The sequence below is a fragment of the Salinicola sp. 4072 genome (assembly GCF_036663415.1).
In the GTDB taxonomy this organism is placed as follows: domain Bacteria; phylum Pseudomonadota; class Gammaproteobacteria; order Pseudomonadales; family Halomonadaceae; genus Salinicola; species Salinicola salarius_A.
In genome coordinates, this window is the sequence record NZ_JAXOVV010000026.1 from 1 (window position 1) to 54,748 (window position 54,748).

The window sequence follows — 54,748 nt, forward strand, 5'->3', positions numbered from 1 at the left end:
CTGCCGCGTGACAGCCGACCCGGCGCCAACGATCTCAGCACCGACCTGAACGGCGACCCGCGCCTGGCGATCTTCCGCCAGACCGACAACGGCATTCCCATGCGCATGGCGATCTTCGCCCACCTGCTGCAGGTCGAGGACCTGATCGAACAGGATCCGCGTGACGTACGCTGGTTCGTGCCGCCGAGCTTCGGCGTCGACGACCGCACGCTCTGAATCAGCGCCGCGCCTGCCAGAACAGCGAAAACAACTCCGATTGCGAGCTGACACCCAGCTTGGCGTAGAGATGCTTCTTGTGGGCGCGCACCGTCTCGATCGAGATTGCCAGACGGCGGGCAATCTCCTTGGTCGAGCTGCCACCCAGCATCAATTGGCTGACTTCGCGCTCACGCTCAGTCAAGGCGTAGCGTGAATCCAGTTCGCTCGGCGCGCTAGGCCGGGGATGCCAGGGATGTGGTCCCGGCGGAGCGCCTTCCTCACCCTCGAATTCGAAATGCATGCGCTGGCGCATCAATGCCAGCACCCAAGGCTGGATGAGGCTCAACAGTCCCAGCGCGGCGTGATCGAAGGTCCGCGTCGAGCCAAGTGACAGACACAGCGTGCGCTCGGCGTCGAGCGGGCAATTGAACTGCACCTCGTCAGCGACGATATTGCGCTGGAAATAGCGCTGATAGTACTCGGTGTGCCGAAAGCACTGCGGCGCTACATCGGCTAGAGTGTAGACCCCCTCGCGAGCGCACCCCTTGGCGTCAATATAGAACGGATCGAGCAGATACAGGCCTCGCTGATAGTCCTGAAACAGCGCGTCGTCGGCGCCGTCGTCCTCGTCACTCTCCGCGAGGATTCGAGGCGGACGGTGGTGGTGGAAGATCAACGCTACCCAGGTATCGAAATGCACTTCCCTCGCCAGCCGCCGGACGAGAGCCAGCCAGAAGCCGGCACGATCCACGTTCTCCGCCAGTTGGCCAAAGGCGCGATGCCACTCCAGGCTTTCCAGCGAGGTCATCTCAACTGAGCCTGTCTCCGGCCGAGTTCGATGAGTCATTGTTTTTTCTCTTTCAAGCCAAGCGGTGTCCCCCAATCGGGTTACCCCGCTTGCGGGATAGGCAGTGGCGCGGGATTAGGGATACTGAAAGCCATCAGCTCCCGTTCCAATCACAACTTTCCGGAGTGTTCCATGCAGCTTGTCCTGGCACAACTCGCCAGCCGTGAAGGCGAAATCGAGCACAACCTCACCCGAGCGCTCGAGGTCGTTCATGCCGTCGACGACGATACCGCGCTGATCGTCTTTCCCGAAACGCATCTGAGTGGCTTTGCCGAACCTGGGCATGTACTCGATCGTGCCCTGACGCTCGACGGGCCGGAACTCGAGGCATTGATCGAGGCCAGCCGCAAGCGCGATCTGGCGATCGCCATCGGCCTGCTGGAGCGAGATGGCGAGACCGTGTTCAACACTACCGTGCTGATCACGCCCGAAGACGGTATCGCACTACGCTACCGCAAGACCCACCTGTGGCCGGACGAACGCACGCTGGTTCAGCCAGGCGATGCGCTTCATTGTCTCGAATGGCGCGGCCGATGCATCGGCCTGTTGATCTGCTACGACCTGGAATTCCCCGAGCCGGCCCGCGCGCTGGCAACCATGGGTGCCGACCTGCTGGTGGTGACTAACGGCAACATGGATCCCTACGGCCCCGTGCATGCCCGTGCCTCTCAGGCCAGAGCCCAGGAAAACCAGTGCTTCCTGGCCATGAGCAACCGGGCCGGTCAGGGTGCCGGACTCACCTTCGCCGGCGAGAGCGCATTGATCGGCCCCGATGGCGACACCCTGTTCCGAGCCGGTCGCGAGGAGACCGTTCAAGCGCTGCATCTGGATCCGGCGCGCCTCTCCAGCGCCAAACAGGACTACCACTACGCAGAGGATCGCCGTCTAAGCCTCAGGGGGCATCTCGAAACCCAGGGCTCGCGGCGCAGCTGGCATTTCGACTGAACGCCGTTCCGGCTCCCTGCGTTCATCACGACGACGGCTGTTAGCCGCAAAGACCACGATTCGTAAAACAACCACACTTCGTAAAACAACGACAACAGGACATGACGATGTCGGAAATGAAGAAGACTCTCACCCTATCCCAGGTCGTGCTGTTCGGCCTGGCCTACATGACCCCGATCATCGTGCTCGGCACCTTCGGGGTACTGGCGGTGGTCACCCAAGGCGCGGTGGCGGGTGCCTATCTCGCCGCGCTGGTGGCGATGCTGTTCACCGCCCACAGCTACGGCCGCATGGCCGCCGCCTATCCCGTCGCCGGCTCTGCCTACGCCTACGTTCGTCACGCCATCGATGATCGGCTGGGATTCCTCGCTGGCTGGGCCATTCTGCTCGACTATCTGTTCCTGCCGATGGTGATCTGGCTGATCGGGGCGGCCTATCTGAACTCCGCCTTCCCGACCATCCCGACGGCGCTATGGCTGCTGGCGTTCATCGGCGTGACCACGGTGATCAACGTGCTGGGACTGAAGCTGGCCAGCCTGGTCAATAGCGCCATGATGCTGATCCAGATGCTGGTGCTGGTCGCCTTCGTCGGCCTCAGCCTGCGCTACCTTCTCGGCGACCCGACCCAGCCACTGTTCAGCCTTACGCCCTTCCTGGGCAGCGACAATGCCTCGCTGCCGATACTGATGGCCGGTGCGGCCGTCGCCTGCTATTCGTTTCTCGGCTTCGATGCCGTGACCACGCTGACGGAGGAAACCAAGGATCCCGAGCGCACGCTGCCCCGGGCGATCCTGTTGATCACGCTGCTGGGCGGGCTGATCTTCATCATCGTCTCCTACTGCGTCCAGCTCGCGGCGCCGGGCTTCGACTTCGCCAATCCGGACGCCGCCGCCTACACCATCGCGCGCAACATCGGCGGTGACGTGTTCGTGTCGATCTTCCTGATCGGATTGGTCGTGGGTCAGTTCGCCTCGGGCATCGCCGCCCAGGCCAGCGGTGCACGCCTAATCTACGCCATGGGCCGCGACGATGTGTTACCGCGCCGCTGGCTCGGCCGTCTGGGTCGTCATGGCACGCCCGTGGGCGGGCTGCTTCTGAGCGCCGTGGTGGCCTTGCTGGCGCTGACGATGGATGTGCTTTCTGCGGCCTCGTTCATCAATTTCGGCGCTTTCCTGGCCTTTGCCCTGGTCAACCTGGCGGTGATCTTTCATTACTATCTCAAGGAGGGCCGCCGTGGCCCGAGCGATACCCTGCGCTTTCTGGTATGCCCGGCGATCGGACTCGGCGCGATCGTGTGGCTGCTGTTCAGCCTCGATCACAAAGCGGTCATGCTTGGCTCGATATGGCTACTGGCAGGATTGGGCTGGCTGCTGTGGCTGACCCGCGGCTTCCGACGCCCCACGCCGGAGTTGCATATCGACGCGTGAAGCAGCATCTTCTGTAAAGTAGGAACGGGTTCTCGCCGGGTGCGGGGCCCCGTTCTCCGGCATCCATCGAGCGGCGATGCCTCGCACGCTTCTCGCAATTTCCTCGCGCCAGCCCCGCCTCACATTCCCCCGTCGAAACGACGCGGCCTGCGAACACGACACGAACCATCATGCTGTCGAATATTCCATCATTCATCCCATATCCAGCGTTCTCGATATTCCGCTATGGGATAGCCAGATCGGCTCTGAACCGGATTGTAACATCGTGAAAAATAAGGCATTAAACGGCGATAAATCGGGTTTTTCATCGCGAATTCGGCAGGGAAAAGACCAGCGAGAAGGGCTGCGTGGCTGTCGGAATTCACGTCGTACGGCAGGAAATGGTGTTATTAAATAGTTGACATCGACCACGGCATTGATGACACACTGAGCGAGCCAGGTCACCCTTCGACATGGCAGAATCAACAATTACAAGCGCAGCGCGCAACCCAAGACGGACTTCCTATGACAGTTTATTCGTCGTCGGCGACAACCGCCTCCTGGTACCGGGACTCCATCGCCGTCGAGCTCGAGCCAGCGCTCCCGCTGGAAGGCGATCATCGCGCCGATGTCTGCGTGATCGGCGCGGGCGTTACCGGTTGCTCCGCCGCGCTGCATCTGGCTCAGCAGGGATACCGCGTCATCCTGCTCGAAGCGCTGAACGTGGGGCACGGTGCCTCCGGGCGCAGCGGCGGGCAGATACTGCCGGGCCTGGGTACCGACATACGTACCGTCGAAAACGCCCTGGGTCGATCCGCCGCCCGCGATATCTGGGAAATGAGCCGCGAAGCCGTCAGGCTGACCGCCCACCTCGTCGAGCAACACCAGATACCCTGCGAGATGTCCTGGGGCTATCTCCACGCCGCGGTCAAGCCTCGGCACGTCGTCGAGCTCCGGCACTGGCAGGAGCGGATGGCCCGCGACTTCGACTATCACGGGCTCGAGTGGCGGGAAGGTGACGCGCTGCGCGAGCACGTCGTCACCGATGCCTATCCGGCGGCGCTCTGGGAGCGCGAAGCCGGCCATCTGCACCCCCTCAATTACACGCTCGGCCTGGCCCGGGCCGCCCAGCAAGCCGGAGCGATCCTTCATCAGTTCAGCCCCGTGGTCGATATCCGGCACGGCAAGCAGACCACCGTCGTCACCGAACGCGGCCGGGTCGTGGCCGATCACGTGGTCATCGCCACCAACGCCTACGGCGACCGCCTGGTGCCCCAGATGAGCGGGCGCATCATGAGAGCGGCCAACTACATGATCGCCACCGCGCCCATGAGTGAGCAGCAGGCCGCCCAGGTTCTCCCCCGGAACGATGCATTGTCGGACACCAACTTCGTACTCGATTACTATCGCCTTTCGAGAGACAGACGCCTGATCTACGGCGGGGAGGTGAGTTACGACGGCCGCCCGCCACGAGGTCTGGAGGCGCGTACCGACGCCAAGATACGGCGCCTGTTCCCGGTGCTGAAAGAGATCGATATCGAATATCGCTGGGGGGGAGACGTGGCCATCACGATGAATCGCGCGCCGGACTTCGGCCGGCTGGCGCCCAATGTCTTCTATGCCCAGGGCTACTCCGGCCACGGAATGGCGCTGGCGGGGCTGGCCGGCAAGCTGCTGGCCGAGACCATTGCCGGGCAAAGCGAGCGCTTCGACATCTTTTCCGCCATGCCCCACCGGATGTTCCCGGGCGGGCGGTGGCTACGGACTCCCCTGCTGGTACTGGCAACCAATTTCTACAAGCTTCGCGACCGGCTGTGACGAGCGGCAAGCACGACGAGGAGTGCCCAATGACCGATTTGACGAACGCCGTGAACACCACCGAGCGCCTGGATCGAGAGGAGACTCGCGTGGCGGCGGCAGATGCGGCGGCGAGAGGCAAGCGCGGCGCTTCCTCGATCAGGATGCAGGGGTTACGCAAGCAGTTCGGACGCGATGCCATTGCGCTGGCGGGAGTCGACCTGGACATCCACGCCGGCGAGTTCTTCACCCTGCTGGGGCCGTCCGGGTGTGGCAAGACGACGCTGCTGCGTATCCTCGCCGGGCTGGAAGAGGCCGATGACGGCCAGCTGACGATCGGGGGCAAGGATGTCATCGACACCCCGCCGCATCAGCGCAGCGTCAACACGGTGTTCCAGTCCTACGCGCTGTTTCCCCATCTGTCGGTGCGGGAGAACCTGGCGTTCGGCTTGAAGATGCGCGGCGTCGCGGCCAAGGCGCGTGAAGCCAAGGTGGCGGAGATCGCCCGGTTCATCCAGCTGGGCGATCTGGTCGACCGCCGTATCGACCAGTTGTCCGGCGGTCAGCGCCAACGCATCGCCCTGGCGCGGGCCCTGGTCTGCGAACCCGACGTGTTGCTGCTGGACGAACCGCTTTCAGCGCTGGATGCCGGCCTGCGCAGCCAGCTGCAGGTCGAGCTGCTGCGGGTACAGAAGCGGCTCGGCATGACCTTCGTGTTCGTCACCCACGACCAGGACGAGGCGATGGTGATGTCGGATCGAATCGCCGTGCTCGACGACGGCCACATCCAGCAGGTCGGCCCGCCCCAGGAGGTCTACGAGCGCCCCGTCAACGCCTTCGTGGCCCGCTTCATGGGGCACGGCAACCTGTACCGGATCCATCGCCGCGACGGCTCGCGCCTGAGCACGGAAATCGGCACGCTGCAGATGGACGGGGACAGCCAGGGCGAGCTGGTGCTGATGCGCCCGGAAACGCTGGATCTCAAACCGGGCCACGTCGAAGGTCCCAACCATCTGCCCGGCACCATCACGGAACGGCTCTATCGCGGAAGCCATGCGGAGTTCCGCATCAATATCGCGGACACGACGCTGCAGGCCACCGTCAACAACCGTGGCAGGCGGCTACCGAACGTGGGGGACGAGGTGACGGTCGTCGTCGCCCCGGAAGACCTCGTGACGCTGAGCGAGTGAGGCCCGACATGTCGACGAACACGATCGCGGTAATGGGACGCAGCCAGGGCATGGTCCGCGAGGCGCGTCATCTCCTGTTCACGGTGGCCCCGGGTGCCCTCTGGATCGTCATCTTCCTGGTGCTGCCAAGTCTCTACCTGATGGCCGTTGCTTTCATGACCAACGGCCCCTACGGCCTGCCGCAGATGCCGCTGTCGCTGAACTCGTTCAAGCAGCTGGCCGGGGTCGGCTTCCTGGGCTGGAGCCCGGGCAATCTCTATACGCTGCTGCGCTCGCTGTGGCAGACCCTGGTCGCGACCGGGCTGGTAGTGCTGGTGGCGTATCCGCTCGCCTACTACATCACGACCTGCCAGGCGAAGTGGCGGCCGATCATGCTCCTGCTGGTGGTGGTGCCCTCCTGGACCAACCAGGTGATTCGCACCTTCGGCTGGATGAACCTGCTGGCGCCCGGCACGCCGCTCTCCAACGCGGCCGAAGTACTCGGTTTCATTTCCCCCAACATGGGTTTGTATCCCTCCAACTTCGCGGTGACGCTGGGGCTGGTATACAACTTCCTGCCCTTCATGGTGCTGCCGCTCTACGCCGCCTTCGAGAAGCTCGATACCGCCCAGGTCGAAGCGGCGCAGGATCTCTACGCCAAGCCGACACGGGCGTTCTGGCACGCCGTCTTCCCGCAGACGCTACCGGGGCTGCTGGCCGGAATCGTGCTGGTCGCAATTCCCGCCTTCGGCATGTACGTCATTCCGGAGCTGCTCGGCGGCGGCAAGGCGATGATGCTCGGCAATCTGGTCGCTACCCAGTTCTCCGGCGGTTCCAACTGGCCGCTGGGCGCGGCCGGCGCGATCCTGATGCTGATCGCGACCTTCATCGGGCTGTTCGCGATGCGGCGCATCGGCAAGCGCCTGGGTGGCGGCGAGGAGGTGGTGATATGAGAAAGCGAACCCTCAAGCGCGGCCTGACGGCCTTCTGGTGGATCACGCTGGTGTTCCTGTACCTGCCGCTGGCCGTGGTGGTGCTGTTCTCCTTCAATGCCTCCAACAGCGCCGCCAGCATGACCGGCCTGTCGCTGCGCTGGTATCACCAGCTGCTCGGCAACGAGCAAATCATGACCGCCTTCGGCAATACCCTGGTCCTGGCGATCTGCTCGTCGGTCATCGCGCTCGTCATCGGCTGCCTGATCGGCTACGGCATGTATCGTCATCGCCACCGCAAGCTCGGCTGGCTGATCGTGCTGATCTACCTGCCCATCGTGCTGCCGGACATCGTTTTCGGCATTTCCGAGATGGCCTTCTTCGTCCAGTTCCACCGGCTGACCGGTCTGCTCCAGCCGGGGCTCGGGACCATGATCATCGCCCACGTGACCTTCCAGATTCCGTTCGTCGCGCTGATCGTCTATTCACGCTTCGTCGGACTCGACCCGACGCTGTTCGAAGCGGCCAAGGATCTCTACGCCACGCCCGTCAAACGCGTCGTCCACTTCATGCTGCCGACCATCAAGCCGGCGCTGATATCCGCCTTCTTTCTCTCCTTCACGCTGTCGGTGGACGACTTCGTGATCAGCTTCTTCACGGCGGGGCCGGAGAGCGCCACGCTGCCGATCTACATCTGGGGCGCGATCAAGAAAGGCGTGTCGCCCGAGATCAATGCCATCGCCACGCTGATGATCGGCGCGGTAGCGATGGCCGCCGCGATCAGCCTGTTGTTCAGCCGTAAAAACCAGCACAGTCGCAAACGTCAATCCTGACCTGAGAGCCCGCGCACGGGTAAACACTGAAGAGACAGCAAGGAAAAAAGCCCATGTCGAAGCACAACAAGACTGCCGCCGCCGTTGCCTTCTGCAGCCTGCTATTGGGAACCGGCGCACAGGCCGCGGAAGACAAGCTCTACCTGTTCAACTGGACCGAGTACATGGACCCGGAGATCATCACGGCGTTCGAGCAGAAGTACGACGTCGAGGTGGTACAGAACTACTACAACTCGCTGCCGGAGATGTTCGCCAAGCTGAACGCGGGCGGCGCGTCCCAGTACGACATCATCGTCCCCTCCAACTACTACGTGCCGCGACTGATCGAGACGGGCCTGGTCCAGAAGCTCGACCGCGCGAAGATTCCCAACTTTGCCAACGTCAAGGAGCAGTTCAAGGACCCGAGCTTCGACCCGGGTTCCGCATACTCCGCGCCCTACCAGTGGGGCACGACAGGCATGATCTACAACACCGACACCTTCCCGGACGCTCCCAACAGCTGGTCGCTGATGTTCGACCCGGAGGTCAATCCCGACTATCCGTTCGCCATCATGGGCGACGGCCAGGTGGCCATCGGCGCCGCCTGCGGTGCGCTGGGCAAGCCCTATGACTGCGACACGCTGGACAGCTGGCGCGAAGCCGCCAAGCTGATGATCGAGACCAAGAGCCGCGACAACTTCTCCGGCTTCACCGACGGCACCCCGGCGCTACAGCAGCTGGCCCGGGGCGTGACCCACGTGGGCATGTCCTACAACGGCGACTATCTCTACTTCAAGGGAGAGGATCCGGAAGCCTTCGAGCACTTGGCATTCGCGATTCCCGACGAGGGCGCCGAAATGTGGGTGGACTCCATGATGATCCCCTCCGGCGCCCCGCACCCGGACCTGGCCCACAAGTTCATCGACTTCATCCTGGACGCGAAGATCGGCGCCCAGCTGTCCAACTACAACTACTACGCCAGCCCCAATGCGGCGGCCGAGCCTTATCTCGACGAGGCGCTGAAGCAGCCCCCCGCCCAGCCCACCGAGGAGGAGATGAAGCGCCTGCGTTTCACGCCCAGCCTCGAGGGCGAGCAGCTACAGACGTTCCAGCAGCTCTGGTCCGAAGTCCAGGCCCGATAACGGCAGCGGCCGGGCGCGGCGGTTTTGCGCCCGGCAGCCAAGAAACACCACACGGGACACGCTCATGAGTCACCACCAGGAATCGTCACCGCTCAAGGACTGGTTTCAGCAGCACGGCATCACCGAAGTCGAGAGCTTGGTGACCGATCTCACCGGCATTCTCAAGGGCAAGATCATGCCGGCCAGCAAGTATCTCAACGGAGGGCGGCCGCGACTGCCGGACTCCATCTTCATCCAGACCGTCACCGGCGGTTACCCGGACGACGAGGACATCCGCTTCTGGAATCCCGCCGAACGGGACATGGAGCTGGTGCCCGACCCCAATGCCGCCTTTCTGGTGCCCTGGGCTGACGACCCCACCGCCCAGATCATCCACGACTGCTACTACCTGACGGGCGAGCCGGTCGACCTGTCGCCCCGCCACGTGCTGAAGCGCGTTCTGGAACTCTACGAACAGCGAGGCTGGCGCCCGGTGGTCGCCCCCGAGGTCGAGTTCTATCTGGTCAAGACCAACATCGACTCCGACTACCCTCTCGAGCCGCCGATCGGTCGCACCGGGCGCCAGGAGAGCAGCCGTCAGTCGTTCTCCATCGACGCGGTCAACGAGTTCGATCCGCTGTTCGAGGAGATGTACGACTACTGCGAGGCAATGCATCTCGACCTGGACACGCTGATCCACGAAGAAGGCGCCGGCCAGATGGAAGTCAACTTCCAGCACGGCAACCCGCTGGCGCTGGCGGACCAGGTGGTCATGTTCAAGCGCGTCCTCCGGGAGACGGCGCTGCGCCACGGCATGTACGCGACCTTCATGGCCAAGCCGATGGCCAACGAGCCGGGCAGCTCGATGCACATTCACCAGAGCCTGGTCGACGCCCAGGGCAACAACCTGTTTGCCGGTGAAGAGGGCCAGACCAGCACCCTGTTCCACCATTTCATCGGCGGCCTGCAACGCTATCTGCCGGCCGCCATGCCGCTGCTGGCGCCCAACGTGAACTCCTATCGTCGCCTGCTTCGCCACGAGGCCAGCGGCTCGGCGCCGATCAACGTCGATTGGGGCACGGACAACCGCACCGTCGGCCTGCGGGTGCCCGTTTCCACCCCGGCGGCGACCCGGGTCGAGAACCGGCTGCCCGGGGCCGACGCCAACCCCTATCTGGTGCTGGCCGCCTCGCTGGCCTGCGGCTATCTCGGCATGCTCGGCCAGATAGAACCGCGCCCGCCGATGGTCGGTTCGGCCTGGGCCAGCGGCAACAAGCTGCCGGACGACATCGGCCCGGCCCTGGATCGCATGCGGGAGTGTACCGCCCTGGCGGAGATCCTCGGCGAACGCTTCACCAACAGCTATCTCGCCGTCAAGCACACGGAACACCGCGCGTACTTCCGCGTCATCAGCTCATGGGAACGCGAGCATCTGCTGCTGCGGGTCTGACCCCGGGCCGTGCCGACGATTCATGAGACGGCGGTTCACGAGACGGTCCTTGAGACGATGATTCTAGAGACGACGATTCGCGAGACGACGGACAGATAACCAGGAGGCACCATGAAAACGAAGTGCTGGGCGGTCTTGATGGCAGCGGGAGTGATGAGCGGCGGCGCCCTGGCGGACGCTCGGCCACAGCTGAACCTGTTCAACTGGACCGAGTACATGGATCCGGAGATCATCGCGAATTTCGAGGCCGAAACCGGCATCGACGTGGTGGAGAACTACTACAACTCCAACGCCGAGATGCTGGCCAAGCTGAACGCCGGCGGCGACGCCCAGTACGACATCGTCATCCCGTCGGATTACTTCGTGCCGCGCCTCATCGGGGCGGGTCTGATCCAGCCCCTCGCACCGGACGACCAGGCACTGGAGGGCATCGACAATATCATGGCGGATTTCCGCCACCCCGCCTACGACCCGGAAGACGCCTACACCGTGCCGTATCAGTGGGGCGTGACCGGCATCGTCTACAACACCGACACCTTCCCCGACCCGGACCCCAGCTGGGGGCTGCTGTACGATCCCGACGTCAATACCGATTATCCCTTTGCCCTGCTCAAGGGTGATGCCCAGTTCACCTTCTCCACCCTCTGCGCGTATCAGGGCGAAGGGTTCGACTGCGTCGGGCAGGCGCCATGGGTAAAGGCGGCGAAGGAGGTCATCGCCACCCGCGCCCGGGACAACTTCGTCGGCTTCGTCGACGCCACCGCCGCCATCGAGCAGATCGCCAGCGGCGTCATCCACGCCGGCGTCGCCTACAACGGCGACCTGGCCAGCAAGAAAAACGAAGACCCGGAGCTCTACGGCAATATCGGCTTTTTCGTGCCCAGGGAAGGCTCGCAGCGCTGGGTGGACGTGATGGCCATCCCGGCCCGGGCGCCCCATCCGGAGAGCGCGCGCCGATTCATCGAATATCTGCTGCGCCCCGACGTCGCGGCCCAGCTCTCCAACTACAACCTGTACACCTCGCCCAACGCCGCGGCACAGCCGATGCTGACCGCCGCACTGCGCGAGCCGCCGGTGATGCCCGATGCCGATACCCGCTCCCGGCTGTCGCTGACGCCCGCCGTCGACGGCGAGCAGTTGCAGCTGCTGCAGCAGTTGTGGTCGGAAGCCCGGTCTCGCTGATCGGCCTTCGCTCACCCCTTTCGTCCTTTCATTCATGGAGTTCAGGATGTCCGCGCCTTCCGACGTGAAACACCCGCCACCCGCCCTCGAACACGCCGCCTCCTGGTATGCGGCCTCGGCCAATGCCGCGCCGGCGCGCCCGGCGCTGTCGGCCGATGTCAGCTGCGACGTGTGCGTGGTGGGCGCCGGATTCACCGGCCTGTCGTCGGCGCTGCATCTGGCCGAGAAAGGCCTGAAGGTGATCGTGCTGGAAGCCGCGCGCGTCGGCTATGGCGCCTCGGGGCGCAATGGCGGCCAGATCGTCAACAGCTACAGCCGCGACATGGACGTGATCGAAGACAAGTACGGCGTCGAGACGGCTCGTGCTTTGGGCGACATGGCGTTCGAGGGCAATCGGGTGATCCGCGAGCGCATCGCGACCTACGGCATCCAGTGCGACCTGCGCAATGGCAACCTGTTCGCCGCCTGCAACGCCAAGCAGCTCGAAGCCCTGAGGCATCATCAGGCGCTGTGGCAGCGTTACGGCAACGATCAGCTCGAACTGCTGGAAGGCGACGCCTACCAACGTGAGGTCGGCAGCGACCGCTATACCGGCGTGCTGATCGATCACTCCGGCGGCCACCTTCATCCGCTGAATCTGGCGCTGGGCCAGGCAGCCGCCCTGGAATCGCTGGGCGGCGTGATTTACGAGCAGAGCCCGGTCCTGTCCCTCGAGCATGGCGCCCCGGTCACGCTGAAGACCGCCGGCGGCACCCTCAGGGCCGACCGCGTCGTCATGGCCGGCAATGCCTACATGAGCGGCGTGATGCCGGAGCTCGAGCGAAAATCCATGCCCTGCGGGACGCAGATCATCACCACCGAGCCTCTCGGCGAAGAGCTCGCACGGAGCCTGCTGCCCAACGACATGGCAGTGGAGGACTGCAACTACCTGCTCGACTACTATCGCCTGACGCGCGACAACCGGCTGCTGTACGGCGGCGGCGTGAACTACGGCAGCGAAGGATCGGCCGATATCGAAGGCGTCATCCGTCCCAAGATGCTCAAGACGTTCCCCCAGCTCGAAAACATCAAGGTGGACTACGCCTGGAGCGGCAACTTCCTGATGACGCTGAACCGGCTGCCGCAGTTCGGGGTCATCAACGACAACGTCTATTACGCCCAGGGCTACTCCGGCCACGGCGTGACCTGCACGCATCTCGCCGGCCGCCTGATCAGCGAGGTGATGACCGGGCGTGACGAGCGATTCGACGCCTTCGCCGGCCTGCCGCACCAGCCGTTTCCCGGCGGCCGCATGCTGCGCGTGCCGCTATCGGCGCTGGGCGCCTGGTACTACGAGACACGCGACCGGCTAGGCATCTAGGTTTCTCGTCATCTCGAGGTTTCTCGTCATCTAGATTCCGTGGCATCTAGCTCCTTGGCATCAGGCGCCGACAGGGCGCACGGGAAGGTCAAAATCCAGATGCGGGCGAGCGCAGGCAGCGCCCGTCACTGCGGCTGACAGGCGCGGGCGAACCCCTGGAAGATCGCATCGTAGAGCGCATGCTGCCGGGGCTCCCATTCCGGGTGCCACTGCACCGCCAGGGTAAAGCCGGGGGCATCCGGCAGGGAAACCGCCTCGACCAGACCGTCCGGGGCCACCGCCTCCACGAACAGGCCCTCCGCCAGCCGGTCTATGCCCTGCTGATGCAGCGAGTTGACCCGCGCCTTCAGCCCTTCCTCGCGCTCGCCGTAGAGGCTGGCCAGGCGGCCGCCGGGCCGGATGTCGATCTCGTGGCTCGGCGCATATTGCTGTGCCTTCGACCCTTCCGGCTCGCGGTGATCCATCAGCCCGGGCACACGCTGGACGGCCTGATGCAGCGTGCCGCCAAGGGCCACGTTGAACTCCTGGAAGCCGCGGCAGATCCCCAGCAGCGGCAGGCGCCGCTCCAGCGCCAGCGGCACCCAGAGCATGGCGGCGTGATCGCGATCCAGGTCGTCCCGGGTGTTTTCCGGCGCCCGCGCCGCATCGTATCGACTCGGCAGCACGTTCGTGTAGCTGCCGGTCAGCATCAGGCCGTCGAGACGATCCAGCAGCGCGCCGGCAGCGGCAGCGTCACCGTCGCGCCAGACCGGCAGGATGACCGGCTCCAGCCCGTACTCGCGCAGCGCGTTGAGATATTTGTCGGTGACCATGTGGGCGGGGTGGCCTTCCACCTCACGACGGCAGGCAATGACACCAACCAGGGGACGCTTCTGCATGATGCCTCCTCGGAACCGGAATCCGTTGTGTTTTTATCAACAGGTGATGGCCTGCCTTTCTTGCCACGCACCGGTCATGGAAAACGATAAATTCGCTTAACATCCATTCAAATTCATAAACTTATTTATAAAACAGCTTGAATCTTACTTGGAAGCGAAGCGAATAATCCGTAAATAATTTGACAACAATACCGGGCAGGCGGAACACTATCAACGACCATAATAAACGATCGCAGGTGACATCATGTCCTCCCTTCCCGTCGACGAGGCTCGTGACTTCCTGGCGCGTCACCCCGCTATCGATAGCATCGATCTGCTGCTGAGCGACCTCAATGGCGTGCTGCGCGGCAAGCGGATTCCCCGGGAAAATCTCGAAAAGGCCTACGTCAACGGCATCAATCTCCCCGGCTCGGTCTTCGCGCTGGATATCACCGGCAACACGATCGAGGAGACCGGCCTGGGCCTGGACATCGGCGATTGCGACCAGGTCTGCCGCCCGATTCCCGGCACCCTGATGCCGACGCCCTGGCTGCGGGATGGCCATCAGGGACAGCTGCTGATGGCCATGCGCAACGAGCACGACGGCCCCTTCTTCGCCGACCCGCGCAACGTCCTCGCGCAGCAGGTTCAGCGCCTCGAGGCGATGGGGTTCACGGCCGTCGTCGCGCTGGAGCTCGAGTTCTATATCGTCGATCGCACGCGGGACGACCTGGGCCGGGTGCAGCCGCCCCGCTCGCCGGAAACCGGCGAACGAGCGACCACGAGCCAGGTGTATTCGATTTCGGAGCTCGACGAGTACGCCGGGTTCCTGGGCGACATCCAGGCCGCGGCCGCCATCCAGAACCTCCCGCTGGACACGGCGCTGAAGGAGTGCGCCCCGGGGCAGTTCGAGATCAACCTGGTACACGGCAGCGACGTGCTCAAGGCGTGCGACAGCGCGGTGCTGCTCAAGCGCCTGATCAAGGGCATCGCCGTCAACCACGGCTTCGAAGCGACGTTCATGGCCAAGCCCTACGACGCGGAAGCCGGCAACGGCATGCATGTCCACATGAGCCTGCTCGATGCCCACGGTCGCAACGTCTTTGCCGCCGCCGACGAGAATCCGCTGGGCACCGAGATGCTGCGCCACGCCATCGGCGGCCTGCTCAGGCTGATGCCGGAATCGGTCGCCCTGATGGCCCCGAACCTCAACTCCTTCCGCCGTTTTCAGCCGGGGCTCTATGTTCCCATGGCGCCGACCTGGGGCTTCGACAACCGTTCCGTGGCCCTGCGCATTCCCTCCGGGCCCAATGCCGCACGGCGGATCGAGCATCGTGTCGGCGGCGCCGATGCCAACCCCTACCTGCTGCTGGCCACCCTGCTCGCTTCGGTCATTCACGGCATCGCCAACCGGATCTCCCCCGAGGAAATCGTCACCGGCAATGCCTACGAGCAGTTCGACCCGGTACTGACCAACAGCTGGTCTCGGGCGCTGGAGCTGCTCGAGCGGTCCGAGGTGTTGAACGAGGCGCTCGGCCAGGACTTCCTGAAAGTGTTCCTGGCGAACCGCCGTGCCGAGCGGGCATCCGCCATGCAGGTGGTCAGCCGGCTCGAGTACGACTGGTACCTGCGCCACGTCTGACCCGTGGAGCGTCACATCGGCGCACCGCCAGCGACGCCACCACGACGGCATCACCGCCGCCGATCCCAAATCCGGCACGTCCACCCAGGAGGAGCACGCCATGACATCGCCAGATGCCGCAAGACTCAAGGCGCTCGACCGCGATCACTACATGCACCCCTTCACCGATTTCAAGGCGCTGGGTGACGAAGGCAGTCGACTCATCACCGCCGCCCACGGCGTCTACATCGAGGACGACGAAGGCCGGCAGATCCTGGATGCGATGGCGGGGCTGTGGTGCGTCAACCTGGGCTATGGCCGCCAGGAGCTGGTCGACGCCGCGACCCGGCAACTGCAGCAGCTGCCCTACTACAACAGCTTCTTCAAGACAACGCACCCGCCGGCGGCCGAGCTGGCCGACACCCTCTGCGGCCTGGCGCCGGATCATATCAACCGCGTGTTCTTCACCGGTTCCGGCTCCGAGGCCAACGATACGGTGTTGCGCATGGTGCGCCGCTACTGGGCGCTCAAGGGTCAGCCCGAAAAGCAGTGGATCATCGCCCGCGACAACGCCTATCACGGCTCGACGGTCGCCGGCATGAGCCTGGGCGGCATGGCGCCGATGCAGGCCCAGGGCGGGCCCTGCGTGCCGGGCATCGCCCATATCCGCCAGCCTTACTGGTTCGACGAAGGGCGCGAGATGTCGCCCAAGGCGTTCGGCAAGGTCTGCGCCGAGGCGCTGGAGGCGCGCATCCAGGCGCTCGGGCCGGACAAGGTCGCCGCCTTCATCGCCGAGCCGGTGCAGGGCGCGGGCGGCGCGATCATCCCGCCGGAGAGCTACTGGCCGGCGATCAAGGACGTGCTGTCGCGCTACGATATCCTGCTGGTCGTGGACGAGGTCATCTGCGGCTTCGGCCGCCTGGGCGAATGGTTCGGCAGCGTTCACTACGATCTCGAACCCGACCTGATGCCGATCGCCAAGGGCCTGTCGTCCGGCTATCTGCCGATCGGCGGCGTGCTGGTCGGCGACCGAGTCGCCCGGACGCTGATCGACGACGGTGGCGAATTCCATCACGGCTTCACCTACTCCGGGCACCCCGTCTGCGCCGCCGTGGCGCTCGAGAACCTCAGGTTGATGAAGAGCGAAGGCGTCGTCGAGCAAGTGCGTCAGGTGACGGGGCCGTACCTGGCCAAGCGCTGGAAGGCGCTCGAACGGCATCCGCTCATCGGCGAGGCCCGCTCCCTGGGACTGATCGGCGCGCTCGAGATCGTCGCCGACAAGGCCACCGGGGCGCGCTTCGACAAGTCGCTCAAGGCCGGCGAAACCTGCCGCGACATCTGCTTCGAACTCGGGCTGGTCATGCGCTCGGTGGGCGACACGATGATCATCTCGCCGCCGCTGGTCATCACCGAGGCCCAGATCGACGAACTGATCGCGCTGGCGACGGCCGCGCTGGACGAAACGGCACGCCGGCTGCAGGCCCGAGGGGCCACCATTTCGGCAACGAAGGAGACAACGACATGAGCCTGACGCCAACGCTGGCCGACTGGCAGGCCAGGGCCGCTACCCTTGCCGCCAGCCTCGAGACACGCGCCTTCATCGACGACGAGTTCGTAGCGGCCGAGAGCGGCGAGACCTTCGCCACGATCAACCCCGCGACGGGAGAAACCCTGGCCGACGTGGCGAGCTGCGATGCCGCCGATGCCGACAAGGCAGTGGCCGTGGCCCGCGCGACGTTCGCGCGTGGCGACTGGGCGCGGCTGGCGCCCACCGAACGCAAGCATGCGCTGCTGCGCCTGGCCGCGCTGATGGAGAGCCATCGCGATACGCTGGCCCTGCTCGACACGCTGGACATGGGTAAGCCGATCAACAGCGCCCAGAGCGATGTCAGCGGCGCCATCGGCTGCATCCGCCACCAGGCCGAATCGATCGACAAGCTCTACGGCGAGGTGGCGCCGACCGGCGACGATACCCTCGCCCTGGTGCTGCGCGAACCGCTGGGTGTCGTCGCCGCCATCGTGCCGTGGAATTTCCCGCTGATGATGACGGCCTGGAAGATCGGCCCGGCGCTCGCCGCCGGCAACAGCGTCATCCTCAAGCCCTCCGAGAAGTCGCCGCTTTCCGCGCTGTATCTGGCCTCGCTGGTGCGCGAGGCGGGCCTGCCGAGCGGGGTTTTCCAGGTGCTGCCGGGCTTCGGCCACACCGTCGGCAAGGCCCTGGCGTTGTCCATGGAGGTCAACTGCCTTGCCTTCACCGGCTCGACCGGTGTCGGCAAGCAGCTGCTGCAGTACGCCGGGCAATCCAACCTGAAGCGGGTGTACCTCGAGTGCGGCGGCAAGAGCCCCAACATCGTCTTCGCCGACTGCAAGGATCTGGACCGGGTGGCCCGCCACGCCGCCGAGGCGATCTTCTACAACCAGGGCGAGGTCTGCATCGCCGGGTCACGTCTGCTGGTGGAAAACAGCGTGCGCGAGGCTTTCATCGACAGGCTGCTCGCCGCCGCCGAATCGATGCAGCCGGGCGATCCGCTGGATCCCGACAGCTTCATGGGCGCCATCGTCGACCGCACCCAGTACGAGCGGGTGCTGGACTACATCCGCCAGGGCGTGGAGGAAGGGGCGCGGCTGCGCATGGGCGGCAAGGCGCTCGACGGGCCGGGCCTGTTCATCGGCCCGACCGTCTTTGACGGCGTCACCGACGACATGGTCATCGGCCGGGAGGAGATCTTCGGCCCGGTGCTGTCGGTGTTCGGCTTCGATACCGAGGACGAAGCGATCGCGATGGCCAACGACAGCGACTACGGGCTGGCGGCCGGCTTCTGGAGCCAGGACATCGATCGCATCATGCGGGTCACGCGGCGCCTCCAGTCCGGCCAGGTCTTCGTCAACAACTGGGCCGGCGGCGACCAGACCGTTCCGTTCGGCGGCGTCAAGCAGTCCGGCAACGGGCGCGACAAGTCGCACCACTCGCTGGAAGAGTACTCCGAACTCAAGAGTGTCTGGATGTCGCTGTCGCCGTGAAACCGGCGTCATGAACCCGTCGTCATGAATCCGGCGTCATGAACCCGTCGTCATGAAACGATACCGCTCGTGGCAGGCCGCCACGAGCGATCAGAACGTCTTGGCGGGGGTGGCGCAGCTGACGAGCCGGCAGGCCGACTTGCCGGGGTTGCGGAAGCGGTGCGGGATGTTGGTGTTGAAGTAGTACGCCTCGCCCGGCGACAGTGTCCGCGTCTGGGCGCCGATCGTGATCTCGATCTCCCCTTCGAGCACCACCCCGGCTTCCTCGCCCTGATGGGCGATCATCTCGCGCCCGGTATCGCTGCCGGCCGGATAGGTCTCGATCATGAACGACAGCGCCCGCGACTCCCGGTTGGCGCCCACCAGCTTGTAGATCACGTCGCCAGTGCCGACGTCGGTCAGCTCGTCGGCGCCGAAGAAGACCTGGTTCCGGTTCTCCAGATCCATGGTGAAGAAATCCCCCACGCTCATCGGAATGGCGTCGAGGATCTTCTTCAGCGAGCTGACGGAGGGGCTGACCTTGCCCTGCTCGATCAGCGACAGGCTGGAGTGGGTCACGCCACAACGCTTGGCCAGCTCTCGCTGGGAGATGCCGCGAAAGGTTCTCAGGGCTCGCAGGCGGGCGCCGACATCATCAGACATCCATTCTCTTCCTCAAGCGATGGTCACCGTACGTCGGGGATACCGGACGGAAGCGACTCGCGGTTGAACCAGCTTTCCAGAATCAACTGCGCGGCGATGCCATCCACGCCGCGATCGCGATAGTTGCCCTTGTGGCCCTGACCCTGGGCGATCAGCTTGGCGGCGCGGGTGGTGCCGCGCTCGTCGAACATCTCAACCGGCTTGCCGAAGCGCCCGTGCAGGCGGTTGCCGAACTTGCGGGCACGCACGCTCATGTCGGATTCGCTGCCGTCGTCGTGAATCGGCAGCCCCACCACCAGCAGATCCGGCTGCCACTCCTGCAGCAGCTTCTCGACCTTGATCCAGTCCGGAATCCCGTCGCGGGCGGTCAGCGGTTCCAGCCCGCTGGCGGAACACAGCATCTCGTTGCCAACCGCCACGCCGATACGCCGCGTGCCGTAATCGAACGCCATGACCAGGCGCTGGCCGAGTTTGTCGTTCGTCGCCGATGCTTTCGTTGCCGATGACATCAGGCGTGCCCGGCGTCGCGGGTCATCAGGTTGAGATCGACCCCGAGGATGCCGGCGGCCGCGCTCAGACGCTGCTCCGGCGGGCGGTCGAACAGGATCGCGGCGTCACCCTCGGCGATCAGCCAGGTGTTCTGCTTGAGCTCGTCCTCGAGCTGGCCGGATTTCCAGCCCGCGCAGCCCAGTGTCACCAGGTACTGCTCCGGGCCGCGACGCTGGGCGATCGCCTGCAGCATGTCCATGGACGTGGTCAGCGCCAGACCATCGGCGACCTGAATGCTGGAATCCCAGTCGCTGGCGTTGCCGCGATGCAGGATGAAACCGCGATCGCGGTAGGTCGGCCCGCCGTTGTAGACCAGCACGTCGTTGTGCGGGCCGGGCTCGGATTCGATATCGAGCTGCTCGAACAGCCCGTCCAGCGACAGCTCCGAGGGGCGGTTGACGATGACGCCCAAGGTGCCGTCATCGTCATGATCGCAGAGATAGGTCAGCGTCCCCGCGAAGTTGGGATCTTCCAGGTGCGGCATCGCCATCAGGAAATAGTGCTTGAGGCTCTGCATCGGCGTGGGCATGGATGTTGGCCTGATCGTTGACATAGGGCTCCGTCGGGCATCGCGCAGCGGCCCGGCAATCAGGCCGCGAGCCGCCAGTAGAGGAAATGGGTCCAGTGTACCACCTGTGCCAGGCTTGACCGGATCAGCCCCGGCTTTCCAGGCGTCTGACGATCGCCGCCATCAGCTGCGCGGCGATATCGGTGCCGCGCTGATCGTCGATCTCGCGCACGCAGGTCGGGCTGGTCACGTTGATCTCGGTGATGTAATCGCCGATTACGTCGAGCCCCACGAACAGCAGCCCTTTCTCGCGGATCATCGGCTGCACCTGCTCGACCAGCCAGTAGTCGCGATCGGTCAGCTCGCGGGAGACGCCACGACCGCCGGCGGCCAGGTTGCCACGGGTTTCGCCGGCACTGGGAATGCGCGCCAGCCCGTAGGGCACCGGCTCGCCGTCGACCAGCAGGATGCGCGTATCGCCATCCTTGATCTCCGGCAGGTAGCGCTGGGCCATGATCTGGCGCTGGCCGCGTTCGGTGAGCTGCTCGATCACCGCGCCGAGATTGCGGCCGTCGGGGCCAATGTGGAAGATGCCGGTGCCGCCCATGCCATCCAGCGGCTTGAAGATGGTGTCGCCATGCTCGGCCTGGAAGGCGCGCAGCACCGCATCACGGCAGGAGACCACCGTCGGCGGAATGCAGTGGGCGAACTGCTGGGCGAACAGCTTCTCGTTGCACTCGAACAGCGCCCGGGTCGGGTTGACCACCAGCGTGCCCTCCCGCTCGGCAAACGCCAGCAGATGGACGGCATTGAGGAAGTGGCTGTCCACCGGCGGATCCTTGCGCATCAGGATCACGTCGAGCTCGCCGAGCGGCATCGCCTCGCGCTCGCCCAGGTCATACCAGTGCTGCGGATCGCGATGCACCTTCAGCGGGCGCACGCTGCCCATGGCGCGACCCTCGTAGAGATAGAGATCTTCCTGCTCGAGATAGTAGAGCGACCAGCCCATCGCTTCCGCCGCCCACAAAAGCGTCAGGGTGGTGTCCTTCTTGTAGGTAATATCGGCGATGGGGTCCATCACCACGCCGAGCTTGATAGCGTTCTGGCTCATCGATTGGGTCTTCCAGAAGAGGTATTGAATGGGCCGCAGTATGACGCAGCTCTCGCCGCGTCACCAAAAGAGATCGCGTTCGACTCTCCCGCCCCGGCCTCAAATGCCTCACTCGGCGCCACTCAGCTCGTTCCACAGAAAGCGCCACGCCAGCGCGCTCAGTTTCGCCCGCTGGGCGTTGTCCGCCGCGCCGCCGTGGCCGCCTTCGGTGTTTTCGTAGTAGTAGACGTCACCTGCATCCATCGCCGCCATCTTCGCCATCATCTTGCGGGCGTGGCCGGGGTGGACGCGGTCGTCCCGGGTCGAGGTGGTGAACAACACCGCGGGATAGCCCACGCCCTCGCGCAAGTTGTGGTAGGGGGAATAGTCCTGGAGGAAATCGTCCCAGTCGGCGCTGTCCGGGTCGCCGTACTCCGCCATCCACGAGGCGCCCGCCAGCAGCAGGTGGTAGCGCTGCATGTCGAGCAGCGGCACTTCGCAGACCGCCGCGGCGAAGTGATCCGGGTAGCGGGTGATCATGTTGCCCACCAGCAGGCCACCGTTGGAACCGCCCTGGATGCCGAGCTTGTCCGGCGTGGTGACGCCGGTGGCGACCATATCCTCGGCGACGGCGGCGAAATCCTCGAACGCCTTGTGCCGTTCGCCCTTGAGCGCAGCGCGGTGCCAGCGCGGCCCGTACTCGCCGCCGCCGCGAATGTTGGCCACCACGTAGGCCCCGCCGCGCGAAAGCCAGCTGCGCCCGGCGCCGGCGATGTAGTGCGGTGTCAACGAAATTTCGAAGCCACCGTAGCCGTAGAGCAGCGTCGGCAGCGGCGCGGCCGGCCTGTCATTGCCATTCGTTGGATCTCCCGCGCCGGCCGGCAGCACCAGAAAGTAGGGAATCGACGTGCCGTCCAGGCTGGTGGCGAAGCGCTGCGTCACCTGCATGCCGTCGGTGTCGAAGAAGCTCGGCGCGCGCTTGATCGTCTCAAGCCGCTCGTCCGACGACGCCGGATCGCGTTGCGCCAGATCCATCCGCGAGAGCGTGGTGGGCGTGAGATAGTCGGTGGTAATGACGAAGAGCTCATCGCTCTCCTCGTCGTCCACGGCCGCAACTCCGATTTCACCGGCGTCCGGCAAGCCGGGGATCGGCTGTGGCGACCAGTCGTCGCCCTGGCCCGGCGTCAGCACCTGAAGGCGATGCTTGACGTCCTCGAGGATATCCAGCACCAGGTAGTGCCGCGTCCATTCGAAACCTTCCAGCGAGCGGTGCGCATCCGGCGTGAACAGCGTGGTGAAGTTCCGCTCGCCGCGCTTGAACGCCGGATAGTCGATCGCCAGCAGCGCGCCGCTGGGATACGCCACGGCGGCCTCGTTCTCGCCCAGGGTCCAGTCGTCGCGCAGATGGACCAGCAGCCAGTCGCGATGCACCACTGCCTGGGCCGAGAGCGGCACTTCGATGGGGAACGCCTGACCGTCGGGCAGGAGTTCGATCAGACGCTGCTCGTAGAACGCCAGCGCGTGATGGATGAAGTCGCGCTGGAAACCGCGGGTATGGTCGCGAAAGGCGACGGCCATCAGCTCCCGGGTGCCGGCCTCGAAGACGGTTTCCGCCTCGCGCAGCGGCTCACCCCGGCGCCAGCGCTTGACGCGCCGCGGGTAGCCGGAACTGGTCAGCGAATCGTTTTCCGAGCCCGAGTCGGCGCCGCCGAAGTCGGTATAGACGAACACCGTGTCGCGGTCGATCCAGCTCATGCCGCCCTTGGCTTCCGGGCGTTCGAAGCCGTTTTCATCATCGGTCCCGATCCAGCGCTTGCCGATCAGGTCGAACTCGCGGGTGACATCGGCATCCGCGCCGCCGCGGGAGAGTGAGATCAGGGCGCGCTCCCACGGCTCGCCGGGGTGCTTCGGCTCCAGGCAGCTCGCGCCGTGCCAGACCCAGTTTTCCTCCTCGGCGGCGTTCAGTGCGTCGACGTCGATCAGCACCTCCCACTCCGGCCGCGCCTGCCGATAGGAATCCCACGTGGTGCGGCGCCACAGCCCGCGCGGATGCTCGGCATCCTGCCAGAAGTTGTAGTAATGCTCGCCGCGTTTCACCACGAACGGGATGCGGTCGTCGGCGTCGAGAATCTCGCGCAGGCCGGTCTCCAGCACCGCGAATTCGGCATCCGCAAAGCGCGCCAGCGTCCGGCGGTTCTGGTCCTCGACCCAGGCCAGCGACTCGGCGCCATCCACCGCCTCCAGCCAGCGGTACGGGTCGTCGTTCGGGGTGCCGGCCGTCTCGGGATCGGCCGACTGATAGCGACTAGGCGGAAAGTGAAGCACGGGCATCTCCAGAAGCGGTCCAGAAAGCGATAAAGGCTGCCGTCGAGCCTAGCATGTGCCACGACTCAATGGCCGATGGCCGCGTCTATCGCGGCCATCGGCAGATAAAAAATTGGCGATACGTGACCAGCTGTCCGACGCTGAGGGTGATCCAGCTAGTGTTGGCCGTATCTGACCATCGTTCAAACCGTTCCCGCGGCCGGCCACCAACGTCGTATTGGTCGTGCCCCGGCTTCGTGCAACGGTGGAATCGCAATGACCACTTCCGGGAGAGTCTCATGGAGGACTGGACGCAAACCCTGACGGCAGGACCGCTGTTGGGTATCGCCGCGGCAGCGATCGCGCTGCTGCTGATCCTGATCATTCGCTTTCATCTGCACGCCTTTCCGACGCTGGTGCTGGTCAGCCTGCTGACCGCGTTCGCCACCGGCATCCCCGCCGGGGCCGTCGTCGATACCATGACCGACAGTTTCGCTGGCACGCTGGGCTCGGTGGCGCTGCTGGTCGGCTTCGGCGCGATGCTGGGCAAGCTGGTGGAGCACTCCGGCGGCGCCCAGGTGCTGGCCGAGCGGATGGTCTCGCTGTTCGGCGAGGCCCGCGCCCCCTTTGCGCTGGGCATCGCCTCGCTGATCATGGGCTTCCCGATCTTCTTCGATGCCGGCCTGATCGTGATGCTGCCGATCATCTTCGCTGTCGCCAAGCGCCTCGGCGGCCCGGTGCTGCTCTACGCACTACCGGCGGCAGCCGCGTTTTCGGTGATGCACGTGTTCGTGCCGCCGCACCCCGGCCCGGTCACCGCCACCGAGCTCTACGGCGCTAACCTCGGCCTGGTGCTGCTGGTGGGCATCATCATCGCCTTCCCGATGTGGTATCTCTCGGGTTACCTGTGGGGGCGATTCGCCGCCAACCGCTTCGATTTCCGGCTGGAAGTGAGCCTGTTCGGCGGCCAGGACAACGACGAGATCCACAACCCGCCCGGCGTGGGCACGGTCATCGCGCTGCTGTTGCTGCCGCTGGCGCTGATCTTTCTCAACACCGGGCTCGACTTCGCCCGCGCCGCCGGCATGGCCGACAGCGATGCCACCTGGTTCCAGTTCCTCTCCTCGCTGGGCGAGACGCCGATCGCGCTGCTGATTTCGGTGCTGGTAGCGATCTACGTGCTGGGCAGCCGTCGCGGCGAAGGCGGCAGCGCGCTGGAGAAGATCGTCGACTCCTCGCTGGGGCCGATCTGCTCGGTGATCCTGATCACCGGCGCCGGCGGCATGTTCGGCGGCGTGCTGCAGGCTTCCGGCATCGGCGATGCGCTGTCCGATTCGATGAGCGACCTGGGCCTGCCGGTCATCGCCGCCGCCTATCTGGTCGCCGTGGTGATGCGTCTGGCGCAGGGTTCCGCCACCGTGGCACTGGTCACCGCCGCCGGGCTGATGGCGCCGGCCGTGGCCAACGGCGACTTCTCCGCCATGCAGGTCGTCGCGATCACGCTGGCCACCGCCGCCGGCTCGGTCTTCGCCGGCCACGTCAACGACTCCGGCTTCTGGCTGGTGGGCCGCCTGCTGGGGATGGACGTCAAGACCACGCTGATGACCTGGACCGTGCAGCAGGCGCTGGAGTCCGTGGTCGGGTTCGTGCTGGCCTGCGCGGTCTATCTGATCTTCTAGAGCATTCACCGATACGAGGAAAACGATGACCAATCTCTTCGATATTCAAGGCCAACTGGCGCTGATCACCGGTTCGACCCGCGGGCTGGGCAATGCCCTGGCACGCGGGCTGGCCGAACAGGGCGCCCATGTGATCGTTCACGGGCGCCGGCAGGACGCAGCCGAGGAAGCCGCCCGGAAACTGGCGGCGGAAACCGGGGCCAAGGTCGACGCCGTGGCTTTCGACGTGACCGATGCCGAGGCGGTGAAAGCGGCCATCGATCCGCTGATCGAACGCCTGGGCGTGCCGAATATTCTGGTCAACAACGCCGGCCTGCAGAAACGCGGCCCGTTCAACGACTTCGACCCCGCCGACTGGGATGCCGTCATCGCCACCAACCTCTCCAGCGCCTTCTATGTGTCGAAGGCGGTGAGCCCGGCGATGTCGGAACGTGGCAGCGGCAAGATCGTCAACATCGGTTCGGTGCAGTCGAAACTCGCCCGGGAAACCATCGTGCCCTACGCCGCTTCCAAGGGCGGCGTGGCGCTGCTGACTCAGGGCATGGCCGCCGATCTGGCGCGCTACGGCATCCAGGTCAACTGCCTCTCCCCCGGCTACTTCCAGACCGACATGAACCAGGCGCTATGGCAGGACGCCGACTTCAACGCCTGGATCGAGAAGCGCACCCCGGCGCAACGCTGGGGTCAGGTCGAGGAACTGGTCGGCACGCTGATCTACCTCTGCTCCGGCGCCTCGAACTTCGTCTCCGGGCAGAACGTTTTCGTCGATGGCGGCATGACCTCGGTGGTCTGAGCGCCCCTCACGGCGGCGATTCAGCGGCCGCCCTTCTGCGGCGATAGCTTTCCTGTATCGGGCCAGTCGAAAGGATTCATTGTTGGCTGGCTAATCATTTCCTAGACTTTGGTCTATCACTTTAGCCACATCAGGCCGAAGCAAGGAAGGAATTCACGATATGGCAGCACTTTTCGAACCGTTCGATCTCGCCGGTACCCGCCTGAACAACCGCATCGTCATGGCACCGATGACCCGCGCCCGCGCCAAGGGCGACGTGCCCGACGAAATGGGCGCGCTCTACTATCGTCAGCGCGCCAGCGCCGGGCTGATCATCTCAGAAGGCAGCCCCATCTCTCGTGAAGGCCAGGGCTATCTGTTCAACCCGGGCATTTACGGCCCGGACCAGATCGCCGGCTGGAAGAAAGCGACCCAGGCCGTGCACGAGCGCGGCGGCGTGATCTTCTGCCAGACTTGGCACGTCGGCCGTGTCTCGCACACCTCGATCCAGCAGAACGGCGCCGCGCCGATCAGCAGCACCGCCAAGCAGGGCGGCATGGCGTTCGGCTACAACGAAGACGGCCAGCCCGACATGATGGCAGCGACCACGCCGCGCGCTGCCACGACCGAAGAGTGCCACCGCCTCGTCAGCGATTTCGCCCAGGCGGCGCTGAATGCGCGCAATGCCGGCTTCGATGGGGTCGAGCTGCATGGCGCCAACGGCTATCTGCTCGAGCAGTTCATCAACGGCGGTCTCAACGACCGTACCGACGAGTACGGCGGCTCGCGGGAAAATCGCTGCCGCCTGCTGCTCGAAGCGATCGACGCCTCCATCGCGCTGATCGGCGAGCATCGCGTCGGCGTGCGCCTGACGCCCTACGGCACGCTGTTCGACATGCCGATCTATGACGACATCGAAGGCACCTATCTCTATCTCGCCGAAGAGCTGAGCAAGCGCAACCTGGCCTATGTCCATATCATGGATCAGGGCGCCCAGGGGCAGAACGCGCTGCCGCGGGAGTTCCTGCGCCAGTTCCGCGATGCCTATCGCGGCACGCTGCTGTTCGCCGGCAACCTCGACAAGGCGGAAGCGCAGCGCCTGGTCGACGATGGCACCATCGATCTGCCGGTGTTTGGCCGCCCGTTCACCTCCAACCCGGATCTGGTCGAGCGCCTGCAGAACGACTGGCCGCTGGCCGAGTTCGACCCGGATACCTTCTACGGCGGCGATGCCCGTGGCTACGTCGACTTCCCCACCTACGAGGAAGAGCAGGCGCGCCTGGCACGCGAGAAGATGATCGCCGGGAAGTCCTGATCCGGCTCGCGGATCGCGCTAACGATCGTTCGAGACTGTTGTTAAGGACGATCGTGCAGAACGAGAAACGCCCCGATCTCAGGATCGGGGCGTTTTTCATGGGGCGCTCACTGACCATGCGAACCGCTGGTCGTGGTCGATTCTCGCTTAGCGACGAATGCCCAGCGCCTCATGCTGCTTGGCAAACAGCGCCTGACAGCCGCTCTCGGCCAGATCGAGCATGCCGTTGAGCTCGGCGCGGGAGAACGCCTCCGCTTCCGCCGTACCCTGCACTTCGATCAGCTTGCCGTCTTCGGTCATCACCACGTTCATGTCGGTGTCGGCGGCGCTGTCTTCCGGGTAGTCCAGATCGAGCACCGGCGTGCCCTTGTAGACGCCCACCGAGATCGAGCTGACCAGCTGGCGGAACGGGTCGGTCTTGATCATCTTCTTGCGCTGCATGTACTGCAGCGCCTCGACCAGCGCCACGCAGGCCCCGGTGATCGAGGCCGTGCGCGTGCCGCCATCGGCCTGCAGCACGTCGCAGTCGACCGTGATCGTGAACTCGCCGAGCTTCTTCAGATCCACCGCCGCCCGCAGCGACCGGCCGATCAGACGCTGGATTTCCAGCGTGCGCCCGCCCTGCTTGCCCCGCGCCGCTTCACGACCGCTACGGGAATGGGTCGCGCGCGGCAGCATGCCGTATTCCGCCGTCACCCAGCCCTGGTTCTTGCCGCGCAGCCAACGCGGCACGCCGGCTTCGACGCTGGCGTTGCACAGCACCTGGGTATCGCCGAAGCTCACCAGCACCGAGCCTTCGGCGTGACGGGTAAAACCGCGGGTCAGCGTGACCTCGCGGGGCTGATCGGGTTGTCGTCCACTCGGGCGCATGAAAGCCTCTCGATCCAAAACATCAATGACAGAAGCGCCACACTGACGGCGCCTCATGGAGGTCGGCCATTCTACACGGGTCAGCCGTACATTCACGGCTAGCGAGCGGCGGCCAACGCCGTCACGGATGGGTTACACTCGACCGACCAGCTCGACGATTCAAGGAATTCCCATGCCCCACAGCATGACCGCCTTCTCCCGCCAGACCCACGAGGCCAACTGGGGCAGCCTGCAGCTCGAACTGCGCTCCGTGAACCAGCGCTACCTGGAGCCCCACTTCCGCCTTCCCGATGCCCTGCGCGATCTCGAACCGCACTTCCGCGAAGCGATGCGTCAGCGCCTTTCGCGCGGCAAGGTCGAGTGCTTTCTGCGCTTCGATCCCGCCGAGAACGACGCCGCCCCCGGCATCAACGCCGGCCAGCTCAGCGCGCTGACGCACGCGCTGGAACAGGTCCGCGCCCAACTGCCACAAGCGCCAATGCCCAATGCGCTGGAACTGCTCGCCCACCCCGGCGTGATGGCCACCCAGCGCCTCGATCTCGATAGCGTCAAGGCCGCCGGGCTCGAACTGTTCGACGCCGCGCTGAAAGATCTGGAAACCGGCCGCGCCCGCGAAGGTGAGCGCCTGGCAGAGCTGATTCGCGAGCGTCTGAACGGCATACGCGAGCAGGTGGCTATCGTGCGCGAACACTTGCCGACGATTCTCGAGCGTCAGCGCACCCAGCTACTGGAAAGGCTGGAAAGCGCCAAGACCGAACTCGACCCGCAGCGCCTGGAAGCGGAGATGGTGATGCTCGCGCATAAGGCTGACGTTGCCGAAGAACTCGACCGGCTGGAGACCCACGTCACCGAGGTCGAACGCCAGCTCAAACAAAAAGGCCCCATCGGCCGGCGTCTCGACTTCCTGATGCAGGAACTCAACCGCGAAGCCAATACCCTCTCCTCCAAGGCCATCGTCGCCGACACCACCCGCTGCGCCGTGGAGCTGAAGGTGCTGATCGAGCAGATGCGGGAACAGATTCAGAATTTGGAGTGACGATGCCAATCTCGATAGGGACAGAATTGCCAGCTTCAATTAGACTAAGCCCAATGAACTAAGCCACCGGAATATCCAATGGAATCCGTCAACATTCACGAAGCCAAGACTCGGCTCTCCCAGCTCCTCGCCAAAGCCGCGCAGGGAGAAGGTTTTGTCATCGCCAAGGCCGGCAAGCCGATCGCCAAGGTCACGGCCATCGATAGTCCGGATGCCGGGCAGCAGAAGCGAATTGGCTTCATGAAAGGCCAGTTCAAGGTTCCCGAAGACTTCGACCGCATGGGCCAAGACGAAATCGCCGACATGTTCGGGGGCTGATATGAACCTTCTCCTCGACACCCATGTTCTGCTCTGGGCAGCGGCAGAGCCCGAGCGGCTCTCCGATGAGACGACCGGGCTCATCAACGATCAGGGTAACAAGGTCTATTTCAGCGCCGCGAGTCTTTGGGAGATCGTCATCAAAGCCGGCCTGGATCGACCTGACTTCCAAGTAGATCCGCATCTTCTACGCCGCGGCTTGATCGAGAACGGCTACCTTGAGCTACCCATCACCTCTCACCACACCTTGGCGGTCAGCCATTTGCCGGATATTCACAAGGATCCTTTCGATCGCATCTTGGTCGCCCAGGCCGAGTCCGAGGGCTTTCTGCTGCTGACGGCGGATGAACTGGTCGCGCGTTACCGGGGGCCGATTCGGCGGGTTTAAGATTCGCTAGACATGGCGTAGTGAGGGAATCGGATATCACGATGATCAAAGGCCCGCAATACAGGCAAGGTCTAAACGCAATGGGTAATAGACGATATCGCATCTCCTTCACCTCTGGCAGCCTATATCACCGCGAATCGGTGAAGCTAGCCGAGCTGTACCTATCACTCCGGGACTGGGATGAGGTGCGTGCTCAAGCGCTGCGTGACAACCTGTTGCAGGCCAGGACAGAAAGTACGGCAAAGCGCACCTGTAGAGAGGCGATTGCACGCCTGAAGACGTTGACCGAAAGCGAACTGACTTTCCTGGCCGAGGCAAACCACCAGGACCAGGCTCACCTTCTGTGGGTTGCCGTGTGCCGCCTGTACCGCTTTATCGCGGACTTTGCGGTGGAAGTGCTACACGAACGGTTTGTCGCGATGAAGCTGGATCTCAGTTTTGAGGATTTCGATGCCTTCTACAACCGTAAATCGGAGTGGCATGACGAGCTTGATAATGCCAGCGCCTCAACGCGCGATAAATTGCGGCAGGTCCTGTTCAGAATGCTGCGGGAGGCAGGGTTGTTAGCTAAGGACAAAACCATAAACGCAGTACTGCTAAGCCCCAGGCTGATTGAGTTGCTGCGTCAGAACAATCCTGACGAGTTTTTCTACTTCCCAGTCTATGAATCCGATATCAGGGGGATGTCAGCTTGAAAAAGGACATTGCCAAAATGCCGATGCAGGAGCGACTACAGCACCTGTTCAGCGTGGTTTCCGGCCAGCGGTTCCTGAACAAACAGGGACTGGGTAATGAAGTGCCTTTCTTCATCTGCCCCTACCGGCCTGAAGAAGCGGTCGAGATGGAGCGTCTTCAGCGGCAGTTGGTTAACCGGCTGGAGCAGGCGGGCATCCGGATCCTGAGTATCAATCTGTACGACCTGGCCGTCGATATTTTGAAAGAAAGAGACATCTGGGAGCAGGTGTTGGAGCTCGAGCCCACGGTCTCAAAGGATCAGCTGAAAGAACTGCTACAGGGAGTGCTGGACCCGGAAGCCCATTTGGTGCCCGCTATTGCGGCAAAGCTCCAGTCCGTTGAGTTTGACGTGCTGTTTCTCTCAGGGGTGGGGGAGGTCTTCCCCTACATACGCTCCCACAACGTGCTCAACAACTTGCAGAGCACCGCCAAAGACCAGCCAACGGTGATGTTCTTCCCGGGCTCCTATACCCACTCGCTGGAAACCGGTGCATCGCTGGATCTGTTCGGCAGGCTGCATGACGACAAGTACTACCGTGCGTTCAACATCTTTCATTACGAAGCCTGAGCGGACGATACGATTCGAGGCGTAATCATTAAGGGAAAGTACAATGACATTGAAGAATATTTTTCTAAAGCCCGTTGACCGCCCCATTGAAGGTGTTATCAAAGCCGACGATGAAGCCAGTCTTCGCCTCGAAATTGAAGAATACGTACTGACCAACGAAGTCGAGAAACGCCTCGAAGAGTTCCTGGACGCCTACAATAACTACGAAGGGGCGAACGGGGTCTGGGTATCCGGCTTCTTCGGCTCAGGTAAGTCGCACCTCCTCAAGATGCTGGCCCTTCTGCTTGAAAACCGGGAGATGGACGGTGCTACGACACTGGATCTGTTCCTTCCCAAGTGCAGTGAGAATGAAATTCTCCGGGGCGACCTGAAGCGAGCTGTCTCAATTCCGGCGAAGAGCATTCTGTTCAACATCGACCAGAAAGCCGATGTCATCAGCAAAACCCAGATCGATGCGCTTCTGGCCGTGTTCGTTAAAGTCTTCGACGAAATGTGCGGCTACTACGGCAAACAAGGGCACATTGCCCAGTTTGAACGCGATCTGGACGGTCGTGGCCTGTACAAGCAGTTCAAAGCCGAGTACGAGGCCATTGCCGGTCGCTCCTGGCAGAAAGGCCGGGAGCAGGCCCTTCTGGAAGGCGCTAATATCGCCAAAGCCTATGCCGCTGTGACCGGTAGCGACCCGCAGTCGGCAGCGGGCATCCTCGACAAGTACCGCAGCGAATACCGAGTTTCGATAGAGGACTTCGCGGACAATGTGAATGCCTATATCGAGAAGCAGGCAAAAGAAGGAGGCCATAAAGAATTCCGCCTGAACTTCTTTGTGGACGAGGTTGGCCAGTACATTGCCGACAACACCAAGCTGATGACCAACCTGCAAACCATTGCCGAGAGCCTCGCCACCAAATGTCGGGGCCGGGCCTGGATTATCGTCACCGCCCAGGAAGAAATGAAAAACGTGGTGGGCGAAATGGGCAAGCAGCAGGGCCACGATTTCTCGAAAATTCAGGCGCGGTTCAATAACCGTATGAAGCTGTCCAGCGCGGACGTGGCGGAGGTCATCCAGAAGCGCCTTCTGACCAAGACCGAAGAAGGCGTCAATCAGTTGTCGGACGTCTATCACGCGCAGGCAAACAACTTCAAAACCCTGTTTGACTTCGCGGATGGATCGGCCACCTACCGGAACTTCCGAGACAGGGACCACTTCATCCACAGCTACCCCTTCGTCCCCTACCAGTTCGCGCTGTTTCAATCGGCGATTCAAAACCTGTCGCAGCACAACGCCTTCGAGGGTAAACACAGTTCTGTCGGTGAGCGCTCCATGCTGGGGGTTTTCCAGCAGGTGGCCATCCACATCGGCAACCATCAGGTGGGCCAACTGGCCACCTTTGACCTGATGTTTGAAGGCATCCGCTCCGCACTGAAATCACAAATACAGCGGGCGATTATTCAGGCCGAGAACCATCTCGATAATGCCTTCGCCATTCGGTTGCTGAAAGCCCTGTTCCTGGTCAAATATGTCAAGGAATTCAAGCCCACGGTGCGCAACCTATGCGTGCTGATGCTGGATGCCTTCGATCAGGACTTGCCGGCACTTCGCGCTAAGGTGGAGGAAGCCCTGAGCCTTCTGGAGCAACAGACCTACATACAGCGCAACGGGGACCAGTACGAGTACCTGACGGACGAGGAAAAGGACGTCGAGCAGGAGATCAAAAACACAGAGGTTGAGTCATCGGACGTTGCGGACGAGCTGGAAAAGATCGTTTTCGATTTTGTCATCAAGCAGCGCAAGATCCGCTATGACGCCGGCTCTTCCCAGAATCAGGGGCAGGACTACTCCTATTCGCGCAAACTGGATGATCGTCTGCATGGGCGTGAATACGAGCTCTCGATCAATGTCATCAGCCCGTTCCACGAGCATACTGACAACGAGCAGATGCTACGCACAGCCTCGACCTACAAGGCGGACGAGTTGTTCGTGCTCATGCCGTCGGACGAGCGCCTGGTGCGCGATCTGCTCATGTTCAAGCGCACCGAGAAGTATATAAAGCAGAATATTTCCGTTACCCAGCAGGAAGCCGTTAAGCGGATCCTGAATGACAAGGGCTTTCAGAACCGTGAGCGCGAGGCCAGGCTCCGGCAGCAGGTTCAGACCCTCATTGGCAAGTCCAAGTTGCTCATTGGCGGCGCCGATGTGGAAGTGGCGAATGAGGACCCCCAGACCCGCATTATTCGGGGCTTCCATGAGCTGATTTCACGGGCTTACCCCAACCTCCGCATGTTGCGCGGCGTTTCCTACACGGAAAACGACATCAGCAATTGCCTCAACCGCACAGACGATGGCCTTTTCGGTAATGACGCCACGGCCCTGGCGGAATCCGAGCAGGAGGTGCTGGCATTCATTCAGAGCAACAATCGGGGCGGTGTCCGCACCACCCTCAAGAGCCTGCTGGAAAAGTTCGAACGCAAACCCTACGGCTGGTATTACGCCGCGATTCTCTGCACGCTGGCCAACCTGTGTGCCCGTGGCAAGGTGGAAGTTCGTCTCGACGGTAACATCCTGGAGGACAGCGGGTTGGAGCGCGCCCTGCGTAACACTCACGGCCACGGCAACGTGGTGCTGGAACCACAGATTGAGTTCACCGCCTCTCAGGTCCGAGCGCTCAAGTCGTTCTACGAGGACTTCTTCGACAGCCCGCCCCGCAGCAGCGAAGCCAAGGCCCTGGGTAAAGAGGCCGGCGAAGCCTTCCAGGACATGTACCACGACCTCGATCGGCGGATAGCGCAGGTCGATCAGTACCCGTTTCTCAATGCCTTGAAACCTGCCCTGGAGACGCTGAAAGAGGTCGCCGGAAAGCCCTACACCTGGCACCTGACGGAATTGGGCAAGCAGGAAGACCAGCTGCTGGACCTGAAAGAGGATGTCATCGACCCCATCCGCAAGTTTATGGGCGGTTCACAAAAAGACATCTACAACCAGGCTCGGTCCTTCCTGCAGAGCCAGGAGCCCAACTTCATCTATGTGTCCGGGGACGAGATCGAGCAGATCCGCACCATCCTGAACGACCCCAACTGCTACAAAGGGAATCGCATTCAGCAGCTCAAGGGCCAATTGGATAGCCTGCAGGAGCGCATCGACGAGAAAGTGCAGCAAACCCGAACTCAGGCAGAAACCTCCCTGAAGACCATGCAGGAGCGCATGCAAAGCATGGACGAATATCAGTCCCTGCCGGAGCCGCGCCAGGGTGAACTCAACAAACCGTTCCGGGATCTGGTCGATTACATCGCACAGGAGCGCCTGATTGCCGTGATCAAGGACCGGACCCGATACTTTGAAGAAGAGGGCTACCAGAAGCTGCTGGGCAAAATGGTGGCGCTGGCCAATCAGAAATCAGCACCGGCAGACGACCCCGATCAGCCCCCAGGTGGCCAGAGTGAAGACCAGAATGAAGGGGGCCCTCACGAGGTCAAGGAATCGGCAGCCGACTACGTTCACACTCGCAACCTCCGTGTCGCGTTCGACAAGGCCTGGTTGGCCGACGAGGGGGATGTCGACCGGTACCTGAATGCCCTGCGCGAGGCCCTGCTGGTTGAAGTCCAGCAAGGGCGCAAGGTCCAGATCTAAGCGTGCCGAACCGTCTGACCGGTCAAAGTTGGGGATAGCCATGCACGAAGCCGAACAGGAAATCCAGGCGCTCATTCGAGGCGGCGAAAGCCTCGCCGTCGAGTTCAAGAGCGACGTCAAAAGCCTGCCGGACCGGGATCTGGTGGCCGCGGTGGTGGCCCTGGCCAACACCGAGGGCGGCGACCTTTTCCTGGGCGTAGAAGACGATGGCACCCCGACTGGGCTGCATGCCAACCACCGCAACCTCGCTGGCCTGCCCGCACTGATCGCCAACAAGACCATTCCCTCGCTGGCCGTGCGCGTTGAGGCCCTGGAGCTGGAGGGGCAACCCATTGCCAGGATCCAGGTGCCCAAGTCCCGGCAGCTGGTGTCGACCTCGGATGGCCTGCTGCAACGTCGGCGCCTGAGAATGGACGGCACTCCGGAGGCCGTGCCCTTCTACCCCCATGAGTTTGTTCAGCGCCAGTCCAGCCTGGGAGTAACGGACCCCTCTGCCTTGCCGCTGGAAAACCTGGCGGTTGAAGACCTGGACCCGATTCAGCGCATCCGCATCCGCAACGCCATCAAGAAATACGGCGGCGACCAGAGCCTGACGCCCCTGGCGGACGATGAGCTGGACGGCGCCCTGGGGCTGACTGTGAGCGTGGGTGGCATGCGCCGCCCCACGGTTGCAGGCCTGTTGCTGCTGGGGAACGACATGCAGCTCCGGCAACACCTACCCTCCCACGAGGTAGCCTTCCAGGTGTTGCGCGGTACCGATGTCCTGGTCAATGAGTTCTACCGCAAACCGCTGCTGGAGACCTTTGAAGAGGTCGAAGTGCTGTTTCGCGCCCGAGTGGAGGAAGAGGAAATTCAAGTCGGCCTGTTTCGCGTGCCTATCCCCAACTTCGACCGTCGGGCCTTTCGGGAAGCTTTCGTAAACGCCCTGGTTCACCGCGACTACAGCGCCCTGGGCGCCGTGCACGTCAAACTGGACGATGACGGCTTGAGCATCAGTAATCCGGGCGGGTTTGTGGAAGGCGTCAACCTGGACAACCTGCTGGTAGCCGACCCCCGCTCCCGCAATCCACTACTGGCTGACATCATCAAGCGTATCGGTTTGGCCGAACGCACGGGCCGGGGTATCGACCGCATCTTCGAGGGCATGCTCCGCTACGGACGTACCGCCCCCGACTACTCCATGTCGTCCGCTCACACCGTCTCCGTGCGCATGAGCGCAGCGGACGCGGACGCCGAATTCCTGCGCATGATCGTCAAGCGCGAGGAACAGACTGGCGCCGCCATGCCCATCGACAGCCTGATCATCCTGTCCCGGCTGCGCAATGAGCGGCGCTTAAGAACGGCGGACCTGGCCAAATCCGTGCAAAAGCCCGAAACCGTGGTCCGGGGCACCCTGGAGAAACTGGTGGAAGCCGGCATGGTGGAAGCCCACGGCACCGGCAAAGGCCGTACCTACACCCTGAGCGCCAAGGTGTACCGGGGAGCGGGGCAAAAGGCCGCCTATGTGCGCCAGGCGGGGTTTGATCCTATCCAGCAAGAGCAGATGGTCATGAGCTTTATTGATACGCACGGCAGCATCAAGCGTGCTGACGTGGTTGAGCTGTGCCATATCAGCCCGGATCAAGCCTACAAGTTGTTGGCCAGATTGAAGAAAAAGGGCGAAATCGAGCAAATAGGCGAGCGTAAAGGGGCTATTTACAAGCGCGCGCGTTAATTTATGCGCTCAGCGTAAATATATGCGCTCATTTATGCGTCAGCGTATATCGCTCGGTCACGATCAAAACCAAGGCATGAATCGATGGAAACCGCAAAACTCAGAAAATTCGCCCAGTTCGCCCGCCGCAGCCTGATTGAACAGGTCGGCGCCAAGCTAAAGCTGGTATTGGCCGAAGAAAGCCCCGCCCGGCGGGAAAGCCCATTGGCCATCAAAAAGCTGGAAGAGGCGATAGCCGAGCAGGGTAAAGAGCAGGTTGTCGAGCGGGTGGCGTATATCTGGTTCAACCGGCTCGTAGCCCTGCGGTTTATGGACGTGAACCGATATAACCGCATCGGCGTGGTCTCGCCCGCCGAGGGGCAGTTCCAACCAGAGATCCTGGCGGATGCCAAGATGGGCCATATCGATGAAGACATGGTTTCGGAGCTAACCCGCCAAAAGATCTTCGCTCTTCTGGACGGCAAAACACCCAGTCAGGATCCGCAGGGGGAAGCCTATCGCCTGTTGGTCGTAGCTGCCTGTAACTACTGGTACAGCGCAATGCCGTTCCTGTTCGAGCGCATTGACGATTACACCGAGCTTTTGATGCCGAATGATCTGCTTTCAGGCAACTCGATCCTGGCCTATACCCGCGAAGCCATGACGCCGGATGCCTGTGAAGATGTCGAGGTGATCGGCTGGCTGTATCAGTTCTATATCTCCGAGAAGAAAGACCAGGTATTTTCTGATCTCAAGAAGAACAAGAAGGTTACTCCCGAGAATATCCCAGCGGCGACCCAGCTATTCACGCCGCACTGGATTGTTCGTTACTTAGTGGAAAACTCGCTGGGCCGTCTCTGGATGCTCAACCGGCCAGACTCAGGCCTGATTGAACGGATGGATTACTACATTAAGCCGGAAGAGCCTGAGACCGACTTCCTGCGGATCAATAGCCCGGAAGAGATCAAGATCTGTGACCCGGCCTGCGGTTCGGGGCATATGCTGACTTATGCATTCGATCTTCTTTATGCCATTTACGAGGAGGAAGGCTACGAACCTACCGATATTCCGGCCAAGATTCTGACTCATAATCTTTACGGCATTGAGATCGACGAGCGCGCCGGCGAGTTGGCAGCCTTTGCGCTGATCATGAAGGCACGGGCCAAGCAGCGCCGGTTCTTTCGAAAGCCGGTGCAGCCTAATATTGTCGTCCTAGAGAACCTGGTCTTTACTGACGCCGAGATGCAGGACGTGGCTGCTCTGGTGGGCAAGGACCTTTTCACGGACGAGCTGCGCGAAATGTTGGGCCAGTTCGAGCATGCCAAAAACTTCGGCTCGCTGATCATACCGAAGCTATCCGACCCTGCTCAGCCGCTGCGTGTGTTAGAGGAGGGAGCCTTTCGCGACGATTTGCTTCTTAAAGAGTTGCAGGCACGCACAGTGGCTGCGTTGCGCATGGCTGAAGCGCTGTCCTCAAGATACCATGTTGTAGTGGCTAATCCTCCCTATATGGGGGCGAGTAATGCAAACACTCAGCTTAAGTCGTGGTTGGGTAACAACTATCCAAGCTCAAAAAGGGACCTGTTTTCAGCGTTTATTGATCGAAATCTGACATTGTGTCGCCCTTCTGGGGCTGTCGCCATGATAACCATGCAGAATTGGATGTTTATCAGCCGATTCCAGTCATTCCGGGATATGCTCTATGATCGCTCTCATATCTCATCTATGGCCCATCTTGGAGAGCGAGCCTTTGACTCAATCGGCGGCGAAGTCGTGTCAACAACGGCGTTTGTCCTTGTGTCATCCAGAAACTCTGAGCGTCTCGCAACATTTGTTCGCCTCACGGATGGGAATTCTGAAGCAGAGAAATCTGCGGCATTGAAAAAGGCAGCATCTGACACTGCATCGCCCATTCGTTACTCAGCTAATGAAAATGACTTCAAAAAAATACCAGGAGATCCTCTTGCCTACTGGGTCTCTCCCGAGTTGAGACAAGTTTTCGAGTCTGCCACTGATTTTGATAGCGTTCTGGAAGCTCGAGAGGGGTTAACCACTGGCAAAAATGAGGACTACGTTAGGTATTCATTTGAAGTATCTGCTTCGCGTGTGTGTAGAGCTGCGGCTACCAGGGAAGCAGCTTCGGACTCCGGAGCAAAGTGGTTTCCCTACAATAAGGGCGGCGAAAAGCGAAAATGGTTTGGGAATGACGAATTTGTCGTCAACTGGGAAAATGACGGTCAACGACTTCAAACGCTAAAACATCCATCAGGTGACCGGATTTGGGCGCACAACTTTAATCTTAATTTCATTTTTCGCCCCTCAATTTCGTGGTCCGATATCACAACAAAAGGACTCTCTGCACGGCTTTTCCCTGAAGGTTTCATCTTCGATGCTACTGGTTTGAGTGCTTTTAACAGAACCGACGAGGACTACCGTTGGCTTTGTGCATCCATATGCAATTCTCACGTGGGCACCTATGTTGCTTCCATCCTCAATCCGACAATGCACTTCAAGGCAGGTGACTTCGCGGAGTTTCCTCTGATAGAGAGCAATCGCACTAGGGCGGAAGATATCGCGGGCAAGGCCGTCGGCCTTGCGCGTTCCGATTGGGATTCCTACGAAACTTCTTGGGATTTCACCACACTCCCGCTGCTCTCGAAGCATGACGGCGAAACGCTGGAGACCACCTACTCCCGGCTCCGCGACCATTGGCAGGGCATGGTGAACGAGATGCTGCGGCTGGAAGAAGAGAACAACCGCATTTTCATCGAGGCCTACGGCCTGCAGGATGAGCTGACGCCCGAGGTGCCGCTTAACGAAATCACCCTGACCTGCAACCCTCACTACCGCTACGGCAACAACAAAAGCGAGGAGGAGCTGGAGGCGCTTCTGCTGGCTGACACCATGCGCGAGCTGGTCTCCTATGCCGTGGGCTGTATGTTGGGCCGATACGCACTGGACAAGCCGGGGCTGATCTTGGCCAACCAGGGAGAGACCATCGAGGACTACCTGAAGCGGGTTCCGGAGCCGAGCTTCCCGGCGGATGATGACAATGTTATCCCCATGCTCGATGGCGACTGGTTCACCGACGACATTACCGAGCGTTTCCGTGAATTCCTGCGCATCGCCTTTGGCGAAGAGCACTATGAGGAAAATCTCCGCTTTGTCGAGCAGGCACTGGGTAAGGATATCCGCAAGTACTTCCTGAAGGACTTCTACAACGACCACGTGCGCCGTTACAAGAAACGCCCCATTTACTGGTTGTTCTCCTCACCAAAGGGCTCATTCAACGCGCTGATCTACATGCACCGCTACCAGCCTCACACCGTGGGCACGGTGCTGGAGTATCTTCGGGATTTCAAAGACGAGAAGCTAAAAGCCCGGAAAAACCATCTGGAGGCCGTCAGTATCAGCGCCGGGGCCTCCCAAGGTGATAAGACCAAGGCCCTGAAAGAGATCGAGAAGATCAACAAAATCCTAGCCGAGCTGGATGACTACGAGCGGGATGTACTTTATCCCCTGGCTACCGAGCAGGTGGAAATCGATCTCGATGATGGGGTGAAAGCGAACTATCCGAAATTTGGCGAAGCCTTGAAGAAGATTCCTGGCCTCTCATGAAGGAGGGCTAACTATGAAATTGAAAGAAATTGCCGTTAAAGGCTTTAAATCTATCAGCAACCACGACTACGAGCTTATTGCCTTTAACGATGTCACGGTGCTTTTGGGGGCAAATGGCTCCGGGAAAAGCAACCTGATTTCACTGTTCCGGCTGCTGGGGTTTATGACCACCGGAGCATTGCAACAGTACGTTGGTAGGCAGGGTGTCAGCCAGCTTCTGTTCTATGGCCCAAAGGTGACCGAATCGCTGAGTTTCAGCGTGAAACTGGAAGATGACAGCACCACCGACTCCTACGATGTAAAGCTATCCTATGGGTTGCCGGACCGGCTGTTCGTCAGCGGTGAACAGGTAAGCTATCACAAAGCCGGTCACCCCAGGCCGCAAGAATACTTTCTGTCCAGTGGTGGCCCTGAAGCGGAGCTGGGGCAGGATGATCGGCCCACCAGTAAAGTGCTTACCGGTCTGCTCAGAGGCATACAAACCTTCCAGTTTCACGACACATCCGACACCGCCCGAATCAAGGACCGGGTGTACGTTGATGATGTGTCCTACCTGCGCAGCGATGGGGGCAACCTCGCGGCCTTTCTCAAGATGTTGAAGGAGTCGGATAGCTATCGTCCTTACTACGAACGAATTGTCCGGCATATTCGCAAGATCATGCCGCAGTTCAACGACTTCGTGCTGGATACCCTTCCTGGCAATGACCGTTTCGTGCGACTGAACTGGTCTGATACCTACCGCCAGGATTATCTCTTTGGTCCGGATCAGATTTCCGACGGATCTCTTCGCTTCATGGCGCTGACCACGCTGCTGTTGCAGCCACCGGCGTTGCTTCCAAAAGTGATCGTTCTGGATGAGCCGGAGTTGGGTCTGCATCCGGCTGCCACGCTTGAGCTTGCCGGTATGATCAAACGTGCATCCCAGAAAACGCAGGTGGTCCTGGCCACCCAGTCCACACGTCTGGTCGATGAATTCCTTCCGGAGCAGATTGTGATCGTGGAGCGCGATTCTAAGACCGGCGCCAGCTCGTTCCACCTTCTGGAACCGGAGGCGCTGGGTGAATGGTTGCAACGGTACAGCCTATCGGAGCTTTGGGAGAAAAATGTGTTGGGAGGGCAGCCGTGATTCGACTGCACATAACCGCCGAGGGCCAGACCGAAAAAGCCTTTGTCGACCAGGTTCTGACGCCCCATCTGGCGCACTTTGATGTCTACACTGACGCGCGCTGCGTGCTAACGAGCAAGGACAAACGGGCGGCCAAAGAATACCGGGGTGGCCTGATCAGTTACCAGAAGGCAAAAGCAGACATCGAAACCTGGATGAAGGAAGACGCCAACCAGGAATGCTGGTTTACCAGCATGTTCGATTTATATGCCTTGCCAGACGATTTCCCAGGATTTGACGAGGCGAAACGGCTGGAGCCTTATCAAAGGATCGAACGGCTCGAAGCTGCTTTTGGCAATGAAATGAACAAGCCAAACTTTATTCCCTATATCCAGTTGCATGAATTTGAAAGCCTGATTCTAGCTGACCCGGCCAAGCTGGATTGGGAGTATCTGGAGCACGACCAGCCAATTGGGAATCTGGTGAAGATGGTCGGTACCCAAAATCCGGAGCTCATCAATGACGGTCGAGAAACAGCGCCATCGAAACGAATTCTCAAAGAGATACCGGAGTACGACAAGGTGACATCGGGGGTTTCGGTTGCGGCTCATATCGGCCTTGATACTCTACGGGCCTCTTGCAAACACTTTGATGAGTGGGTGTCGCGCCTGGAGAAGCTCGGGGGCAAAGAATGAGCCAGCAAATCACTCATGCGCTGAGCAGACTTTTCGATAAGCACCGGGTTGTGTTCTGGTACGACACCAAGCAAGAGCTGCGCAGTGACTTCGAGGCGGTTTCCATTTCGGACGTGGAGAAGCTGGAGATCGCCAACAACGAGTACGGCCTGAAATATCGCATCCTGCGGGAGTCACCGGAACAGAAATTCTTGCTGTACAAGGATGGGCCACAACCAGAGGACCTGGACAACTGGTTGCTGGACGTACAGCTGGCCCACGGTGAGTTCCGGACCGACCAGGTGGCTATCTGGCTGTCCGAATTGGAATTGGGCCTGGAGTTTGCCGAGGTGGCCCAGGCCCACGCGGAATTTTTCCAGGCAATAAAACGCAAGGATGCGTTGAAGAAGCTGCTGAAGCCAGACGACACTGCCGGCCAGCTGCGCCTGAAGATGCTGGCTGTCTGTGCCGGTAGCGAGCCGCGTATGGACTCGGTGGTGGAAACCCTGCTGCAGCAACTGGCGGAAGAGCGTGATGATGGCATTCGGCTGATTGAGCGTTGTGGTCTGGATAGCTTCCTGTGGGAGCAACTGACACGTTTCTACGGCTACGAGGCCAGTGACCCCAGCCTGCGCGACTTCGTGATTGAGCTGTTCAAGTCCTGCTATGCCATGGGCACCGATGGCGACGTTAAGTTGACCGGCGATGCCCTGGTGTTCCTCAAACGCTGGAAAGACAGCCGGCAGTTCGAGCAGGGGTTTGAAACCCTGTCTGCCGAGTGTGCCGAGGTGCTGGGCATTGAGCAGGATCTCGGTAAACGGGACTTCCGGGACCTGGTTGAGCTCGATTACTTCCGGCTAATCGACCAGAAGATTATCAGTGACCTGGTACGGGCGGTGGTTGGCCGCACGGTCACCAGCGGCGATGTGGCACTGTGGGTGCGGCAGCGGCGCCAGGGCCACTGGTACGGGGAGTTCCGACACCTGTATGAAGCCATTGAGTTCGCGGCGCGCTTTGTCCAGATGCTGGGAGAGGCTCGTCTCACCATGGACAGCCTCTCCGACGGCGTCCAGCGATACAGCCGTTCCTGGTTCCAATTGGATCAGCTCTACCGCAAGTTTACCTACCATGTGCGCATGTCCGGCCAGGCATCGTTGATGGGCGAGCTCAGTGAGCAGGTGGAGAACCTGTATTCCAATAACTACCTGCTCAAGCTGGGCGATGGCTTCCAGGTTCATGTGGACGCCGCGCCGCGCTGGGAGGCCTATCCGGTCGTTCAGCAAAAGGCCTTTTTCGAGCACTGGGTTCGCCCGTACCTGCGCAAGGACAAACGGATCTGTGTGATCATTTCCGACGCCATGCGCTACGAGATTGGTGACGAGCTGCTGGGTCTTATCCGGCAGGAAGATCGCTACAGCGCGGAGCTCGAACCGGCTCTCTCGACCCTGCCCAGCTATACCCAGCTCGGTATGGCGGCGCTGCTGCCCAACAAGTCCTTGGCGATCGCCGACAATGACACCGGCACGGTACTGGTGGATGGCCAAAGCTCACAGGGTACGGTCAATCGTACCAAAATCCTGCGGGCCGCCTTGGATGGTCGGGGCCAAGCCGTCAAGGCGGAGGATTTTATGCAGCTCAACCGGGAAGACAGCCGTGAGCTGCTCAAGGGTAATGATGTGCTGTACATCTACCACAACCGCATCGATCACACCGGCGACAAGATGCACTCAGAGGGGCAGGCCTTTGAAGCTGCGGAACAGACCCTGGGGGATCTGATTCGTCTGATCAAGAAGCTCACGGCGGCCAACGCCAACAACCTGCTGATCACCGCTGATCATGGTTTTATTTACCAGAACCGTGAGCTGGATGAGAGTGATTTCCTGGGTGACGTCGTTTCTGGCGATGATATTCGCTACCGGGACCGTCGTTTTGTGCTGGGTAAGGGCCTGTCCGCCTCTCCGGCGTTCCATCACTTCTCGTCTGAGCAGCTTGGGCTGAATGGCGATATGGAAGTGCAGGTTCCCAAGTCCATCAACCGGCTGCGCCTTAAAGGCTCCGGCAGCCGATTTGTGCATGGTGGCGCATCCCTTCAGGAAGTGGTGATTCCGGTCTTGAAGGTCAACAAGAAGCGCCAGAGCGACGTCAGTGCCGTTGAGGTGGACATCCTGCGTGGGGCAAGCTCGGTGATCACTTCCGGCCAACTGGCTGTCACCTTGTATCAGTCCGGGCCGGTTACCGAGAAAGTGCAGCCTCGCCACCTGCGGGCCGGGATTTACACCCAGGCAGGCGAGTTGATTTCGGATAGTCACGAGCTGTCGTTTGACCTGACCTCTGAGAACCCCCGCGAGCGGGAGCTTCAGGTGCGCTTTGTGCTGAGCCGTAAGGCGGATGAGGCCAACGGCCAGGAGGTTTTCCTAAAGCTGGAAGAACAGCACGCTGGTACCTCCCATTACAAGGAATACAAGTCGCTCAGGTATTTGATGCGGCGGTCCTTTACCAGCGATTTTGATTTCTGAGGGTTATAGCCAATGAGTACGCTTGACCAAAAGATCAACGAACACTTCCCAGGGCTGGTGGTGCGCAAAGACCTGGTGAAAACGGTCAAGGGCAACGCCATCGTCCCCTCATACGTGCTGGAATATCTGCTCGGCCAGTACTGCGCCACTAACGACGAGGCTACGATTCAGACCGGTATCGAGACGGTCAAGGAGATTCTGGCCAAGCACTATGTCCACCGCAACGAGGCCGGGTTGGTGCGCTCGAATATCAAGGAAAAGGGGCGCTACAAGGTCATCGACAAGATCAGCGTGGCCCTGAATGAGAAGACGGATGCCTACGAGGCGCAGTTTTCCAACCTGGGCATTAAGAAGGTATTGGTGGACTCGGGAACCGTGAAGGCCCACCCCAAACTGCTGGTAAGCGGCGTCTGGTGCATTGCGGATATCGAATACGTATTTTCTGAAGACCAGAACGTCAGCCCCTGGATTCTGTCCACCCTCAAGCCGATTCAGCTATCTCACTTCGACTACGACACCTACGTTGCCGCGCGGCAGCAGTTCAGCACCGATGAGTGGATTGACCTGCTGATCCAGAGTATCGGCTTTAACCCGGATATGTTCGGACGGCGCAGCAAGCTAACCCAGCTGGTCCGCTTGATTCCGTTCTGCGAGCGGAACTACAACCTGATCGAACTTGGCCCCAAGGGGACGGGTAAATCCCACGTTTACTCCGAGTTTTCGCCCCATGGGATCCTGGTATCGGGTGGTGAAGTCACTGTACCCAAGCTATTTGTGAATAACTCCAGCGGCAAGATCGGCCTGGTGGGGTACTGGGATTGCGTGGCCTTTGACGAATTTGCTGGTAAGCAGAAGCGAGTCGACAAGGCTCTGGTCGACATCATGAAGAACTACATGGCCAACAAGTCCTTCTCCCGGGGCGTGGAAACCCTGGGCGCCGAAGCGTCCATGGTGTTCGTGGGGAACACCCGGCACACCGTGCCGTATATGCTGAAGCATTCGGACCTGTTCGATGAGCTGCCTGACAAGTTCTACGATTCTGCCTTTCTGGACCGTATCCACTTCTACATCCCCGGGTGGGAGGTCGACATCATCCGGGGCGAGATGTTCTCTGACGGCTATGGCTTCGTGGTGGACTATCTTGCAGAAATCCTGCGCTCGATGCGGAACTATGATTATTCCGATCAGTACCGCGAGCACTTTGCTCTTTCTTCGGATATCTCGACCCGAGACCGGGACGGTATCAATAAGACCTTTTCTGGCTTGATGAAGATCCTGTTCCCCCAGGGCGGAGCAACCAAGGAAGAGGTTGAAGAAGTGCTGCGTTTTGCCATCGAGGGGCGCAAGCGGGTCAAGGACCAGTTACAGCGGATTGACACCACCTACGGCGAAGTCCGATTTTCTTATCAGGATCAACAACGCCAGGAAATACTGGTCACGACACTTGAGGAAGAAGAGTACCCGGGTTACTACCACCAGACGGTGTCCACCCCTGATGACGGGGGGGAAGCGCCCGAGCCAGCAGCAGACGTTAAAGTTGGCGAGCCCAAAGAGCCCCGCGCCTCTGAACCCGTACTGGAGGAAAAGCACCTGACCTTCCAGGAAAATCAAAAAGGCATCTCATTCGACGGTTTGTTTGGCGCATACCTGAAAGGAGCCAGTGAGATCACCGTTACAGACCCCTACATTCGGCTTTTCTACCAGATCCGCAATTTCATGGAGTTTCTAGAAGCCATCGTGAAGAACAAGGCCGAAGAAGATGAAGTGGCGGTTCACCTCGTCACCGTCCGGGACGAGTTCAAGGGTGACCTGCAAGACGAGAGTTTTGAAAAGATCCAGGAATCCGCTCGCACCGTGGGTATCGACTTCACCTGGGAGTTTGACGAAAGCGGCACCATTCACGCCCGTCATATCGTTACGGACCACGGCTGGAAGATATCGCTGGATCGGGGGTTGGACATCTTCCAGCACTACGAGATGAATGAAGCCTTCGCATTTGCCAACCGGTTGCAGCAGTTTCGTGCGATCAAGTCCTTTGAGATAACGTTTATCAGGGCAAACTAACTATTCTGTTAATTATCCTTTCTTGCAGAAATTCTGAATAGCTCATTCAGACCATCCACCCCTGCTCCTGCCGCCACAAGGCCAACAGCACATCACAACATCCAACCCCCGTTCCTGAAGTCAAAACCACTACTCACCCTCGACCATTGGCGTAGAACCATCCCGATTTTGGCCGCGATCGGCTACCCTTGCGTCCCTGGCTTTGCCGCCGTGAAGCAATATCTTTCGATCTCCAAGGATGGCTCTCTTGTCGACTTCCGCGATGCCCCGCCGGGGCGTTCTGACTCTCGTTGCGCTGCTGCTGGTGGCGCTCAACCTTCGCCCGGCGCTGACCAGCGTGTCGCCGGTGCTCGGCAGCATTGCCGAGGCGCTGGCGCTCTCCCCCAGCTGGCAGGGCATTCTGACAACCCTGCCGGTGCTGTTCCTGGGTCTCGCGGCGCCGCTGGCGCCCAAGCTGGTGCGTCGTATCGGGCCGGAGCGCAGCGTGTTTGCCGCGCTTGTGGTGTTGGCGGTGGCACTGCTGGTGCGGCCTTATATCGGCACGGCGGGGCTGTTTCTGGGTACGGCTATCGCCGGGGGCTGCATCGGGGTCATCGGGGTGTTGCTGCCGGGCATCGTCAAGCGGGACTTCCCCCGGCGCGTCAGCATCATGACGGGGCTCTACACCGTGGCGCTCAACCTCGGCGCTTCTGCGGCCGCGGGGACCACGGAGCCGCTGCGTCAGGCGTTGGGCGGGCTTTGGCAAGACGCGTCACAAGGGGCTTCTCACAGTTCCTGGCAGGGCGCGCTGGCGTTCTGGCTGCTGCCGGCGCTGATCGCGGCGCTGTTCTGGCTGCCGCAACTCAAGGGCACCAAGCCCACCCGCGTGCCCATCCGTCGCGGGGCGCGGCTGCGTCACGATCCGCTGGCGTGGCAGGTATCGTTGTTCATGGGGCTGCAGTCGTCGCTGGCGTACATCGTGTTCGGCTGGCTGCCGACGATCCTGCAGGATCGCGGGTTGGCGGCGGTCACCGCGGGGCTGGCGCTGTCGGTGTCGATCCTGCTGCAGGTGACGACGGCGATCCTGGCGCCGTTGATCGGCAGCCGCATGCGTGACCAGCGGGCGGTGCTGATCGGCGTCATGGGGCTTACCCTGATCGGGCTGCTGGGCTGTCTCTATGCGCCGATCGGCAGCATATGGCTGTGGATCGTGATCTTGGGTCTGGGCCAGGGCGGCACCTTCAGCATGGCGCTGACCCTACTGGCACTGCGCGCGCCGGATGCGACAACGGCGGCCAGCCTCTCGGCGATGGCCCAGGGCATCGGCTATACCCTGGCGGCGATGGGGCCGCTGCTGGTCGGCGTGCTGCACGACTGGAGCGGCGGCTGGAACGTGGTGGGCGTTCTGGTGAGCGCGATTGCCCTCGGCGCGCTGGTCATGGCGCTGGGTGCCGGGCGCGATCGGCAGGTGGCGTCGACCTCTGGTGTGGATTGACGGCGCGGATTGAAGGTTTGGCCTGACGAACCCGGGCGCCGGAATCGGTTACTCTAGAAGAGCAACCAACGACCCCGGAGACTCGCATGCCAGCCAGAGCCATTAGCCTCGAGCAACAGCAGCGCCTGATCGAGATCGTGCGCGATGCCGCCAAAACCGAGATCCTGCCGCGCTTTCGCAATCTCTCCGAAGACGCGATCCGCTCGAAAAGCGCGCCGGACGATCTGGTGACCGACGCCGACCAGGGCGCGGAGCGGATGGTGACGGCGGCGATCCGCGAGCTGCTGCCGGAGGCGACGGTGATCGGCGAGGAAGCGGTGGCGGACGCCAGCGCCAATCTCGACGATATCGCCGGCGCCGAGCTGGCGCTGATCATCGACCCGGTCGACGGCACCTGGAACTTCGCCCGCGGGCTCAACCAGTTCGGGGTGATTCTGGCGGCGACCAGCTTCGGCGAGACGATCTTCGGCCTGCTCTACGATCCGCTGGCGGACGACTGGATCGTCGCCCGTCACGGCGAAGGCGCCTGGTTCGGCCGCCCCGACGGCACCGAGCGCCAGCTGCAGGTCTCGGATACCGACAGGTTCGACGAGATGGTCGGCTCCACCTCGATCCGGCTGTTCGCCAAGGCGCAGCAGTATCAGCTCTCCGCGACCTTCCCCGACTTCCAGCGCATGATGGCCTTCGGTTGCGCCTGTCATGAGTACCGCACCATGGCGTTCGGCTTCGTCGACTTCATGCTGACCGGCAAGCTGATGCCTTGGGATCACGCCGCGGGGCTGATGATCCACGCCGAAGCGGGCGGCTATTCGGCGCTGCTCGACGGCACACTCTACCAGCCGACGATTCACCAGGGCACGGTGCTCGCCGCCAGCTCGCGGGCGCATTGGGAGCAGTTACGCGAGAAGTTCAGCTTTCTGGTCTGAAAAGTACCTGCGCTCGCCCAAGCGGCGTTAAAAATTGGCTCACTGAACTTCAGTTCAGAACGTCCGAAGGACGGCCCGAAGGGCGAGCGGAGCGAGTCACGTGCTCATTTACATCCCGTAAACTGGGGCGCCAGTCCGGTCCGTTTTCGCCAATTTTTACCTTAGCTACGCGCCCCGGCCTTGCCTTCGCTCATCGACTTTTCAAGCAGAGCATAGTGACCTGGCCGCCATTAACACTCCATGACGACGAAAACCGGCGCCGAGAAGGCCAGGACATCACCTTTCGCGTCGGCAATCTGGCCGACTCCTCGCTGGTGGCACGTCGACTGGTGCCGATGAATTACGTGGTCGCCGCGGCGCTGCTGGGCCAGGGGCTGGTGCTGTTTCCCACTTGGCTGATCGGCGATGCGCTCTCGCGGGGGGAGCTGGTACCGCTGCTCAAGGCGTGGCGCGGCGAGGTCATGCCCGGCCGCCGCGACATTCACGTGCTGACCACCGAACGCCGCCTGCGAACGCGTAAGGTGCGGGCGTTTCTAGACTATCTGCGGGAATCGCTGGCGCCACAGCCGGCCTGGGATCGGTGGCGATGATGTCGCTATTTTGAGCAATTTATTGCTCATTAATGGCGAGAAAAGCGTTTGATGAGCAAAAAATAGCTCATCCACCGTCGGACATGATAAATTTGAGCAATAATTTACCCAGTACACTCAATATGTCACTGACGATACAGTTGTTCCATCATGGCCAATGGCACGATGCCGCAGAACTTCAGATCGACGATCCGAAGGCGGGTCGACGCGGCACGATTGCGCTGGGCTACTCGACCGATTACGCCATCGACTGGATGGGCCGGGATGACGAGCACGCCTGCAGTCTGAACTTGCCGGTCGAGCTGATGCTGCTGTATCGCCGGACGAACTGGTTCGCCATGCTCGACGACATCATGCCGTCGGGGGCCAGCCGACGTTACTGGGTCAATCGACAGGGACTTCAGTCACTGCCCCCGTACGAGCAGGACCACGCCTTGCTGGCCCAGGGCACGATAGCGCCCGTCGGCAATCTGCGAATCAAGCAGGCGCTGCCCCAACTGCCGACGGGCAGTCAGCTGAAACACCATCGATTCACGCTGGACGATGTCGTGGAACGCCATACCGACTTTCTGGAATATGCCCAGCAGGTAGGCGCCGCCGGTGGTGGTGCGACCGGCGCGGGCGGCGAAGCCCCCAAACTGCTGCTGCGTCGCGGCGCGCAGGATGAAATCTGGATCGATACCTGGCAGGACGAACCCCGCAATACCGATGCGCATTACCTGGTGAAATTCCCCCGTGGGCCACGCTCGGACATGGATTGCGACATTCTGCGCGCGGAGTACCACTACTATCACGAGCTGCAGGCACTGGGCTTCGACACCATCGATATCCGCGGTATGGAACTCATCGAAGGGGCACGCTACCCCAGCCTCTGGCTGCCTCGATTCGATGTCGATTTCATCGAAGGAGAACGCACGCTTTACGGTCTGGAGTCGCTCTATTCGCTGCTGGAGAAGCCTCCGGGCACTTTCCTCAATCATTTCGAAGCGATCGACACACTGGTTGCCAGGTGTCAGCAGCAATATCGCGTCAGAGAAATGGGCGAGTCCTTCGACGGTTCCCGTTTCGTCGTGGAATGGGTCAAGCGGGATCTCCTCAACGTCGCTTTCGGCAACTCGGACAATCATGGTCGCAATACCGCGATGATCAAGCGGCCCGATGGCCTGTGGCTGGCGCCGGTCTATGACTTCGCGCCCATGAAGGCGGACCCCGAAGGCATCATGCGCACCACGCAATGGGGCGCGCCGTACGAAGAAGGCGGCCGTTTCGACTGGCAAGGGATCGCTCAACGGCTCGATCCGCTGGTTCCCGCCGACGACCTGCTCGCCGAGCTTCGCCAGCTGGGAAGACGATTGAAAGGCCTGAAGGCTCGCCTGCGGCAGCGAGGCGTGCCGAATTCGATTCTCGATCTGCCCGCGCTAGGGTTCGACTATCTCGACGACAAACTCGATGCCTGGAGGCTGACATGAGTCGTCTTTCTCCCCAGGAACGCGAAGCGCTGCTGTTCGATCTGCTCGACCAGCTGTTCGATGAGGAAATCACGACAGGCGCGCTATTGAAACGACTGCGCCGGGAGGTTCTGGAGATGAACCAGACCCGCTATGCCGCGCTGGCGTCGGTGAGCCGCCGGACGCTCTCGGCCATCGAGAACGACAGCGGGACCCAATCGCTGGGTTCTCTCAATCGTGCCTTTCGACCTTTCGGACTTAGCGTGGGGTTGCTCCCGCGAGATCGATCGACCCGCCAGCGTCTGTTGACGCGATCCTCCTCGTGATCACCTTCATAGCAAAACCTAATTAGCGATTGAATCGTGCGCGATATAGATTGACCGCATGACGACACGCAACGATACCGACGACACGCTGGCCCTGGAATCGCAGCTCTGCTTCGCGCTCTATTCGACCCAGCTGGCGATGAACAAGCTCTACCGCGGCCTGCTGCGCGAGCTCGATCTGACCTATCCCCAGTACCTGACCATGCTGGTGCTGTGGCAGCGGGACCGGCAGACGGTATCGGAGATCGGCGAACAGCTCACTCTGGATTCGGCCACGCTGACGCCGCTGTTGAAACGGCTGGAAGCGGCGGCGCTCATCACCCGGCAGCGCTCACGCCAGGATGAACGCCAGGTCGAGATCGCCTTGACCGATAAGGGCCGTTCGCTGCGCGAGCAGGCCAAGGCGATCCCCCACGCCGCCGGCTGTGCGGGGCAGTGCACGCCCGAGGAGGCCGCCGAACTGCGTGATGCGCTGCATGGACTGCGTCAGCGGCTCGACAGGCAGTGAAGCGTTCGCACGATTGGCGAAGACCATTTTTACCCAAATAGATCGCGCGCGGTTTAATAGACCACGATCATAAACCCGAAAGGAGATTCACCATGTCACTCGATAAAGTCCTCTACCGCGCCGAAGCAACTGTCACTGGTGGCCGCGACGGCCGTGCCACCGCCGCCGACGGTGCCATCGATCTCAAACTGTCGACGCCCAAGGAACTGGGTGGCGCCGGCGGTGACGGCACCAACCCGGAGCAGCTGTTCGCGGCCGGCTACTCCGCCTGTTTCATCGGCGCACTGAAACTGGTCGCCTCGAAAGAGAAGGCCAAGCTGCCCGACGACACCCGGATCCAGGGCGAAGTCGGCATCGGCCCCAAGGGCGAGGGTTTCGGCATCGAAGCGACGCTGACGGTGAAGCTTCCGGGCATGGATCGGGAACAGGCCGAAGCGCTGGTCGAGAAGGCCCATCAGGTCTGCCCGTACTCCAACGCCACTCGCGGCAACATCGATGTGACCCTGAACGTCGAAGTGTGATCTCGCATCGCAACCCAAGTGAAGATCCGAGGCCTCTTTTGCGGCCTTGGATCGTTATGTCCAGGGAAGTCGTGATGGCCACGCTCCTGATCGCCTTGGGTAACGGGAGGCGTTAGCGTGCTAATATCCCTTGCTATCCGCCATCCGGAACCGACTGCCCGTGCCCGCCATCGACTCTCGCACCGACAAATCCACGCCACACACCGATACGCCCACGCCCTGGCCCACCATCATACTGCTGGCGATGACCGCGTTCTGCGCCGCCGCCACCCAGCGAATCCTCGACCCGATGCTGCCGCGTCTCGCCGAGGTCTACACCACCACGCTGAGCGCCGCCTCCTGGGCGATCACGGCGTTCGCCATCGTCTATGGCTGCCTGCAACTGGTGCTGGGGCCGAGCGGCGACCGTTACGGCAAGCTGCGCGTGATCTCGCTGTTCTCCTGCTCGCTGCCGTCGCCAGCCTGCTGTGCGTTTTCTCGGGCAGCCTGGCGACACTGATCGCGGCGCGCATGCTGGCGGGAGTAGGATGCGCGGCGGTGATTCCGCTGGCGATGGCATGGATCGGCGACAACGTGCCCTACGAGCAGCGACAGGCGGTGCTGGCGCGCTTTCTGATCGGGCAGATCTGCGGGCTCGCCTGCGGCCAGACCTTCGGCGGCCTGGCCGCGGAACAGGACTGGTGGCAGTGGCCGTTTCTGGTCTACACCGTGCTGTTCGCCGCCGCTGCCGGGCTGCTGTGGTATCGCGCCGGCCGTCATGAACGGCCTCGAAAGCGGGAGAGGGAATCGCTCGGCGTGAGCCTGCGCCACGTACTGCAGAAGCCGTGGCCGCGCGTAGTGCTGATCAGTGTGTTCTTCGAAGGCGCGGCGGTCTTCTGCGGGTTCGCGTTCGTGGCCAGCCATCTGCACGTCGCCGGCGGGCTACCGTTGACGCAGGCCGGGCTGATCCTGGCGGTGTTCGCCGTCGGTGGCTTGAGTTTCGCGCTGCTGGCGCGGCGGCTGGTTCCTAAACTGGGCGAAACCGGCCTGTGCCAGCTGGGCTGCGTGCTGATCGCGATCGCGCTGGCCGCCATCTGCCGCTGGCCGACGCCCGGTGTCGCCGTCGTTGGCTGCTATCTGTTCGGGCTGGGGTTCTACATGCTCCACAACACGCTGCAGACCACCGCGACGCAGATGGCACCGGAGCGACGCGGCGCCGCCGTCTCGCTGTTCTCGACCGCGTTTTTCACCGGCCAGTCTCTCGGCACCGGCATTGGCGGCGCCATCATCGCCTTCTCGGGTACGACACCGACCCTGGCGCTGGCCACCGTCGCCGTGCTGCCGGTCGGCTTCGGCTTCGCCTGGCAGATCCGCCGCCGTGACCGGGCGCTGGTGCCAGCGTAGCGGTGCCGTCTTCGAATCTTCCCTTTGTCGAGGGTTCAGGGCGGCCGGCAACGCCGAAGCGAGACCGCGCGCCAGGATGCTGCCAGACTCGATGAAACCGATCGCCAACCGGGAGACCGACTCATGACCCTCGCCACCTCGCAGCAGGTACTCGACTTCTGGTTCGAGGAGCTGACACCGAAACAGTGGTTTATCAAGAGCGACGACCTCGACCGCACCATCACCGAACGCTTCGGCGAGACGCTGGCCGCCGCGGCCCGCTGCGAGTGCTGGCAGTGGCGCGAGACGCCCGCGGGCCGGGTGGCGGAGATCGTGGTGCTCGACCAGTTTTCGCGCAACGTCCATCGCGATACTCCGGGTTCCTTCACGCAGGACCCGCTGGCGCTGGCACTCGCCCAGGAGCTGATCTCGCGAGGCGAGGATGACGCACTGCCGCTGACCCGGCGCATCTTCGCCTACATGCCGTTCATGCACAGCGAGTCGCTGGCGATTCACGACCAGGCGGTCACGCTGTTCGACCGGCCCGGCATGGAGGAACAGCTGGACTACGAGCACCGACATCGTGCGATCGTCGAACGCTTCGGCCGCTATCCGCATCGCAACGCGATTCTACGCTTTGTCTGAAAAATGATGTCTTGCTAGCCTTTCCTCCCTCAGGCTTGGAGGTATTGTCATGGCAGGACGTTACGAGATTTCCGATCAGGGTTGGACATTGATTGAAGATATCGTTTCGCCTGGCACGCCCGCTGGGCGTGGACGCCCACGCCGCGATGACCGGCAGATGC

General features: G+C 61.9%; 44 protein-coding genes and 2 pseudogenes. 38 read left to right on the top strand and 8 right to left on the bottom strand.

Annotated features, from left to right (window positions below; all coding sequences use genetic code 11):
- Positions 1 to 216 (top strand): annotated as a pseudogene (locus tag R3F72_RS15350) (aspartate carbamoyltransferase); the annotation flags it as partial.
- A gap of 1 nt (position 217) precedes the next feature.
- On the opposite strand, the gene R3F72_RS15355 reads toward R3F72_RS15350, so the two are convergent.
- A complete protein-coding gene (locus R3F72_RS15355; protein WP_332780089.1) occupies positions 218 to 1,006 on the bottom strand; it encodes a helix-turn-helix transcriptional regulator in 789 nt (262 codons plus the stop codon).
- A gap of 171 nt (positions 1,007 to 1,177) precedes the next feature.
- Between R3F72_RS15355 and R3F72_RS15360 the strand changes: the two genes are divergently transcribed.
- The 10 genes from R3F72_RS15360 to R3F72_RS15405 all read left to right on the top strand — a co-directional run bounded on the left by R3F72_RS15360 (position 1,178) and on the right by R3F72_RS15405 (position 13,219).
- Entirely contained in the window at positions 1,178 to 1,990 is an 813-nt protein-coding gene (locus R3F72_RS15360) for a carbon-nitrogen hydrolase family protein (RefSeq protein ID WP_332780090.1), read from the top strand.
- Between the two features lie 116 nt (positions 1,991 to 2,106).
- Positions 2,107 to 3,417 (top strand): APC family permease, encoded by a 1,311-nt coding sequence (locus R3F72_RS15365; RefSeq protein ID WP_332780091.1) that lies wholly within the window; start codon positions 2,107 to 2,109, stop codon positions 3,415 to 3,417.
- Between the two features lie 504 nt (positions 3,418 to 3,921).
- Entirely contained in the window at positions 3,922 to 5,214 is a 1,293-nt protein-coding gene (locus R3F72_RS15370) for an NAD(P)/FAD-dependent oxidoreductase (protein ID WP_332780092.1), read from the top strand.
- A 29-nt stretch (positions 5,215 to 5,243) separates the two neighbouring features.
- On the top strand, positions 5,244 to 6,383 hold the full coding sequence (locus R3F72_RS15375; protein WP_332780093.1) for an ABC transporter ATP-binding protein: 1,140 nt from the start codon (positions 5,244 to 5,246) through the stop codon (positions 6,381 to 6,383).
- 8 nt (positions 6,384 to 6,391) lie between these two features.
- On the top strand, positions 6,392 to 7,315 hold the full coding sequence (locus tag R3F72_RS15380) for an ABC transporter permease (protein ID WP_332780094.1): 924 nt from the start codon (positions 6,392 to 6,394) through the stop codon (positions 7,313 to 7,315).
- Positions 7,312 to 8,127 (top strand): ABC transporter permease, encoded by an 816-nt coding sequence (locus R3F72_RS15385; protein ID WP_332780095.1) that lies wholly within the window; start codon positions 7,312 to 7,314, stop codon positions 8,125 to 8,127. The genes R3F72_RS15380 and R3F72_RS15385 overlap by 4 nt, the downstream gene beginning before the upstream one ends.
- Positions 8,128 to 8,180: 53 nt before the next feature.
- Complete coding sequence (locus tag R3F72_RS15390) at positions 8,181 to 9,248, top strand: ABC transporter substrate-binding protein (protein ID WP_332780096.1); 1,068 nt, start codon at positions 8,181 to 8,183, stop codon at positions 9,246 to 9,248.
- A 64-nt stretch (positions 9,249 to 9,312) separates the two neighbouring features.
- Complete coding sequence (locus R3F72_RS15395) at positions 9,313 to 10,677, top strand: glutamine synthetase family protein (protein ID WP_303855273.1); 1,365 nt, start codon at positions 9,313 to 9,315, stop codon at positions 10,675 to 10,677.
- Positions 10,678 to 10,788: 111 nt separating this feature from the next.
- Entirely contained in the window at positions 10,789 to 11,859 is a 1,071-nt protein-coding gene (locus tag R3F72_RS15400; protein WP_332780097.1) for a polyamine ABC transporter substrate-binding protein, read from the top strand.
- 46 nt (positions 11,860 to 11,905) lie between these two features.
- Positions 11,906 to 13,219, top strand: coding sequence for an NAD(P)/FAD-dependent oxidoreductase (locus R3F72_RS15405; RefSeq protein WP_332780098.1), 1,314 nt, complete (start codon positions 11,906 to 11,908; stop codon positions 13,217 to 13,219).
- A 125-nt stretch (positions 13,220 to 13,344) separates the two neighbouring features.
- On the opposite strand, the gene R3F72_RS15410 is transcribed toward R3F72_RS15405, so the two are convergent.
- Positions 13,345 to 14,097, bottom strand: a complete 753-nt coding sequence (locus tag R3F72_RS15410; RefSeq protein WP_332780099.1) for a gamma-glutamyl-gamma-aminobutyrate hydrolase family protein — start codon at positions 14,095 to 14,097, stop codon at positions 13,345 to 13,347.
- A gap of 244 nt (positions 14,098 to 14,341) precedes the next feature.
- Between R3F72_RS15410 and R3F72_RS15415 the strand changes: the two genes are divergently transcribed.
- From R3F72_RS15415 to R3F72_RS15425, 3 genes are all read left to right on the top strand, one after another.
- Entirely contained in the window at positions 14,342 to 15,718 is a 1,377-nt protein-coding gene (locus R3F72_RS15415) for a glutamine synthetase family protein (protein ID WP_332780100.1), read from the top strand.
- 100 nt (positions 15,719 to 15,818) lie between these two features.
- On the top strand, positions 15,819 to 17,222 hold the full coding sequence (locus R3F72_RS15420; RefSeq protein WP_332780101.1) for an aspartate aminotransferase family protein: 1,404 nt from the start codon (positions 15,819 to 15,821) through the stop codon (positions 17,220 to 17,222).
- Positions 17,219 to 18,718: an aldehyde dehydrogenase gene (locus R3F72_RS15425; RefSeq protein ID WP_332780102.1), complete on the top strand. Its 1,500-nt coding sequence runs from the start codon at positions 17,219 to 17,221 to the stop codon at positions 18,716 to 18,718. Before R3F72_RS15420 ends, R3F72_RS15425 begins: the two co-directional genes overlap by 4 nt.
- 90 nt (positions 18,719 to 18,808) lie before the next feature.
- Here R3F72_RS15425 and R3F72_RS15430 read toward each other — a convergent pair whose 3' ends face one another.
- The 5 genes from R3F72_RS15430 to R3F72_RS15450 all read right to left on the bottom strand — a co-directional run bounded on the left by R3F72_RS15430 (position 18,809) and on the right by R3F72_RS15450 (position 23,832).
- Entirely contained in the window at positions 18,809 to 19,360 is a 552-nt protein-coding gene (locus tag R3F72_RS15430) for a cupin domain-containing protein (protein WP_087720990.1), read from the bottom strand.
- A 23-nt stretch (positions 19,361 to 19,383) separates the two neighbouring features.
- Positions 19,384 to 19,869, bottom strand: a complete 486-nt coding sequence (gene ruvX / locus R3F72_RS15435) for a Holliday junction resolvase RuvX (protein WP_332780103.1) — start codon at positions 19,867 to 19,869, stop codon at positions 19,384 to 19,386.
- A complete protein-coding gene (locus tag R3F72_RS15440; protein WP_087720991.1) occupies positions 19,869 to 20,426 on the bottom strand; it encodes a YqgE/AlgH family protein in 558 nt (185 codons plus the stop codon). Before R3F72_RS15440 ends, ruvX begins: the two co-directional genes overlap by 1 nt.
- A gap of 136 nt (positions 20,427 to 20,562) precedes the next feature.
- On the bottom strand, positions 20,563 to 21,528 hold the full coding sequence (gshB, locus tag R3F72_RS15445) for a glutathione synthase (RefSeq protein ID WP_087720989.1): 966 nt from the start codon (positions 21,526 to 21,528) through the stop codon (positions 20,563 to 20,565).
- A 108-nt stretch (positions 21,529 to 21,636) separates the two neighbouring features.
- A complete protein-coding gene (locus R3F72_RS15450) occupies positions 21,637 to 23,832 on the bottom strand; it encodes a prolyl oligopeptidase family serine peptidase (protein ID WP_332780104.1) in 2,196 nt (731 codons plus the stop codon).
- Positions 23,833 to 24,110: 278 nt separating this feature from the next.
- On the opposite strand from R3F72_RS15450, the gene R3F72_RS15455 reads away from it, so the two are divergent.
- The 3 genes from R3F72_RS15455 to R3F72_RS15465 all read left to right on the top strand — a co-directional run bounded on the left by R3F72_RS15455 (position 24,111) and on the right by R3F72_RS15465 (position 27,577).
- A complete protein-coding gene (locus R3F72_RS15455) occupies positions 24,111 to 25,490 on the top strand; it encodes a GntP family permease (RefSeq protein WP_332780105.1) in 1,380 nt (459 codons plus the stop codon).
- 25 nt (positions 25,491 to 25,515) lie between these two features.
- Positions 25,516 to 26,283: a glucose 1-dehydrogenase gene (locus R3F72_RS15460; RefSeq protein ID WP_087721031.1), complete on the top strand. Its 768-nt coding sequence runs from the start codon at positions 25,516 to 25,518 to the stop codon at positions 26,281 to 26,283.
- Positions 26,284 to 26,443: 160 nt separating this feature from the next.
- On the top strand, positions 26,444 to 27,577 hold the full coding sequence (locus R3F72_RS15465; RefSeq protein WP_332780106.1) for an alkene reductase: 1,134 nt from the start codon (positions 26,444 to 26,446) through the stop codon (positions 27,575 to 27,577).
- Positions 27,578 to 27,724: 147 nt separating this feature from the next.
- On the opposite strand, the gene rph is transcribed toward R3F72_RS15465, so the two are convergent.
- Positions 27,725 to 28,447 carry a ribonuclease PH gene (gene rph / locus R3F72_RS15470; protein ID WP_332780107.1) on the bottom strand — a complete coding sequence of 241 codons (723 nt, stop codon included), beginning with the start codon at positions 28,445 to 28,447 and terminating at the stop codon, positions 27,725 to 27,727.
- Positions 28,448 to 28,619: 172 nt separating this feature from the next.
- On the opposite strand from rph, the gene R3F72_RS15475 reads away from it, so the two are divergent.
- From R3F72_RS15475 to R3F72_RS15575, 21 genes and pseudogenes are all read left to right on the top strand, one after another.
- Positions 28,620 to 29,483 carry a YicC/YloC family endoribonuclease gene (locus tag R3F72_RS15475; RefSeq protein ID WP_332780108.1) on the top strand — a complete coding sequence of 288 codons (864 nt, stop codon included), beginning with the start codon at positions 28,620 to 28,622 and terminating at the stop codon, positions 29,481 to 29,483.
- A gap of 78 nt (positions 29,484 to 29,561) precedes the next feature.
- Positions 29,562 to 29,801 (top strand): type II toxin-antitoxin system Phd/YefM family antitoxin, encoded by a 240-nt coding sequence (locus tag R3F72_RS15480; protein WP_332780109.1) that lies wholly within the window; start codon positions 29,562 to 29,564, stop codon positions 29,799 to 29,801.
- Position 29,802: 1 nt separating this feature from the next.
- Complete coding sequence (locus R3F72_RS15485) at positions 29,803 to 30,189, top strand: type II toxin-antitoxin system VapC family toxin (RefSeq protein ID WP_332780110.1); 387 nt, start codon at positions 29,803 to 29,805, stop codon at positions 30,187 to 30,189.
- Between the two features lie 41 nt (positions 30,190 to 30,230).
- Positions 30,231 to 30,884 (top strand): DUF1819 family protein, encoded by a 654-nt coding sequence (locus R3F72_RS15490; RefSeq protein WP_332780111.1) that lies wholly within the window; start codon positions 30,231 to 30,233, stop codon positions 30,882 to 30,884.
- Positions 30,881 to 31,492 (top strand): DUF1788 domain-containing protein, encoded by a 612-nt coding sequence (locus tag R3F72_RS15495; protein WP_022988851.1) that lies wholly within the window; start codon positions 30,881 to 30,883, stop codon positions 31,490 to 31,492. Before R3F72_RS15490 ends, R3F72_RS15495 begins: the two co-directional genes overlap by 4 nt.
- A gap of 43 nt (positions 31,493 to 31,535) precedes the next feature.
- Positions 31,536 to 35,117 (top strand): BREX system P-loop protein BrxC, encoded by a 3,582-nt coding sequence (brxC, locus tag R3F72_RS15500; protein WP_332780112.1) that lies wholly within the window; start codon positions 31,536 to 31,538, stop codon positions 35,115 to 35,117.
- Positions 35,118 to 35,157: 40 nt separating this feature from the next.
- Entirely contained in the window at positions 35,158 to 36,831 is a 1,674-nt protein-coding gene (locus R3F72_RS15505) for an ATP-binding protein (RefSeq protein WP_332780113.1), read from the top strand.
- Between the two features lie 84 nt (positions 36,832 to 36,915).
- Positions 36,916 to 40,428: a BREX-1 system adenine-specific DNA-methyltransferase PglX gene (gene pglX, locus R3F72_RS15510; RefSeq protein WP_332780114.1), complete on the top strand. Its 3,513-nt coding sequence runs from the start codon at positions 36,916 to 36,918 to the stop codon at positions 40,426 to 40,428.
- 13 nt (positions 40,429 to 40,441) lie between these two features.
- Positions 40,442 to 41,554 (top strand): AAA family ATPase, encoded by a 1,113-nt coding sequence (locus R3F72_RS15515; protein ID WP_332780115.1) that lies wholly within the window; start codon positions 40,442 to 40,444, stop codon positions 41,552 to 41,554.
- Positions 41,551 to 42,228: a DUF4276 family protein gene (locus R3F72_RS15520; protein ID WP_332780116.1), complete on the top strand. Its 678-nt coding sequence runs from the start codon at positions 41,551 to 41,553 to the stop codon at positions 42,226 to 42,228. Before R3F72_RS15515 ends, R3F72_RS15520 begins: the two co-directional genes overlap by 4 nt.
- Entirely contained in the window at positions 42,225 to 44,723 is a 2,499-nt protein-coding gene (gene pglZ / locus R3F72_RS15525; RefSeq protein ID WP_332780117.1) for a BREX-1 system phosphatase PglZ type A, read from the top strand. Before R3F72_RS15520 ends, pglZ begins: the two co-directional genes overlap by 4 nt.
- Positions 44,724 to 44,735: 12 nt before the next feature.
- Positions 44,736 to 46,787, top strand: a complete 2,052-nt coding sequence (brxL, locus tag R3F72_RS15530; RefSeq protein WP_332780118.1) for a BREX system Lon protease-like protein BrxL — start codon at positions 44,736 to 44,738, stop codon at positions 46,785 to 46,787.
- A gap of 238 nt (positions 46,788 to 47,025) precedes the next feature.
- Entirely contained in the window at positions 47,026 to 48,261 is a 1,236-nt protein-coding gene (locus R3F72_RS15535; protein WP_332780119.1) for a CynX/NimT family MFS transporter, read from the top strand.
- Between the two features lie 86 nt (positions 48,262 to 48,347).
- Positions 48,348 to 49,187 (top strand): inositol monophosphatase family protein, encoded by an 840-nt coding sequence (locus R3F72_RS15540; RefSeq protein ID WP_087720673.1) that lies wholly within the window; start codon positions 48,348 to 48,350, stop codon positions 49,185 to 49,187.
- Between the two features lie 215 nt (positions 49,188 to 49,402).
- Positions 49,403 to 49,777, top strand: coding sequence for a LysR substrate-binding domain-containing protein (locus R3F72_RS15545; protein ID WP_256961361.1), 375 nt, complete (start codon positions 49,403 to 49,405; stop codon positions 49,775 to 49,777).
- Between the two features lie 122 nt (positions 49,778 to 49,899).
- Positions 49,900 to 51,246, top strand: coding sequence for a type II toxin-antitoxin system HipA family toxin (locus R3F72_RS15550; RefSeq protein ID WP_332780120.1), 1,347 nt, complete (start codon positions 49,900 to 49,902; stop codon positions 51,244 to 51,246).
- Complete coding sequence (locus R3F72_RS15555; protein WP_303856758.1) at positions 51,243 to 51,551, top strand: transcriptional regulator; 309 nt, start codon at positions 51,243 to 51,245, stop codon at positions 51,549 to 51,551. Before R3F72_RS15550 ends, R3F72_RS15555 begins: the two co-directional genes overlap by 4 nt.
- 58 nt (positions 51,552 to 51,609) lie before the next feature.
- Complete coding sequence (locus tag R3F72_RS15560) at positions 51,610 to 52,059, top strand: MarR family winged helix-turn-helix transcriptional regulator (protein ID WP_332780121.1); 450 nt, start codon at positions 51,610 to 51,612, stop codon at positions 52,057 to 52,059.
- A 92-nt stretch (positions 52,060 to 52,151) separates the two neighbouring features.
- On the top strand, positions 52,152 to 52,580 hold the full coding sequence (locus tag R3F72_RS15565) for an organic hydroperoxide resistance protein (protein ID WP_110642279.1): 429 nt from the start codon (positions 52,152 to 52,154) through the stop codon (positions 52,578 to 52,580).
- A 289-nt stretch (positions 52,581 to 52,869) separates the two neighbouring features.
- Positions 52,870 to 53,963, top strand: a pseudogene (locus R3F72_RS15570) (MFS transporter).
- Positions 53,964 to 54,086: 123 nt separating this feature from the next.
- Entirely contained in the window at positions 54,087 to 54,587 is a 501-nt protein-coding gene (locus tag R3F72_RS15575) for a DUF924 family protein (protein ID WP_332780122.1), read from the top strand.
- The last annotated feature ends 161 nt before the right edge of the window (positions 54,588 to 54,748 follow it).

What these genes read in the sequence shown, in the direction of transcription:
- R3F72_RS15425 (WP_332780102.1), top strand. Translation starts at nt 17,219, where the DNA reads ATGAGCCTGACGCCAACGCTGGCCGACTGGCAGGCCAGGGCCGCTACC.
- R3F72_RS15565 (WP_110642279.1), top strand. Translation starts at nt 52,152, where the DNA reads ATGTCACTCGATAAAGTCCTCTACCGCGCCGAAGCAACTGTCACTGGT.
- pglZ (WP_332780117.1), top strand. Translation starts at nt 42,225, where the DNA reads ATGAGCCAGCAAATCACTCATGCGCTGAGCAGACTTTTCGATAAGCAC.
- R3F72_RS15380 (WP_332780094.1), top strand. Translation starts at nt 6,392, where the DNA reads ATGTCGACGAACACGATCGCGGTAATGGGACGCAGCCAGGGCATGGTC.
- R3F72_RS15550 (WP_332780120.1), top strand. Translation starts at nt 49,900, where the DNA reads ATGTCACTGACGATACAGTTGTTCCATCATGGCCAATGGCACGATGCC.
- R3F72_RS15540 (WP_087720673.1), top strand. Translation starts at nt 48,348, where the DNA reads ATGCCAGCCAGAGCCATTAGCCTCGAGCAACAGCAGCGCCTGATCGAG.
- pglX (WP_332780114.1), top strand. Translation starts at nt 36,916, where the DNA reads ATGGAAACCGCAAAACTCAGAAAATTCGCCCAGTTCGCCCGCCGCAGC.
- R3F72_RS15390 (WP_332780096.1), top strand. Translation starts at nt 8,181, where the DNA reads ATGTCGAAGCACAACAAGACTGCCGCCGCCGTTGCCTTCTGCAGCCTG.
- R3F72_RS15420 (WP_332780101.1), top strand. Translation starts at nt 15,819, where the DNA reads ATGACATCGCCAGATGCCGCAAGACTCAAGGCGCTCGACCGCGATCAC.
- R3F72_RS15430 (WP_087720990.1), bottom strand. Translation starts at nt 19,360, where the DNA reads ATGTCTGATGATGTCGGCGCCCGCCTGCGAGCCCTGAGAACCTTTCGC.
- R3F72_RS15410 (WP_332780099.1), bottom strand. Translation starts at nt 14,097, where the DNA reads ATGCAGAAGCGTCCCCTGGTTGGTGTCATTGCCTGCCGTCGTGAGGTG.
- R3F72_RS15575 (WP_332780122.1), top strand. Translation starts at nt 54,087, where the DNA reads ATGACCCTCGCCACCTCGCAGCAGGTACTCGACTTCTGGTTCGAGGAG.
- R3F72_RS15555 (WP_303856758.1), top strand. Translation starts at nt 51,243, where the DNA reads ATGAGTCGTCTTTCTCCCCAGGAACGCGAAGCGCTGCTGTTCGATCTG.
- R3F72_RS15355 (WP_332780089.1), bottom strand. Translation starts at nt 1,006, where the DNA reads ATGACCTCGCTGGAAAGCCTGGAGTGGCATCGCGCCTTTGGCCAACTG.
- R3F72_RS15475 (WP_332780108.1), top strand. Translation starts at nt 28,620, where the DNA reads ATGCCCCACAGCATGACCGCCTTCTCCCGCCAGACCCACGAGGCCAAC.
- R3F72_RS15455 (WP_332780105.1), top strand. Translation starts at nt 24,111, where the DNA reads ATGGAGGACTGGACGCAAACCCTGACGGCAGGACCGCTGTTGGGTATC.
- R3F72_RS15480 (WP_332780109.1), top strand. Translation starts at nt 29,562, where the DNA reads ATGGAATCCGTCAACATTCACGAAGCCAAGACTCGGCTCTCCCAGCTC.
- gshB (WP_087720989.1), bottom strand. Translation starts at nt 21,528, where the DNA reads ATGAGCCAGAACGCTATCAAGCTCGGCGTGGTGATGGACCCCATCGCC.
- R3F72_RS15400 (WP_332780097.1), top strand. Translation starts at nt 10,789, where the DNA reads ATGAAAACGAAGTGCTGGGCGGTCTTGATGGCAGCGGGAGTGATGAGC.
- R3F72_RS15490 (WP_332780111.1), top strand. Translation starts at nt 30,231, where the DNA reads ATGATCAAAGGCCCGCAATACAGGCAAGGTCTAAACGCAATGGGTAAT.
- R3F72_RS15485 (WP_332780110.1), top strand. Translation starts at nt 29,803, where the DNA reads ATGAACCTTCTCCTCGACACCCATGTTCTGCTCTGGGCAGCGGCAGAG.
- R3F72_RS15505 (WP_332780113.1), top strand. Translation starts at nt 35,158, where the DNA reads ATGCACGAAGCCGAACAGGAAATCCAGGCGCTCATTCGAGGCGGCGAA.
- R3F72_RS15515 (WP_332780115.1), top strand. Translation starts at nt 40,442, where the DNA reads ATGAAATTGAAAGAAATTGCCGTTAAAGGCTTTAAATCTATCAGCAAC.
- R3F72_RS15370 (WP_332780092.1), top strand. Translation starts at nt 3,922, where the DNA reads ATGACAGTTTATTCGTCGTCGGCGACAACCGCCTCCTGGTACCGGGAC.
- brxL (WP_332780118.1), top strand. Translation starts at nt 44,736, where the DNA reads ATGAGTACGCTTGACCAAAAGATCAACGAACACTTCCCAGGGCTGGTG.
- R3F72_RS15395 (WP_303855273.1), top strand. Translation starts at nt 9,313, where the DNA reads ATGAGTCACCACCAGGAATCGTCACCGCTCAAGGACTGGTTTCAGCAG.
- R3F72_RS15460 (WP_087721031.1), top strand. Translation starts at nt 25,516, where the DNA reads ATGACCAATCTCTTCGATATTCAAGGCCAACTGGCGCTGATCACCGGT.
- R3F72_RS15365 (WP_332780091.1), top strand. Translation starts at nt 2,107, where the DNA reads ATGAAGAAGACTCTCACCCTATCCCAGGTCGTGCTGTTCGGCCTGGCC.
- rph (WP_332780107.1), bottom strand. Translation starts at nt 28,447, where the DNA reads ATGCGCCCGAGTGGACGACAACCCGATCAGCCCCGCGAGGTCACGCTG.
- brxC (WP_332780112.1), top strand. Translation starts at nt 31,536, where the DNA reads ATGACATTGAAGAATATTTTTCTAAAGCCCGTTGACCGCCCCATTGAA.
- R3F72_RS15385 (WP_332780095.1), top strand. Translation starts at nt 7,312, where the DNA reads ATGAGAAAGCGAACCCTCAAGCGCGGCCTGACGGCCTTCTGGTGGATC.
- R3F72_RS15415 (WP_332780100.1), top strand. Translation starts at nt 14,342, where the DNA reads ATGTCCTCCCTTCCCGTCGACGAGGCTCGTGACTTCCTGGCGCGTCAC.
- R3F72_RS15560 (WP_332780121.1), top strand. Translation starts at nt 51,610, where the DNA reads ATGACGACACGCAACGATACCGACGACACGCTGGCCCTGGAATCGCAG.
- ruvX (WP_332780103.1), bottom strand. Translation starts at nt 19,869, where the DNA reads ATGTCATCGGCAACGAAAGCATCGGCGACGAACGACAAACTCGGCCAG.
- R3F72_RS15440 (WP_087720991.1), bottom strand. Translation starts at nt 20,426, where the DNA reads ATGCAGAGCCTCAAGCACTATTTCCTGATGGCGATGCCGCACCTGGAA.
- R3F72_RS15535 (WP_332780119.1), top strand. Translation starts at nt 47,026, where the DNA reads ATGGCTCTCTTGTCGACTTCCGCGATGCCCCGCCGGGGCGTTCTGACT.
- R3F72_RS15465 (WP_332780106.1), top strand. Translation starts at nt 26,444, where the DNA reads ATGGCAGCACTTTTCGAACCGTTCGATCTCGCCGGTACCCGCCTGAAC.
- R3F72_RS15360 (WP_332780090.1), top strand. Translation starts at nt 1,178, where the DNA reads ATGCAGCTTGTCCTGGCACAACTCGCCAGCCGTGAAGGCGAAATCGAG.
- R3F72_RS15375 (WP_332780093.1), top strand. Translation starts at nt 5,244, where the DNA reads ATGACCGATTTGACGAACGCCGTGAACACCACCGAGCGCCTGGATCGA.
- R3F72_RS15405 (WP_332780098.1), top strand. Translation starts at nt 11,906, where the DNA reads ATGTCCGCGCCTTCCGACGTGAAACACCCGCCACCCGCCCTCGAACAC.